We start from the raw sequence: 57,671 nt of genomic DNA, 5'->3' as shown, positions 1-57,671 counted from the left end.
CAAAACCCGGCCTCGATCATCAATAAAAAAAAGATCAGAAAAAACAATATCAAGATACGGAGTTTTTTCAAACTCTTTCATTTGCCGCTCAAGCTTATCAGGCATAAAAACATCGTCGCCGCCTACAAAATTGACAAATTCCCCTTTAGTCAACTGAAGGCCGCGCTCTATCAGTTCATTAAATCTGTTATCTTTCCCTATATTGTCCTGATAAACATATTTAAGGCGCTGATCATAACAAAAACTCTCTACAACCTCTTTTGTATTGTCGGTCGATCCATCATCGAGGATCAAAAACTCAATGTCCTTGAAGGTCTGATTAAGAACAGAAGGGATGAGTTCCTTAAGGTAGTTACCATAGTTATAAACATACGATATAACTGAGATCTTAGGGGTATGATCAATGTTCTTGGCTACTTTACTTATTGAAGCAACATTTTCTTTGTAAACAAGGGGTAATTTGTTTTTGCCGCTTCTGGCTGTCATCTCCTTAAACATAAGTTCATAACGTTTTTCCCATGTGTGATCTTTTACTGCCCTTCCATATGCAGCCTCGGTGATGAAATTCCTTTCGTCTTCATGCGCCAGATAATACCGTATTTTATCCAACAGATCTTTTTTATCATTATAAAAAACTATTTCCTCTTTCTCTGTAAAATAATCGAGTACACGCTTATCATAATTCGTTAATTGAAAAGCCTTGCATGCCGGATATTCAAATGTTCTCCCCTTGATTTGAGGCGTCTTGCCGTCAAAAGAACACCACGCCATACCAAGGACAATTTTAGAAGCGCTAAATACTTCAAGCATCTTCTGATGAGGCAGATATCCGTGTGCGATATCTCTGAGTTGTGAAAAATTTTCCCACCCCTGGCCCCATACTCGAACAGAAACCCCATGCTCTTTGAGAAAGGCTATCAATTCCGTGCGACCCTTGTACGGCTGCCCCACAAAAGTTACATCATATAGCTTTTCGCTTGGGATAGGATGATAAAGGTCCGTATTACAGCCCCATTGCGATAATATGACATTATCATATCCTCTCGCGTGAAACTCACGGAAGGCTTCTTTGCAAGTTGTGAAAGCAAAGCTATAATGATCTGCCCAGCGCATCGAATGTTCAAACCTCCAGTCATCATCGCTAAACCAGATCATTGAAGTTGTTTCAGTATAATCACGAATATAATCGGCAAGATTAACATCAAACTCTTCTTCAACAATACCATGATAAAAAATATGCGGTCTTTCTTTTTCAACAATCTCTTTAACCTTTGCGAGCATCATTTCCTTTCCCAGTTTCTTTTCTTCTTCCCAAAAATCAAAGTCAATTATTTCATGGCCAAGTTTTATTAAGGGAGCACGTAAGTTATAATGTGAATAATCGCCAGCGCCTTTAGGCGAGCCTGCTTCAGGAAAGAAAAACATAATCTTCATGCACTATATCTCCTCATGAGCTTATCATATAGCAAATATTGGAAAGGCTTCTCCGGGCAAATACAGCATTAAGCAGATCGGACAATCTATGGTGATATGTGTGAAAGGAATACATTTTTTCCAAGCTCCGCTCCATAAACGGGTAACGTTCGTCAGGGTTTTGGACAAAATATGCCGCTTTATCAAAATACTCTTTTGGTGAATCAGCCGTTACAAGCTCTTCATCGGTAAAATAATCTTTTAACCTCCGAGGATTGTCACAAATCTGAAATCCTCCGCATGCCACAGAATTGAATACCCTCTCATTACAACTATAACCGCTCTCCTCAAAAGGAAGGTGTATATTGAGGCTTACAGTGTGGGAAGAGTACAATAAAGGAGCATTCACATTGAAATCTTTTATATCAATAATGCTATTGCTTATCCATCTGAAGGGTGACTTAGACCAATCGGGACCAATAACGGTATGAGGATATTTTCTAAGAATAGAAGAGAAATAGCTGTCAATTCTTTGTGCTTTCTCAGAGTAAGTGCCTATAAAAATAACGTCCTTTTTGATTCCGCATTCATAAGGAAAATGATAATTAAGGTTCACTGCCCAAGGAAAACTCATAACTGGTATTCCGAATTTTTTAACATACCCATACATATATCTCATACTTCCTTCGCCGGAAAATTCAGAAATCACCAAGGCAATATCTTTCCGGAAAAGCTGCAGTATTGATTTCTCCTGTACACTCACCTTTGGGGCAAGTCTTTCATCTGGTGTTTCATCATAATATTGTCCAATCAGTACAATACGGTAATTCACATCTTTCATGTAAGATGCAAGAGCAGTCACCAAGGCAAGATTAGTAATAATCAACAGGTTTTTAAACTGCTTGGTTATATTGGAAAATTCGTATTCTTGATCTCTGTAAACAGCATAAAAAGGTATACCAAAATATTGGCTTGCGTCAGCCAACCCTCTAACCTGTACATTCCTCGCATATTGATTCGTACCGTAGAAGCATATTGCACATGGTTCGTCTTTCCACTTTCTGAAAGAAGATTCAGCTTCAAGGCACGCAGGTAATTCAGCCACATTTCCTAAAATATACCGTTTTTGCGCTAATTCAAGCAGTTTCTTGTTGCTCATTTTTACAACTCCTTAATGGTTCGAACAACACGATCAAGTTCTTCATGGGTCATTCCATTGTAGAAAGGAAGCAACACCACGCTGTTCCGAGCTTCTTCACTTTTAGGAAGACTCCATTTTTGCTCTTTATAAGGAATCTCCTGGTGCGCATTCATAATACCGCGCCGACTCGATATTCCATTATCAAGAAGCTTTTGCATGAATGGTACCTGATCAAAAGGAGAATTCGCCGTTATTCTTACCGGATAACTCTGCCAATTTGATTTTATGCCGGATAAAGATTTCGGTATACACAAAAAAGGTACATCGGAGAGTAATTCGGCATATACCTTAGCAAGGTTGCGTCTTTCTTCAACGATGCCATTTAATTTCTTAACCTGTTCTATGCCTATAGCTGCCTGTATATCAGTCATACGATAATTAAACCCTGTCAATACATAATCTTCAAAAACAACATTCTTTGAACTGTGTCTTGCTGTATCCGGAATGCTCATGCCGTGCTGACGCAATAATCTAAACTTATTGTCATATTCCGAACTATTGGTCGTAAGCATCCCACCCTCACCTGATGTAATAATCTTCCTTGGATGAAAACTGAAACAGGCAATATCCCCGTGTGGTTTTCCGATTTTTTCCCAGTCGCCATTTTCAATCTCACTCCCAATGGCACAGGCAGCATCTTCTACAACTGCTATGCCAAATTTCTTTGCTATTTTTGTTATTTCTAAAATATCGCAAGGCGTGCCCATCTGATGCACCGCAAGTATTGCGGCAACCCTTCCTGCCCTTTCTGATGAAGGAAAGGATTTTATGAAACTTAGCGGCGAAACACCAATTGCAAGCGAATCAATATGTTTATAGAAAAGGATGCCCTCATGCATCTCGCAATCTTCACGGAGGCATTCTTCGAGTTTATCAACATCCATATTGTATGTTTTCAATTCAATATCGACAAAAACCGGCTCCGCTCCACAGTAACGTATTGCATTCGCTGTAGCAATAAAAGAATGGCTTACAGTAATAACAACATCGCCGGGCATCACCCCAACGGCAAGCAATGCTACATGGAGTGCGACGGTACAATTGGAAACAGCGCAGGAAAATTTCGCACCCGTGTATTTTGAGAAGGCCTGCTCGAATTCCATCGTCTTTGGTCCCTGGGTAACCCACCCTGAAAGTACGGCATCATGGGCTGCTTTTGCTTCTTTTTCGTCAAGGAAGGGTCTTGTAATCGGTATCATAAAGCTCCTTCAATTCCTTTGTTTTGAGGCATTGTAACGTTCGTAAGCACTCTTTTGAAGCTCGATGAGCCTTTCATCAGCAATCTTTGTCATATTTGCAGGCACTGAATAATACCAATAGAAGGACGTAAAATCATCAGGTCGGCAACGAAAGGCATTTCTTTCATGGGCATGGGTATAACATTCTGTCCCCGGCAAAGGGACAAGGATAGAGAACTGAATTTGATCAAGGTTCAGGCTTAAGGCAAAGCTGATAGTATCTTCTATTGTCTGCTCATCTTCATCCTCAAAACCCAAGATAAAACTCCCATGGACTTCTATACCGGCCTCTTTTGTCATTGCTACTGCCCGCTTTATCATCTCAATGTTGATGCCTTTTTTCATCTTATTCAGAATGACGTCATTGCCCGATTCAAGGCCGAAAGTAATACAGTAACACCCTGCCTTTTTCAGCCAATCAAGTCTGTCTTCGGATACCGTATTAACCCTGGACGAGCAAAACAACCTAATTTTGTATGGCAATTCCGTTATAAGTCGGCATATTTCAATGGCATGGCGTTTATTCAAGGTAAAAGTATCATCACAAAAAGTAAAATTTGTTATGTCGTAATTCTCAATACACTCCTTCAACTCCTGAACAACATTCTGGGGGGACCTAAGGCGTGTCTTTTTATGCCAGGTAATTTGAGAACCACAGAAAGTGCATTCATAAGGACATCCCCTGCTTGTGGTTATAAGGGTGTATAGTGCGTCGCCGAATTTTGTATGGTCAACATACTTGTTCATGGGGAACAAGTGACGGGCCGGAAAGGGAAATAGGTCAAGACTATTTTTAAATGGCCTTTGAGTGCCTATTATAATTTTTCCATCGTCATTTATGTAACCAACACCCTCCATAGGCATCGATAACGGGCCATTCTGCTCAATACACCTTACGAGTTCCAGACAACTATCTTCGCCCTCACCAAAAACAACATAATCGAGGAAACCTCTCCCTGACTGAAGGGTTTCTGCCGGCATGGCGCTCACATGGGGACCGCCGACAAATGTATAAATTCTTTTATCTCTTTCTTTTATTCTTTGAATTATATTGAAGGCATTATTGATTATAGGAGTGGTTGCAGTAACTCCGACCGCATCCGGGGCTGTTCTCATAATTTTATCAACCGTATCGTCAATTTCAAGATCAAGAGTATCGGCATCAATTACAGAAACTTCATGGCCATTAGTCTCAAGATAGGAAGCAACATAGGCAAGTCCAATGGGAAGCCTTTTTATCAATGCCCTTCTGAACTGAGAATAAACGCTCCCGCTTATGGGATTAACCAGGGTAATTTTCAAATTTGCGGCCCCTTCGGAAGATTCTTCACTTCATTCTTCCACCACGCTACAAGATCCTCAAGGCCTTTCTCAATCGAAACCCTAACCTCGAAACCAAGCATCTCCTTTGCCTTTTTCGTGTCGGCAAGTCTTCTCGAAACGGCATTCACATTTCTCTCAGGCCCGTGTTCAGGCTTTAAATCCGAGCCCATGACTTTAAGGAGAGTTTCTGCCAATTCATTTAAGCTCGTTTCGATACCGCTTGCGACATTAAAGACTTCATCATTCACATCTGCCTTGGCAGCCAGAATATTTGAGCGTGCAACATCTTCCACATACACAAAATCCATAGTCTGATCACCGGTTCCCAATATGATGGGTGGTAATCCAGCGTTAATCCTCTCCATCCATCGGATCATAACTTCTGTATATGCCCCGTAGGCATCCATGCGCGGCCCGTATACATTAAAATATCGGAGGGCTACATAAGGCAAACCGTACATTTCGTTAAAACTTCTAAGCAACCCTTCATTGAAAACCTTTAGAGCGCCATAAATGGTTTTGTTGTTGTATGGATGATGGCTTTCCCTAGTGGGAAATAGATCGGCCATTCCATACGCAGAAGCCGAAGATGCGGCTACAACCTTTTTCACTCCATTCTTTACCGCAGCCTCAAGAACATTAAAGGTTCCATCTCCAAGAACTTCCTTCGCAAGGCGGGGTTCTTCAGCGCACTGGGTAATACGAATTGCTGCCTGATGGAAAACAATGTCGACGCCTTTCATGATCTTTATCATAAAATCAATATTCCGTATATCTCCTTCGACTATTGTTACTTTGCCGTTATTAACAGCCCATGCAAGGTTTTCCCGTCGACCTCGTACGAAGTTATCAATGACAATAACTTCGGAAACACTCTCCTCCGTGAGTTGATCAACAATATGTGAGCCTATAAGTCCTGCACCTCCTGTAACCAGAACACGTAAGTTATTCTTCATATATCTTCGTCCTTCATTTTACAATTTTTTTAGTACAAGAAATATTGTTCTGCTGATCTCACTAAATTCCTGATGAAAAAGCGCCAAGGTTGCAGCAATTTTGTTAATCCTTGCATTGTATTTGGGTTCTTTTGGTGAGACAAGCAAAGGATGTATAACCCTTGCGATAAAATCATACATGCCAAAGTGAAACCTCTCCTCCAACGCGAAAAAACGGTCCAAATATTTCATGAGTTTATGCTCATCAAAATCCAGATTGTGCCAGACCGGGGGCATGGACTCTAATCCTACAGACTTTCTGAAATTGTTTAATTCACTTCTCCCCAAACTTGATCCTTCAATAAATAAAAAATATCCACCGGGTTTTAAAACTCCTGCGATATTGCTTATTGCTTTTTTTTGTTCATCCCAATCTTCCAAATTTATAAGACACCGCTCTGAAATTGCCATATCAAAAAAACCGAAATGAGAAGGCTTAAGTTTTGTAATATCGCAAACAGCAAATGAAATCATATTCTTTTTATTTTTCTTATCTTCAGCGACTTCTGAAATTGCACGGGAGATCATTTCTTCGCTATAATCTATACCAATAATTTCTCCTACAAAGTTAGAAATCTTTCTTGTTGTATAGCCATTTCCACAACCTACATCTATTACGCGGTCATTACTTTTTAATAACTGTTTAATCCGCTCTATTTCCAGCCATCGCTGCCATTTGTCTCTGTGCGTTACTTGGTTACTCAATCCTTCATCGTGTGCACGACCCTGCCAGAAAGATTTTACATCATCCTTAGATGCATTTCTCACGCGTGCCCTCCATAAAAAGAAGAACCTTTTCGGCTATCGAATACTGGTATTCAACTGGTAATTCCGGATATATAGGCAGCGAAAGTGTTTCTCGTGCAACTTTTTCGGTCACAGGAAAATTTCCCTCTTTGTTTCCCAGATCAGCATAGGCAGCCTGCATGTGCACTGGTATTGGATAATGTATATTTGTCTGGATATCATTCTTTTGGAGAAAATCTTGGAGATTGTCCCTAAATGGTGTACGCACCGCATAAACATGGTACACATGTCTTGTATGCGGGACGTTTGCAGGCATTTGAATACCAGGATCAGACAGAATTTTATCGTAGAGAGAAGCACGTTTTCTTCTATCTTCAGTCCATTCCTCCAAATAACGTAGCTTTACACGTAAAACCGCTCCTTGAAAACCCTCCATGCGGTAGTTATATCCTTTTAATTTATGATAATATTTTTTCTCTTGCCCCCAATCTCTTAACATACGGATTTTATGAGCATATTCAGCGTTGTTGGTAACAACCATACCACCTTCACCATATGCACCAAGATTTTTACCAGGATAAAAGCTGAAACAACCCAGATCTCCAATACTTCCCACCCTTCTGCTCTTATACTCAGCACCATGCGCCTGTGCAGCATCCTCAATAACAACAAGATTATACTTTTTAGCAATACGCATAATTTCGTCCATATTCGCTGGCTGGCCATGAATATGAACTGGCAGAATTGCTTTCGTTTTGTTGGTGATAGCTTGTTCAATCGCATTAATATCCATAGTGCAAGAGATTGGATCTATGTCGACAAACACCGGTTTTGCACCCGAATAGATAATTGCCGCTGTCGTAGCAACAAAAGTAAATGAAACTGTCACTACTTCGTCTCCCGGTCCTACACCTGCGGCAAGAAGCGCGAGATGTAGTGCGCTTGTGCCAGAATTAACTGCAATACCATAACTTGCGGTGCAATAGGCAGAAAATTCTTTTTCAAATGCTCCGACCTCATCCCCCAAGACAAACTGGCTGCTATCCAATACTTTCTTAATTGCCTGGTCTATTTCATCTTTGATTCCATCGTACTGTTTTTTAAGATCCATAAAAGGTATCATACGGTCACCTCGTTTTTATTAAGCTCCACAGGTTGACCCTTTTTCATCATCGACTGAGTTGCAGCTTCAAGTATCCTGACAATCTTAAGTCCTGCAGCACCATCGGTTATAGGATCCTTGCCTTCTTCAATACATTCGATAAAATGAAGTGCCTCTGTTTTTAACGCTTCTGCCCCATCAAGTTTTGGTGCCCACATATCACCTGTACGGTATCCTGCAATTTCCTTGTAGACCCCTTCACCATTATTCTGAAGGACAATACCTTTATCATATACCTTTATTTTTTCGCTTGGTTCAATATCATCATAGACAATCATCTTCTTATCACCGCCGATAAGGGTACACCGCACTTTAACCGGCGCAAGCCAGTTGATATGAATATGGGCAATGAGGTTGCTATTAAAAAAGAGCGTCAAATATGCCACATCCTCAGGTTTCCCGTTAACATGACTCATGCCTGTGGCCGATACTGCAACAGGTTCGGTTTCAAGCACATAATCCATAATTGAAAGATCGTGGACTGCGAGGTCCCACACCACATTGATATCTGATTGGAATAACCCGAGGTTTACCCTTACTGAATCGTAATATAATATCTGACCTATTCCATCATTCGACATAAGTTCTTTTATTTTCCGGACAGCTCCTGTGTAAATAAATGTGTGATCGACCATCAAAACAAGTTTTCGTCTTATTGCCTCATCAATAAGACGGAGTCCCTGTTCGGAAGTCATGGTTAATGGCTTCTCTACAAGTACATGTTTGCCGTTTTGAAGGGCCTTAAGCGCCAGTTCATAGTGTGTCGAAACAGGGGTAGCTATTGCAATAGCGTCTATGCCAGGATGGTTTATAAGATCATTATAATCACCGGTAGTTTCAATACCGACATAACGTGTCTGTGCATTTTTAAGTCTGGCAGGTTTAGCATCACAAATGGTCAATACTTTCGTCTTTTGCAGTTCAGAAAAATTCCTAACAAGATTTGGGCCCCAATAGCCAAACCCAATTACACCTATTCCAATCATGTATAGTCCTCCTTTTGTCTTATGTCTCCTGTAACCCTTGCTGGGACTCCAACAGCAATAGCAAAGTCAGGTATATCTTCAGTAACTACAGCCCCGGCACCTATTAAAGCTCGTTCTCCAACAGTAACTCCACACATGACAATGGCACCGCTTCCTATTGACGCGCCTTTCTTTATGCGCGTCTCGATCACTTTCCAATCTTCTTCCGTTTGCAACTTTCCATTTGAAGTGGCTCTGGGGTAACGATCATTAATAAACATCACTCCATGACCTACAAAAACTTCATCTTCAATAATGACACCCTCACAAATAAATGTGTGCGAAGATATCTTGCACGCATTCCCGATGACGGCATTTTTCTGGACCTCAACAAAGGCACCAATTTTTGTATAGTCACCAATTTGACATCCATACAGATTAACCAGGCTCGACTGATAGATCGCTACGCCTTCTCCCAGTTTTACATTTTGAGCTACAGGCATTTGAACGTTTCCTCCCTATGATAAACAAGAAATAGGACCACAATCCAATAACAAGTTGTAATAAATGATGAAAACTATGTTGTTTTAATTGACTTTCAGATAAAAAAGGTTGGAACGTTATTTTGCTGAAAAATAACATTGCATGTTTATACATGCAATATAATAATGCAAATATTATACCATTTTACTTTCTTTTATTCCAATGGATTGGTGGTTGCCAGACTTAACAGAAGCAGTCTTCATCTCCTTGGCGTAAGCCTCTGAAAAACCATCATATATCGTTTTTACGATAGCTTTGCATTCATTTAGAATATCATCATCCAATATTAAATGCGCCTGTTTTAACTGCCTGCCCAAATAATCATATATACTTGCAAGATTATTAGATATTTCTCCTTTAGACATATCTAATGAGGAATTTAAAATCTCAATAATTGATTGTATTTTCGATAATTCGATATATTTTTTTTCATAGTCCCTTTTTTCTAATGCCGCTTTTACTATACTTATCTTATCAAGAACACCCTGCAATACAACTAATAGCATCTTAGGCTTATTGTCCTCATCTACGCTATTATTGACCATAGAGTATGTCGTGTAAGAGTTCATATTGGTTTTTCTCTCTTTCTTTAATTAGGCATTATTTTTTGACATATAGTTGACTTGTTGCGTAAGCCAATTTTTAGTCGTGTTTGATTGGGATATGAGCAATTCCAGAGCATTATATTTTTTTTCTAAAGTTGCTCTCTGTCTCTCGTATCTCGCATTCATATCCTCTATATGCTTATCTATGCTGCTTATTTTGTTCTGTATTGAAGTTACTGTATATGTAAAGGTTCCTACAACAGGATCAACATATATCTTAAGATTATCATATAAACTATCATTCAACTCAGTTAAAACTTTAATTGTTTCACCCTTGTTTGCCGCCAAGGCATTAGTAAAAGTAGAACTGTTAAAAGAAATTGTGCCATCCGGCTTAAAATTAATCCCGATAGATGACGCTGTTTTGTATGTAATGTTCCCGCTAACGGAAGCATAGATAGCGGAGGTAATTGTGCTCTTTACAAGCGAAAGATTGACATCGCCCATGAGAGGTTTTGTCGATGAGCTGCTGTATGTATTCTGGTCCTTGATATACGACAAGATAGCATTTAAACTACTGGCAAAAGTATTAACCTTCTGGCCAATCTGTGTGCTATCCTGATTTATTCTCATTTCAATAGGCTTTGTATCATTAGTACCGGTAAGGTTAAGGGTCACACCACTTATTGTGGTTGTAATAGTATTCGAAGAAGATGTTATTGAATAGCCATCTATTTTTAAAGAGGCATCCTGGCCGGACTCGATACTGTTTTTATTTGTGGCCTTTACAATGCCCAATGTTTCAAATATGTTCTTGTCATCCGTAAAATCGTTTATATCTGTGTTGGTAAGCTTTATACGGTACATTGTAGCTCCATTCTCCGTTACTTCTTCAATGGAGGCAGTAACACCTGTAGGAGTCTGCAAATTTATGTTGCTAACGATTGTCTCGAGAGAATCTGTTGTGAAATTTACATTAACATTTTTAATCACATCATCAGTGCCTCTTATGCCTATAGTTCCTGTCTCTTCTGCTGTCAGACTTAAAAGGCTTTTTAAGGCCGTTGTCTTGCTTGTAAATGTATCGCTTAATGAATCGGCTCCTGATGCATGAGCAAGTTGTTGAGTGGCAGTATGGAGATTAAGAGACTCGAGTAGATTTGCAGAAGAACCATTTTTAAGGGACATCCCTGCCGCCCCTGTTGAATTTGACTCCAGAAGAAGCCGGTATTGAGTATCGGAAATAGCAAGTACCGTAGCGGTTAATCCTGCATTTGCATTATTTATCCGACTTGCCACACCAGATAAAGTATCAGTAGCTGATAGAGTTACCACTTTGTTGTTAATAAGCAAGTCACCGGAAAAACCAAGTGCAGTTGAGCTTGATGCAAAAATATCGCTTGATATCTTTTCCGCCTGCGCAAGAGTTGAGATCTCTATTGAATATTTACCCGGACCGCTTACAGTCCCAAGAGAAACGCTAAGCACATCTGTTGGAGTAATAGATGAATCAGTTGAATATAAAGTTGTTGAATATAGACCGTACCCCTCATTTAAATTAAGTTTATTATTATTTATATAGTCAGTAAATGTGGAAATTTTAGTATTTAAAGCTTGCCATGCTGAAAGTTTTGACTGGTATTTTGTTTTACTGTTCTGTAAAGGAGTTACAGATGCCGACTTCTGGGCGTCAATCGTCGAATCGATAATGCTTGTCCAGTCTGTACCGCTCGATAATCCGGAAATTGATGTTGTTCCGGCCATTTTTACACCCTCCTATTGATCATCAATCCCACAAACTGATTGAATTTTTTCATAAATGAAATAAATTCCGAAGAAGGGACCTGCCGTACCACTTCCTGGCTTTCGCCGTTTATGATCGTTACGACTACTCTGTCAAGGTCATTGTCATAATACATATTAAGCTGCTTTGATGCGGTTAATTCCTTTATCATACCCTCTATTTTCCGCTTGGTCTCTTCATTAACCTTTACAGGTTCGCTCTGTACACTCCAGAGTTGTGGCGTTTTCTTGTGTTCCCTTTTTTGAGGCACGCTTACAACTACAGCAGATTCAAAGTCGGAAATGATATTTTTTGCATCAACTTGCATTACCTGCTCCTACTTTCCTGAAAAAATTGCCCCCTTCCTTGCGGAAGGGGGCTTGTTATTCCGATTTCTGCTACTTCAACAACGATAGTACCAATTGTGGAAGTTGATTTGCCTGTGCCAACATGGCTATGCCGGACTGACTCAAAATTTGGAACTTGGTAAAGTCAGCCATCTCTGCAGCAAAATCAGCATCCTTGATGGTGGACACCGCCGACTTTGTGTTTTCGTTCATGGTCTCAAGGTTAGCCACATGGTAACCAACCTGGTTCATAGTGGAACCCAGTTTGCCTCTCTCAGTGGTCAAGGTACCTACTGCCGTATCAACATATCCAAGATATGCCTGGGCATTCGCCTGTGTGTCTATTTTTTTCGTAACACCACCATCGAAGCCAAGAGCCGTTGTCCGGAAGTCTGCTATAGCTGCTGTTATCTTGTTTTCTCCCACGTTTGAATCACCGACCTGGAATGTAAAGCTGCCGCCAGCACCGACAGTAATAGAGAAAGCGTTGTTTGCCGAGATAGAAGTTGCCATTGCGGAGTTAATATTCACCTTAACGCCAAGACTGGTGAAATCCAAAGTTGTTGTGTTAAGTCCCGTAGGTTCGGCACCATAGCTCACACTCTGGGATGTACCGCCAACCGTCAAGGTAGCAATGTTGTTAGTAACGTCGATGGTAAACGTTGCATGTGCACTTGCCGCATTAGTCGAGCCTGATACATCAATTGACGAAATACCGTCGCTAGGACCATCTATGGCAGTCCCTGAGTTTGCAACAGCATGGGTTGCCCCGCCGGTTGCATTAAGAAGCGCAGTCGAGCCGTATTTTGTATTATTAGCAATATTGTCAATTTCCGCCTCGAGCTTAGTCCTCTCACTGTCCAGAGCAGCGATGTCTGTAGTATTGGAAGATGCCGCCTGGGTCGCCAGTTCTTTTAACCTTGTAAGAATGTTTGAAATCTGGTCAATACCACCTTCTGCAGTCTGCAGCATGGCCAAAGCCTGGTTGCCGTTATCGATTGCTTTTGACATTGACTGTGATTTTACATACAATTTTGTCGCTGTAGCAATACCAGCAGCGTCATCTGACGCTTTGTTGATTTTGTAGCCTGATGAGAGCCTTTCCAGTGCTTTTGATTGACCTGCGTTTGAAATTCCTAAATATCTCTGTGTATTGATTGATGCAGTGTTTGTTGCGATTCTAAAAGCCATTGTAAACCTCCATGTTTATTTTTTTATTGGGCATCATGCCCTTTTTTCGTTTGGGATTCGGAAGAATCAACCTCGACACCTCCTTTCTTTTCCATCCCATTCTAAATATATTATCGTCAATTTTTTGACATACTTAAGCATTTATTTTCAAAAGATGTGCAATTGCCGATTCAAACAATTCTAATGCCTGGGACTCGCCGGTTACAATTAGAGTTTCCTTTGTTTTATCAATACCTTCAGGAAAAGATTGAGCAGGAACTGAAAGAGATCCTTGTATGAGATTGTAATAATGGTTTATTCCGGCAATATTAAGCGCCCTGCATTGCAATAAAAACATTGCGCTCAGAACGTCAATATCGGCGCCGTTTCCGTTAAGTCTTTCAAACTCTGAAAAAGCTTTTTTGTCCTTACCTTGTTTCGCATAAAGAAGAAAACGCCTCTTTATTAGACAACCATCATTAGAAACCATTTGAAGCCCTTCGTTGCAAGCTTCTATTGCCTTTCCCAAATCGCCCGATTTTTCTCTGGCTAAAGAACAGTAATGGTAATTGGAAACATCCTGGGGATCATAATCAATAGATGTTCTGAAACATTCTTCAGCAATATCATACCTGCCTGCAAACAAAGCAGAAATACCTAGATAGCTGCGAAGGCATTTTCTCGTTTCCTGAATATTAAGCGGCACGATCTCATTCTCGAATGTTTCATCTTTTAGAGGTAACAGTTCATTGAAAGCAGAACCATAATCTTTACGTCTGTAATACAGTTCTCCGAGAGTAAAAATTAGAGAAGCATATTCAGGGAATAGCTTTTCCCCTTCTTCCAGGACTTTTCGAGCCTCTTCCTCTTGCCCCATGGCATAGAGAAGGATAGCTTTGTCGGTAAAAGCAATTTTAACAATGTCATAGTTATATGGATTAGGTTTCTTTTTATATAACTCTATGGTCCTATTAATATAAGTCAAAACCAATTCGTTCTCTCCAAGTCCCCTTAAGGTCCTTGAAAGAAAAAATATGGCATTCATATTATCAGGCGTCTCTTTCAATTCTTTTTCAAGTATTTCCCGGTTACGTTTAAATTTTTCAACAACACATTCGGCATCCTTATATCCATAATGAAGAATCGCAGCATCGCTTGAATAAGTAGGTATTCCATTTCTCTGGACGGAGCGTAATGCCTGCTCGTGAACCCTGCCTTCAAAGATTATGCCTCTACGATTTGGAAAAATTCTAAGTTGAAGTGATTCATTTATGTTGTCTTCCTGAATATTTTTTAATCTTAGAAAGAAACCGGCGTTTTTATAACGTCTTAGATCATTCATTATCTTTATATGCTCTTCATTGCTTATCTCATCATCAGCATCAAGCCAGAGAATACAATCTTTCGTGGCATATTTTAGCGATTCATTCCTGGCAGCAGAAAAATCATCACACCATTCAAAACAATATGTTTTTGCATCATATCTTTGCGCTATTTCTACTGTATTATCCGTGGAACCGGTATCGACAATTATAACTTCATCGGCAAGCCCCTTAATTGAATCAAGGAGTCTTGGGAGGTTTTTTGCTTCATTTTTTACAATCATGCAGACAGAAAGTGTGGGGTTGTTTTGCATATTAGTTATTCGCCTTTTTTGCATAGAAAGGCACGGAAACACCATACATTTCATTTTGTAGTATGGTCTGTACAAAATAACCGTTTTTTATGTTTATGATAAGTGGAGACCTGAGATTGACATATAAAGTATTTTCATTTGGCCTCACAATACAAGCATTTTCATTTGGCCTCACAATACATAGAATGGCAATATCGTCTATATAGTTTCCTTCAAGCATAAGTTCCCTGACAATACTATCCTCAATCTCAAATGAGTAATCATCCACAATATAGTATGGATTTACCGCTACAAAAGTAACAGCTTTTTCAGGGCACGAGAGGAGCCGGAATGGAGAATTTTCTCCAAAAGAATCTTCCAGCACATAATTATTATAATCCTCAAAACCTAATATTTTACCTTTAAGATATAATTCACTCACTGCTTTCACCTATAAATCTTTTTATATTTTCAAGATCACTTAATGCCGACATCTTGTTTGCTCCCTCAATCTCGGAAACAAGCTCTTCCCGGATAATCGAATACCCTTTGGACGCCTCAATTCCCAGCCGCACCTTCCCTTTATCGATCTCAATAAGAACGATTCTGATATCACCATCTTTTCCCTTGATTAGTACCCCTTGATTTTTTTTCCGCGAAAGAACGAGCATTTGTCCCCTTAATTCAGGTAATTCAATATTGTCAGGCTTTGGACCTTAGCCATGCTGTAAAGCATCGCTTCATAGGCAGTTGATAAAGTGTTAAAATCCGTCACCGCCTGAGTCATATCGATATCAGTCATCTGAGACAAAGATTCTGTTATATCAACATCCCTTGTTTCTTTATATCCTATATAATTTTCAACCCTTGCCATATATGTTCCTGCATGGGCAAGATTTGTCTGAGTCTTTTCCAAAGAATTATCAATATTATCAATAGCTTCTCCGATACCTGTTAAATCGTTTCCATCAAGTGCATCGCTAAAGTTTTTTAATACTGTAAACACGTTGGTATCAGAAATAAACACACTCTGGCCTGAAATCCCGGCATCTTCTTTTGTACCTTTGTCCACATATATGGAATCAACATCACTTGAGCCGTTAAAGGTAACATTGTAATCGGCGTCAATTGTGAAAGGTTTCATATTTGATTTTTTTCCTCCAAAGATGTAATTGTTGCCGACCTTTGTGTTTCCGATAGTAACAAGTTGTTCAATAATCCCCTTTATCTCTTCATTGGCGGATATTCTTGTTGAAGCATCCATTGTATCTGAAGCCTGTGTAATCGATATTTCTTTTGCCCTGGTAAGAAGATCGTTTATACTGTTAATGGATGTATCATAAAAACCTCCAACAGTTTTAAGCTTTTCGAGGTTTTTTTTGTATCGGTCATTCAGATTCTTCTCAGCTTCTAATGCAACCCCGGCGGAAGCTGCAATCGGATCATCAGAAGGAGCTAAAATCTTTTTACCGGATGCTATCCTGGTCTGTGTTTTGTCAAGAGTTTCCTTTAATGACGAAAGATTATTCTTGAAAACATCAAATCTTAGTTTATCGGTAACTCTCATTTAACCGCCTCTAATATGCTTTGGAAAAGCTCATCGGCAACGGAAAATAACCTTGAAGACGCTTGAAAAGCGTACTGATATTTCATAAGATTTGCCATCTCCTCGTCAAGGGAAACACCGGCGACACTTTCTCTCTGTTTTTCCATAGCCTGCATTGTATCTTCGCTGTATTGAGCAAAATCTTTTGCTCCTTTCGTAAGCTGACCAATATCATTTGTAATGGATGAGGTGTAATTCACAATAGTCTCTGTACCAGCATTAAAGAGGTTTTCATCCATTAATGCCGCAATATCAAGGGCAATATTGTTCCCGATCGGTGCACCACTGTCTGTCTCAGAAGAGGCCGCAATGTTTTTCAAATCCGCTTTGACCTCGTCAGAGAAATCAATATTTTTTGCATAGTTTTCTGTAATTTCTTTGAAAAATGAAATTCCATCAGGTGCATCAGGCACGGTTGCGGTATGGTTCAAAGTGTACCCGTTTTCATGAATACTGTTTACTTCTGTAATGATTACCCTTGCAAGTTCATCAATATCCGCTATAAAATCATTCAATTGTCCATCACGCATCTCTATTAATCCACGAAGACTACCGCCGCTAATATAATCAGTTATATCAGCCAGATTTCCTGAAGAGTCTTTCCATGCTATTTTATAAAACCCTGTTGCTCCATCGTTCGTTGTATCAAGTTCCCATGACATCCCTCCATCTACAAGGGTTTTGCCTGCTGATGTCAGAACAGTCATACGTCCATACTGGTCTTCAAAAGATGTGATGTCAATTTTACTTGAAAGTTCCTTTACATACTGGTTTCTTTTGTCCAAATAATCGTTTGCTTCACTCGAACCTGCGCTCCCTTCAAATATTTTGTCATTTAAATCAGCAATTGAAGCAACAATCCTGTTTATTTCGGTTACTTCCATTCTTATATTGTCGTTTTGTTCTATCTGAATACTTTTCAATTCATTATATATATTTTTTATCGAGCGATTCATGTTTCGACCGCTTGACACTATGCCTTCTCTTACAGCAACGTTCTGCGGATCCGTTGAAAGCTCCTGCCATGCATTAAAAAACTCGGTAATGTTATTTGTGAGCTTGGTACTGTCTTCGTTTAATACACTTTCAATTCTTTCGAAATATTTCTGATAAACCTGCTGTTCTCCTAATTCCATATTCTTTTTAGAAATCTGTTGATCCAGATATTTATCGTAATACCTTTTAACTCCGCTTGCTTTTACTCCATTTCCAAGAAGACAGCTACCTATTAACGATGGAGCTTCTTCTTCAAGGATAGCTACCTGTCTGGAATAACCTTCTGTATTTACATTTGATATATTATGAGATGTAACCTGAACGGCAACTTGATTTACAGTAAGAGAATTTTTTGCAATATTAAGTATGGAAGATATGCTCATCTATATTTCTCTCGAAGGAAAAAAAGATAATATTTCCTGCTTTCTCCCGTAAGTGGCTTTATTTATAAAACCTACAACATTTTCGATAGATGACCTGACATGATCCACCGAAAATGACAGCAACTTCATATTCTTTCCTAATGCAACATTTATTTCTTTCATTGTATGTCTTATGTCCCGGGAAAGAGATGCCCATCTTTCATTTTTAAAAACCGAGTCCTGATCGGGAATCTCTTTTAGTATTTTTTCTTTTTCATTTTCGAGATATTCAATTTTTTTAAGTAGTTCCTCTTTTCTATTATTTTCCCTGATAATTCCTTCAAGAGAAAAAGAAATTATTGCATCCCTTTCGCCTTTAAGAACTTTTAAAAAGTCCTTTAGCGTGTTCAATTCTTTCTGGGTTATCTCATATACTATCAGGCTGTCCATAATTAAAAAATCTCATCTAAAAGGTTGTTTTTCAGCATACTTTTTGCCACAAGCTCGCCCTTTATATTATATGTTTCCGTTTTAATTGCCTCTCTGATCCGATCAACCTTTTCCTGCATGATAACAGGCGATGCCATAACCTTTTCCTTAATCGACTCAATCTCCTGCTTTCTGCTCGACAACTCAACTTTGTCATACAGATCGTTTTTGCCCTTTCCGGCAGTTGCCTGTTCTTTTAAGGGCTTGTTGTTAGGAGCTTTGATAAGGTTATCAAGTAAACCGACGTTCTTATCGTTCAATACTTTCATAGAATACCTCCTTCTTTACTTAACAACATTATCGCCCTTTTCCTTTAAAACTTTAATATTTCTATCTTCTGTACATTTAATAATCATATCCTTAATACCTAATCCTTTTTTGGATAGATAATCCCCCATTTTTTCATACATAATTGACATAAAAGTCTGCTCCGTATAGTTCTTTTTGGAGCTTTGCGTTGTTTTTTCCAGTTCTTTCATCATAGTAAAAATCATAAACGATTCAAAATCCTGTGCCACTTTCTCAATATTTAGTTCCTTATTCTGAGATTCACGGCTTATAGTACGAGAACCATAACTATTAAACGAAGGGCTTTGCACAGCAGTTGTGAAATTCACCTTCATCCCGTCACTCATCTTATTCTCCCTGAATTAAATAATTTCAAGCTCTGCATGTAAGGCACCTGCTGCTTTTATGGTTTGAAGTATCACTATCACGTCCCTTGTTGAAACACCGATAGAATTGAGCGCATTAATTAGTTCTTTTATGGTAACGCCCCCCTCCATTACAACGAAATGTCCTTTGTCTTCCTCTACTCTTATTTTTGTGTCAGGTGTTTTAGTGGTCTGAGCACCGACAGGAGCGAAAGGTAGAGGCTGACTTACTTTTTCATCCTCTTTTATCTGAATGCTTATACTGCCTTGAGATATTGCCACAGTTGAAATTTTAACATTTTCACCGATCACTACCGTACCTGTTTTTTCATCTACTACAATTTTTGCCAGGGCATCAGGCTTTATTTCAAGATTCTCTATAATTGAAAGGAATTTTACAGGATTTGTCTTTAAAGTATCGGGAATAGCTACATTGACTGTACCGCCGTCCTTGGCATATGAAGAATCACGGAAAACACTATTGATTCGCTCCTCAATTCTTCTTGCATTTGTAAAATCAGGAATTTTCAGTGAAATTATAATTGACTCTGTTTTAACATATTCATAACCGATCTCTCTTTCTATTGTAACACCATTGGCAATCCTTCCAACTGTGGGGTGATTTTTTTGTACACTTGCACCCTGGCCTGCGGCAGAGAAACCTCCTACAACCATCGCCCCCTGAGCCACAGCATAGACCTCACCATCAGCACCTTTGAGTTGTGTGATAAGAAGGACTCCTCCTTCCAAACTTTTTGAGTCTCCTATAGAGGACACAGTAGCATCCACTTTGTTGCCAATTTTACTGAAAGGTGGCAGATCTGCCGTTACCATTACCGCAGCAACGTTATTAACCTTGGCAACGGTTGGGTCCACTTTAACTCCCATTTTATCAAGCATATTTGCCAGTGATTGGTTTGTAAATATGGTGGCCGATTTATCCCCGGTACCATTCAGCCCTACAACAAGTCCATAGCCTATCAACTGGTTTGCCCTTACACCGCTTATATAACCCATTTCTTTTATGCGGGCAGCCTCAGACGACTGCGTTGTCAACATAAGAATAAGAAGAAGTGGTACTAAACAGCAAGAAGCGGACACCAAACACCTTAAAAACAATGTTGAATACTGGATACTGAACACTGAAAAATTTATCCTGTTTTCTATTTTCTTTCGCCCGTTTCTTTTCATATTCAGCTCTTCGCTATCTCTATACCTTAAAATGGCCATACAATATCAAATATTCTCGCAAGCCATCCAGGAGACTGCTTCTCTCCAATTACACCGACGCCTGTTAAAATAACTTTGGCATCAGCAACCTGAGTTGATAAGACCGAATTATTTGCAGATATATCTTTCGGCCTTACTATTCCCTGAAACAATATTTCTTTTCTTTCATTATTCAATGAAATCTCTCTTTTCCCTTCAATCGCAAGATTACCGTTAGGCATTACTTCAACAACTTTTGCCGATATCGTTGCCTTTAAACTGCCATCGCGACTGGTTGAGCCATCACCCTTAAAATCATTTTTAACCGTGGCCTTCACCATGCTTGACGGGGTAATACTTGAAGGAAAATTGTTTGTTTCCAAACCAAGAAAGTTCGGTATGCCCAGACTCACATCAGCACCGGTTCTCTTTAAATCAGTAATAGCTTGTTCCTTTGATGTAGTTACTTCTATAATTTCCACCGTTACAATATCGCCTACCCCGCGCGCTCTTCCATCAGAAAAAAATGAATTCATACTACGGTCACCGGGCCAAATAGTTCCACTTTTGTTCTCTGTCAGAACCTGCTTTGATGGGGCCTGTCTAAATACATTTTCGATATTAAAAGGTTCGTTTCTGATACGAGATGTATATTCAGTGCTCATGCAGCCGGACAAAGCCAAAAGCATCGACAGGCACATACCTAACATTTTTCCATTAATAAATTTGAAATTTGTATGGTTCAACCCAGCCAAAGTCTGGATAATTTGAAATATGAAATTTCTTAATTTCATATTGCCTCCATTACAAGTCAACATTTACAGTACCACTTCCAACCACCCTGCCAACAATTTCCTTATTGGAAGTTAAATTCTTTACTCTGATAAAATCTCCAATCTTCCCTCTCTCAAGCGTTCTTCCTTTTGTCTGAACCAAAAGTTTTTTATTCTCCGCCACAATATTGACAGTATCTCCTCTCTGCATAACAAAAGAATCCTCTAAAACCTGACTTGTAATAACAGTACCTGCAGACACATCTCTTTTAAGCGCCTTACCCATCACATCACCGATCTTTAACGGATAGTCCATCCCATTTCCATTCAAATATACTTCCTTAACAAAAATATCGTCAGAACGTACAATATCACCCTTCTTTGCAGCCTGCTTTAAAACAAACATTTTCTTTTTGTTTGACACCCTAAATGACACATACACATTTTTTGTCCTGCCATGTTTTTCATCAATCTCTACAAGACATAACCCATCGCCGTTCGAATCCGGTATTTTTGCAAAATTAATATGTTTTACTCTCGATTTGTCCTTAAGCGAATCAGGCAAATGGTTTAACTTTATATAAACATCCTCCCTTTCGTTATAGAACTTTCTTATAAAATCCTTTATTTTCGCTTCTACTGTCGGCACTTCTGCTGCAAAAGCTGCAGAAGCAATGAATAGTGAATATATCAATACATATAGGATAGTATTAATTCTCATGCCTTTCTGTCGTCCACTTTTCACTTTTAACCTTTCACTTTTCATTGATGTTATCTCTTTATATTGTTTGCCATCTGAAGCATTTCGTCGGCAGCTTGTATCGCCTTGGAATTTACTTCATAAGCTCTTTGACCAACAATCAGGTTTACCATTTCCTGCATAATATTCACGTTGGACATCTCAAGATAGCCCTGTAATAGTGTACCCAGTCCGTTTTCTCCCGGTTTTGATGTGGTTGGCGCGCCACTTGCGTCTGTTTCCATAAATAAGCTCTTTCCCATTGACTTCAGGCCTGTAGGATTGGGGAAGTTAGCCAGCTCAATCTTGCCAATCTGCTGGGGATCAGTTTGACTCGATATTTTTGCTAATACCGTTCCATCTGATTTTACAGATATTGTAGTGGTATTATTCGGTACGGTGGTACTCGGCTCCAATGAATAACCATCAGATGTAACTACCTTACCGTCAGAGTCTCTTTTTAATGATCCTGCCCTTGTGTACGCCTTTTCACCCGTGGGCATTACAACCTGCAAAAAACCGCTACCTTCAATTGCTATATCAAGCTCATTCTGAGTCTCCTGAAAATCGCCCTGAAGAAACACCTTCTGCACCGCTGCCAACTTTGCGCCATGCCCGATCTGGATACCTGTGGGAATCTGGTTGCCTCCCTCAGATTTTGTACCCTGCAGCCTTAGCGTTTGGTACATAAGATCCTGAAAATCAGCCCTGCTCCTCTTAAATCCATTCGTGTTAACATTTGCTATGTTGTTTGCAATGACATCGAGGTTCACCTGCTGAACATTCATGCCCGTTCCTGCAGTCCACAGTGCTCTTATCATAATTTTGCCTCCTGCTATCTTCCTACGTTTATTATTTTACTCATCATGTCACTAAAAAACTGATCCACTTTAGTGTAAGACTCATACGCACGTAATGTAGACATCAGTTCTATCATTTCTTTTATAACATCAACATTTGATGTCTCATAAAAACCCTGCTTAATCGTATATGTTTCAGGTGTAGTCTCGATATTATCCTGATTCATGTTTATAAACATACTGTTCCCGTAATTACGCAAATCTTTCTTATCTTTAAAATCAACAATTTTCAGTTTGTCGACAAAGGTCTTGTCGACAAAAATTGAACCATCGCCTTCTATTCTAACATCTGCTCCTTCAACCCTTATCTCTCCCGACTGCCCGAGAACCGACGATCCGTCGAGTGTTACAAGTTTTTTCTCTTTATTGATAGCAAATTGACCGTTTCTTGCATACATGGGCCCGTCTTTTGTGGAAATAACAAAAAAACCGTCTCCCTCAATGCCAATGTCGAGTTTATTTCCGCTTTCAACCAGAGGAGCGTTTGAAAAATGGATATATGAGTCAGCAAAATTAGTATATGTATCTTGTTGTTGGTTGTTTGTAACCGAATTACTGTCACTTTTTTCAACATTAAACACAGGCCGCATCATTTTATAACCAGGCGTCGAGGCATTGGCGATATTATTTGAAATTATGTCCATTCTTCTCTCAGTTAAAAACTTGCCTGAAAGCGTACTGAATATTCCTTTTATCATAATTGCCTCATAATTGTTTTAATGCAAACACTATGCCACCGCATATTCTGTGGTTAAGCTTGCAGCAATATATCCAATAAATAGGGTTTGTAAGAGAGTAGTGCAGTACAATTTTACTGCTGTATAAGGGCAAGATTGAGTCCTGGCAGGAGATCTTCATAGCTTGTACATAGAACAAGAAGGGATCTACGCACCGGCTTGCTTGTTGTGGCCTTACTGGCGTAGGGAGTTACCGGGTACCAACGAGGCGCCCCGGTAATATACTATGATGACATACGTACCTAAAAATTGACGGCCAACAGCTAATTAAAATATCTTAAATAGGAAATTTTTTCCCTGTATAGGCAAATTTTTCATACAGTAATATCTATGCACGCACGATTGTCTTCTTCTACTACTGAGAAGTTATCACTATCATTATAACTATCTGTATTTTTCATAATCTTTTTTTCATTATAATGCCTGCTTCTATGCTTACCTTCATCGGTGATTTTTCTTGTTAAGCGTGGTTGTTCTTTGGAAATAGAAAATTTTTTATCCAATCCATGAATCTGGGAAATCAGATTAGTATCAAATGTCTCGCCCATAAATAACCAACTTTAGCAATAATCGTGCCAAGTTTGCAATTATCTGTTTTAATTGAAACTTGCCATTTCAATCTCCGCTCTCTCAGCACCTACAAAAATCTTTTTAAGTTCAAGCAGAATTAATAGCCTATCGTCAAGTTTGCCTACACCTTCAATGTAGTCTGATTCAATACCTCCGATTATTGACGGTGCCGGCTCTATTGTGTTACTTGGAATTCTCAAAACCTCGGATACGGAATCTACAACAAACCCGAGCACAAGTCCATCCAACTCAACTACTATAATTCTTGTCGCCTTATCGTAGGGCTTGCTTTCAAAACCCAGCTTCTTTCTTAGATCAACAATAGGAATTATTTTCCCGCGCAGATTAATTACACCCTCTATAAAAAAAGGTGCATTCGGTATTTTGGTAATACTCATCATTTTGTTTATTTCCTGCACTTTTAAAATATCAACCCCAAACTCCTCATTTTCCAATTTAAAAGTCACAAGCTGCAATATTCTGTCTTCGTTCATATGATGCCACCTCCTTTTCTTAATATAATCGGAGTATTCTTTCAAAACTTAAGAATTTTTCCATATTTTGTTATTCATATTCTGTTAAAGTTCTTCTATAATCTCCCGATAAAAATTGTATGCAATATCTGCTTATTAATATATTCAACATGGAAAATTTCTGTTATAATTTAAAATATTTTTTTTAAAAGGAACTCAAATATAGTATGGAACAGGTCTTTATAGGCAGGCAAACGATATTAAACAAAAGAGAGTCCACTTTCGGATATGAGCTCCTCTTCAGAAATGCATCAAGCTTGACTGCAAATGTTACGGATAATTCAATGGCAACCGCATCGGTAATGGTGAACGCCTTGAATAATATCGGGTTCAAAAATCTGGTGGGTGAAAAAAAGGGTTTTATAAATGTAAATTATGAAATGCTCTCAGGCGGTTTTACCGAATTGTTACCTAAAGATAATACTGTCTTAGAGATTCTAGAACATGTTGATATAAATACAGATTTAATAGCACTGTGCGGTAATTTAAAAGAAATAGGGTACTGTTTTGCACTGGATGATTTTATTTATAATGATTCTTATTTACCACTCTTAAATATTGCACAATATATAAAGCTTGACATACTGATGTACAACAAAAAAGATTTAGAGGATATTGTCAAACTTTTAAAAAAGCATCCTGTCAAACTATTGGCTGAAAAGGTAGAGACGAAAGAAGACTTCAAGTATTGTTATGATCTTGGTTTTGAATTTTTTCAAGGATACTTTTTTTCAAAACCAACTATCGTGACAGGTAAGACAATATCTTCTTCACAACTTGTTTTATTTGAATTATTCAACAGTTTATCAAAAGAAGAAGAAATTAATATTATTGAACGGCAGTTTAAGAAGAATCCTCAATTAGATATCAAATTGTTAAAGTTCATCAACTCTGCCGGTTTTTACCTCACACAAAAAATAGATTCTATTCGGCAGGCAATTATGATGCTCGGGTACCACAATTTGCAAAAATGGGTTGCTCTTATGTTGTTCGCCAAAGAATCAGAGGATTTAAAATCAAATCCACTTCTTGAAAGGGCTACGATACGCGGGCTTATGATGGAGTCTATGGCAAACAGCCTGACAAAAAGCAGGACCAAAGGAGACAGCGCCTTTATAGCAGGTATACTATCTCTCACTGATGCCCTGCTGGGAATACCATTAAACGATATAATATCTGATCTTAATCTGTCGAAAGAAATCTACAACGCACTGGTAACAAGAGAGGGTTTTTTGGGAGAATTATTGTACATTACAGAAAAATTCGAAAAAGAGGAATTAAACGAAATTCAGGATATCCTCAGTCAACACAAGATCGACATCAAAGATTTACTGGCAGCTGAGACAAAAGCCATCATGGAATTTGAACATATAGATAATAAGGAATAAGTTATAACCTCCGTCAAAACCGGGGGACACGCTAACTATAATAACAAAGAAACTCAGTCATAAATATAAAAAATACTCTTAATCCAAACGTTTTATGTTCACTTTCTAAGCATGCCCTGCAAACCACTGTTGTTTATCATTGCAGGTATGTCCAGAATCAATATAACCTTGCCGTCGCCTCTTATGGTTGCCCCGCCAACACCGTTTATATTTCCCATAAATTCCCCGAGAGGTTTAATGACCACTTCTTCTTGTCCAATAACAGACTGGACTTTAACACCTATGGTTCTATCGCCGATCCTGCAGATTACAAGATAACCGCCATGTCCATTATTATTCTCCGATAAAAATACCTTTGACATATCCAGAATGGGGACAATAATATCCCTGAGCATTAATACCTCATTCTTATCGACCGATTTTGTCAACCCTTCTTTTAACTTGACAAGCTCAATTACGTTGCTTAAGGGGATAGCGTAAAATTCTTCTGCAATTTTTACAATCAAAGCTCTCATTATCGCAAGGGTAAGCGGTAGTTTAATTATCAGTCTTGTCCATTTGCCCTGCTCTGAGTCTATATATACCTGACCATTCATTTTCTCAATATTTGTTTTCACAACATCCATACCAACGCCTCTGCCTGAGACGCTGCTTAATTTTTTTGCAGTACTGAGACCTGGGATAAAGACAAGATTCATAACCTCTTTGTCGGTAAGATTATTTAACTCAGACTCACCCATGAGTCCTTTTTCTTTTACCTTTTCCTTTACGGCCTGTATGTTTATTCCTTTACCATCATCAAAAATCTCAATAATTACATGATTTCCTTCATTATATGCACTTATCGAAAGCTGTCCCTTTTCTTCCTTACCGGCATGTCTGCGTTCTTCAGGCGTTTCAACACCATGATCAACAGAGTTTCTGATTATGTGTATCAAAGGATCGTGCAATGATTCTATTAATGACCTGTCAAGCTCCGTTTCTTCACCACTTATTTTCAACCCAATATCCTTTTTGAATTCACTGCACAGGTCTCTTACCATTCTGGGAACTTTATTGAATACTTTACTCATAGGAACCAGTCTTGCCTTCATAATGGAAAGCTGCAAGTCGTTTGTAATAACTTCTATGTAATTAGACACTTCCTCGAGATTATCCATTACATTATTACTTTCTGAACCTCTCTTTGCGAGACTCTTCACCATTATAAGCCTGTTTTTCCCAAGGACAAGTTCTCCGACCAGATTCATTAATTCATCCAGTTTCTTAACATCTATTCTGACTGTCTGGTCATCTCTATGCTGTGTCTTCTGTTTTGTTAAAATACTGTTCAATTGACCTTCAGTAATAAGCTTTTCCTCAACGACGATTTCACCAAGCTTCTTGCTCTGATCAACCTTTTGTTTTTCAAGAACTACTTCGAGCTCGTTTTTTGTGAGAACATTTTCCTCAACAAGAATTTCACCGAGCATTTTCTTCTCTACCTTACTTAGACGTTCCAATTCTGTTATGATCGATGATACATCTCCTTCATCAACACCCTTATACTTTATGTTTTCTATCATAGACTTCATCAAGTCTAAAGCTTCAAGCAGCACATCCGCTATTTCTTTGTTGATTTTAATTTCTCCCTTTCTTACCATGCCAAGCAGATCTTCACCCTTATGAGCAAGGCCGGCAAGCGCTGCAAAGCCTAAAAAGCTTGAAGTTCCTTTAATAGTATGTACAGCCCTGAAAATGCCATTCACAACTTCATCATCATGGTTTTCTTCAATTGTAACAATATCCTGAATCACGTTTTCTATCAATTCACTTGACTCTACAATAAAATCGTTTATAATTTCACGCATTTCATCATTTTCTAAAGATTGGTCTGCCATTATTCTCCCCCTTCTAAAAGACTTTTTACTTTGTATAGTAAAATATTTGGCTGTATGGGCTTATTAAGAAATAAATTAACCCCTGCCTCAAAAGCACCTTTCCTTAAATTTTCATCTTTGGTAGTGGTAAGCATTATTATGGGCGTATCAAGATGGTAATAGTTATTCCGCAGGCTTTTAGCCAGTTCTATACCATCCATATTGGGCATATTCAGATCTGCTATAACTAAATCCACTTTTGCATCAATCAGCTTTTCCATAGCATCCATACCGTCCTCCGCCTCCGTAATCAAATAATTCTTTTTCCTCAAAATAAAATTAATCAACTTTCTGATGGTTGGCGAATCATCAACAATTAATATTTTTTTCATAATCTATCCTCTCTGATAAGCAATTGAGCCAGGGAACATTAAAGGTTTAAACGCCCTCGACAGGTTGTGGAGTGATTCGGCATGGCCTATGGTTAAAAATCCACCTGGTTTCAACGACTCATACATAGAATCAATAACCTTTTTCTTTACCTTCTCGTCAAAGTAAATAAGGACATTACGACAAAAAATTACATCCATATATCTGTACTTTCTATATGAATCTGCATCAACCAGATTCATATAGTCGAATCTTACATTCTTTTTCACGCTATCCTTCAATATGTGCGAACCTTTTTCTTCAATAAAATACTTTTTCCTTATAGAATCGTTCATATTTCTCACACTGTATGGTCCAAAAACAGCTTTTTTAGCCGCTTCCAGCACCTTAACGCTTATATCCGTTGCGTATATCATAAAGGGAATGTTCTTCTTTGTAGCTTCTATCAGTTCCATTAACATTATTGCAAGTGTATACGGTTCCTCTCCTGTTGAACATGCCGCACTCCATATTTTTAAGGGCGAATTTATCGGGGTTCCGTTTAAATAGTTCTTCTGTATTATGACTTTGAAAGCATCCAATTGAGGAGGATTTCTGAAAAAACTTGTCTCATTTGTAGTAACTACATCATAGAGATTGCTCATCTCATTGCTTGCTTTTTCTCCTCCATACTTTAAAAAATAGTAGTAATCTTCAAACGCGCCAAATCCAAGCTCGCTCAATCTGTTTGTAAGTCTACTTTCCAAGAGATATGTTTTATTTTCCGCAAAAAAGATGCCCGTTTTTTCATATATGTAATCTCTCAGTTGTAAAAACTCTTCTCTCGTCATTATGCACCTTTCCTTTTAAAAGGTTTCAAACCTTTCCACCGCATATTCTGCGGTAGACCTTATATCTTCATCCTGACTTTGCGTAAAAGGTTTTATATAAGGAAGCGCCCTTTCATCGTTAAGATCGGAAAGAGCTTTCAAACTCCCGATCTTTATCAGGTTTTCTTTATCGTTAAGACCCTGCAGAAACACATTGAATAAAGACGGGATTTCAAAAGCACCGAGTGCCAATAAGGCATAATATCTCGTCCATAAGCCATTGTTGTTGTTTATAAAAATGTCTACCAGTCTATCCTGAAAGAGATTCAATTTCCTGTCTTTTATAATCTTCAAAACTTCATGTGGAATATTTTCACCCATTAAAAGTCCCGTAAGAAGAACCATATATCTTTCATCATCCAAAAAATTACCCATTACGCTTACAGTCATCTTTTTTATGTTCTCATCCAGATCATGCAAAAGTTGTTCAAGAAAAGGGAAGTTTTGTTCGCTGTTCAGCATAGATGCAATTGACAGGTATAACTTCTTGTCTTCACTTGAGCCATTGTCTACAAATTGTTTTATAATCTCAATTGCATTATCCAGATCAATTCTTTTCAATGCCCTCAAAGCTTTTACTCTCACGTCAAAAAATCCTTTTTTTACTACATTAATTATTTCATCTTTCATTTCTGTCAACATCATGCCGCTGATAACCGTCATAGCATCGCCTATTATATGGCCGTCAGTATCTTTAGTGGCTTCCTTTATTATCGAAAGCCCCTTACCGCTGATAATTGCAGGAATATTTTTAACAATCTCTCTTTTTACATCTATAGATGATTCAAGATATTTACTAAACATTACATTTTCAGCAATCTTTACATTCTCCATTCCGCTGGCCTTTATTAAGGGCAGTAAATAATCCTCATCCTTATTCATAAACCCTTCAACATTGTCTTCCCATATCTCTTTCAACGATGCAAAAAGCAACAGCCTTTCATAATAGTCCTCTTCATTGGGATCTATGCCTTTAAAAGACTTAAGAATTGTCTCACAAGTAATGGTATTTTTAAAATTTGCTAATAATTTTAAATTATTAAGCGACTTTATATCCTCAGATTCGATAACGCTCAAAAGATGCTCAAATAATTCATCACCTATTTTTTCTTTTAAAGTTTGAAAGATATACTCATTTTCCTTTTCAAGGATAATTTTTATATATTCGCCTCTTTTCTTTTTATTCCATTTCTTCAGAATACCAAGAATTTTATCCAGTATCTCTTCGCCTCCAATATCCACAAGGACCTCACAAGCAACAAGAGACACCTCTTCTTCGTCATTTTCAAACACACCAAGAAGAGGTTTAATGGCTCGTTCACTTCCTATTTTCCCAAGACTGTTTATAGCTGAAAATTTTATCCATTCGCTGTCTTTTAGCGCACCCAGAAGCGCATCAACAGCTTCTTCGTCATTAATCTCTCCCAGGGCAATGCAAGCAGCGTTCCTTACGTTTTCGTTATCACCGGAAAGTTTTTTAATCAAATAAGGGATGGCACGTTTATCATTCATATCGCCCAGTATTTCACATGCATATACCCTTATATCCTCATTTTCATCATCAAGCAGACCGGTGATTGTTCCAAGACTACAATACCCGATTTTTTTCAATATCTCCAAAACAACCATGCGTACGTTGGTTTCACTTCTTTGCAACAAAAGAGCTACTCGCTCAACTACATTTTTGTTTGGAAAAGCAAGCAGGCTCTCCATTGCCTTCTCTCTCTCAAAACTATCGCCATCTTTCAATAAATCGAGCAGTTTTGATAATTTTTTTTCGCTTACCCTTTTAACTTTAGCTTCAACCATTTCCCCCTCACAGAACTTTAATAATTTCTTCCGGTATCTTATTAATCGGCAATACCGCATCAGCCATATTTGCATTTACAACAGCCCTGGGCATTCCATAAACAACACATGTATCTTCATCCTGGACAATAACGTAACCGTTTTTTGACTTTATTTCCTTTATTCCGACCAGCCCGTCATTTCCCATACCTGTTAAAATAATGGCAAGGGAATGAGACCCGTACACATTAGCAGTGGAACTCATAAGAAGGTCAACAGAGGGTCGGAATGTATATTTAATATCGTTTATAAGCTCGACAACCACATCATTCCCTTTTCTTTTAATACCCATATGTGTATCGCCAGGTGCAATCAGTGCAATACCGGGCTTTAACATTTCTCCATTTTCTGCTTCCTTCACCATTATCTGAGAAGCCTTGTCCAGCCTCTGAGCAAAAGACTGAGTAAACAATTTAGGCATGTGCTGAGCAATAATTATCGGTACAGGAAAATCTTTGGGAAAACATGTAAGAATATGCTGAAGTGCAGGCGGTCCACCAGTAGATGCACCTATGGCAAGTATCTTACATTTACCATGATTATTGGCACTGTGGCTGGTATTATGATCGATATTATCAGCATGCATAGCAACAGGCTTTCGCATCTGGTCGAGCTTTTTAATCAAAATCATAACTCTATTTTTAGCAACGCTCTTTACTTTATTAATCAGTTCGTTCTCTCTTGTGGAAATATTGAGCGAAACATTTGAAAAATCCTTTGTAATAAAGTCAGAAGCCCCTATTTGTAAGGCTTCCATTGTGATTTCAGCGCCTTCTTTTGTGAGTGCACTAAACATAATAACAGGCAGCCCATGTTTGGCAATAATATGCTTAAGGGCCTCAATGCCGTTCATTACAGGCATCTCAATGTCAAGCGTTACCACATCTGGCCTTAAAGCATCAACTTTTTCAATGGCTTCCTGACCATTCCTTGCAGTACCTACTACATGAATATCATCATCTTTCTCGAGCATCCTCGATATTGCATTTCTCATGAAAACCGAATCGTCCACTACAAGAACTTTAATCATTGTCTTTCCCAACTACCTCTTCTATGTAATTATTCACATTTTTCAACGCATCATAGATTTTCCTGAAAATTCTAATCTCATAATTTGAAGAAATGTTCTGTCTGAACCTGGTAATTTGTTCGATAAAATCTCTATGGATTGCCATAAAATCAGCAAAACTGATCAGATCATTTTTAAAATCAATTTTTTTCGAAAAAATGTTTCCAAGAAAAGTAACCGCTACATTTTCCATGTTTTCTTCTGACTCTTCGGGATTATGATGAAACATAACACTGTCTGTTATCGGCTTAGGTATATTCCACATTTCCAAAAGCTTTGCACCGACATATCCATGATTAACTGATAACACTTCTTTTTCCGCTTCAAGTCTGGACAGCTTTTTATCGGAGATTAAAGTCAATATGCTATCCCATTGTTCTTTAAAATATCGGTATAATATAATTACTCCTATATCATGCATTACGCCGCTTATATAAGCCTCATTCGGGTTTCCAAGAAAAGTTACCGAGCTTATTCCGTCAGTTATTGCACCGCAGATTATGGAATGTCTGATAAATTTGTTCCTGTCAAATCCCTTATCATCTCCACCTATCATAGAGATAAAGGGCATCTGAAGGATAATATGCGAAAGCTGTTTATAGCCTATTACCGCTATTGCATGTTCTATCGTAGCAATATTTCTGAAATTTCTCGTACCAAAATAAGCGCTGTTTGCTATCCTTAATATCTCTCCCACCATAGATGGGTCCAGATGTCTTGCAAGATCGGAAGCAGAACTCATAGGATCTTCAATGATGCCCAAAACCTCCCTTACAATATTTGGAAAAGTTGGCAACAATTCAATTCTTCTTAACTTATTGAGGATATAATCGTTATCCATATAAAAACCATTTCTCTTTTGTTAGTTATCGAACAACACAGATCAAACTTTAGTTGTGAATCCGTTTTTTCAAGATTGATCTTAATGAAATTATGGCCTGTGAATGAATCTGGCAAACCCTTGCTTCGGTAATTGATAGTGTCCTGGCAATTTCTTTCATATTCATATCTTCATGATAATAAAGGCTGAGAACAATCTTTTGTTTTTCGGGAAGCCTTTCTATCTCTTTTGCAAGCATCTCTTCCAATTCGTGAAACTCTGCATATTTTTCCGGGTCATCGCTTTCATCCGTTACATAACTGATGATTTTTTCTCTGTCTTCTCCGATTGATTCATGCAAATCTTCTATACTTAGAATAGAAAGATTTTTATAGTCTTTCATCAATGACAAATAATCTTCAAAATCTATATGCATTTCCTCAGCTATTTCTTCTTCCTTGGGATATCTACCAAGCCTGTTTTCAAGCTTCCTTATGACTTCTTCTATCTTTTTTGCCTTAGACCTTGCACTTCTCGGGAACCAGTCTCTTGATCGGAGTTCGTCTATCATCGCACCTCTTATCCTGAGATAAGCAAATGTATTTAATTTTGCTCCCCTTTTTGTATCATACTTATCTATTGCTTCAAGCAGCCCTACGATACCGGCAGATATAAGGTCTTCTATCATATTTTTTTCTTCAAAACCTTTGGAAACCTTGTAAGCAAGATGTTTAATAATAGGAATGAATTCTTCAACAATTCTTTCCCTTTCATCTTCTATGTTTTGAGCATATGCCCTTTTCCACATATCAGGATACCAACCTATTGCAGATTTTTAAAAGAGCTTTTGTTGCCTGCGTATCAGGGAAATATTTAACCCATAATTTCTGTTTTCTTGTAGCCATATTGATATTTTTGTCCATTGGGATATAGCCGGTAAAATCAAGGTAAACATCTAAAAATTTATCTGTCACAGAGAGAAGTTTTTTGTATATCTCAAGGCCTTCCTTCTCGTCTTTTGCCATATTTACTATAATGTTAAAATCTTTTCTGCCTGTTTTTTTATATAAAACTTTAATTACAGCATATGAATCGGTAATGCTCGCCGGATCAGGTGTAACCACAATAAAAATATCGTCGCTGATTGAATTAAAATAGATAACATTGGAAGATATACCGGCAGAGGTGTCAACGATCAGGAAATCATATTCGGGTAATTCCCGGAAAGAGGAAAATAATATATTTTTTTCTTCTGCAGTAAGACTGGAAAACTCACTAACACCGGATGTACCGGGGATAAACCTGACACCGCCCGGACCTTCAACTACAATTTCTCCGATAGTTTTTTTCCCTTCGATCAAATCTTTTATATTAAATTTAGGAACTACACCAAACATGATATCTATATTCCCAAGCGAAAGGTCAGCGTCAAGAATGTACGTCGATTCACTGTTTGACCCAAGTATATAAGCCATATTTGAAACTATAGATGATTTGCCGACTCCGCCTTTTCCGCTAGTTACTGCAATAATCTTCTTTCGCCTGTTTTCCATATATTTCCCTCTAGTAGTATTTTATAAAACGTTTCATAATTCGGCACTAAAATATCACCAACATCCATGCCCGTTGTGAAGCAGCAGATCGGCCGTTCCAGAAGAATGAGATTGTGGCAGATATGTCCGAGCGTCTCTTCCTCATCAATTTTTGTAAAAATAAGTCCAGCAATATTCGAATCATTAAATCCATTGCAGTAGTTCCTTATTTTTTCATCCCTCGCACCTGCCGGTAAAAGAATTATCTTTCCTATATCTTTTAATCTTGCTGCAATCCTTTTCTGCAAATCAACATGTCCTGAAATATCAATAATTTTTCTTGTCCTGTCTTTTGTAATTTTTGAAAAAAGATCTTCTTCGCTTGCTGCAAAAGAAAACGGTATACCGTTAGTTTCTGAAAAAAATGCATGTTCATCCAAAAACCCTTTTCTCGCAGGGTCATATGCCAATACAGCGATATCTCTTCCCATGCTTGAAAGCAATTTTGAAAATTTTTTTGCCGTTTGTGTTTTTCCTGCACCCGTGGGTCCCAGCATTAAAATATGTTCATTTGAATTGACAATGTCGTGTATTTTTATTCTTCTTGCAAGCGCACCCCTAAAAAAGTAATTAGCCTTTGCAATATCATTTGCAAGCATACCTATCTCACCGTAAATTTCAGAAATCATTGAAACAGCAAGATGGATATCAAATCCATTTTTCCTCATCTTTTCAAAAAAAACTTTTAGAGGTAAAGGGTATTGTTTTACTCTGTCCCTTACTATTTCCAGTTCTAAATCAATAATCTTCTCACTTATAAATTTTGTGGTATAACTCCATATTTCTTCAGTCTTTTTCCTGACGACTTCTGTCGTATCTGTCTGGATTTCAGAATCATCATTCAATCCAATCGATATTTCACAACTTTTTCTTGCGTTTTGACTGGTATTTTTAATATCCAGAATTATGGTGTCTGCACCATATTCTTCTTTAATCCGCTCTATTCCATCTTTTATATCTTCAAAAACATACGTTTTAACTTTCATTAAGCTTTATAACCCCGCTTGTTTGTATTCTTATCTGCGGTGGAATTTCATTATGTGAAATTACTGCAATACCGTGGATATACCTTTCAAGGAATCTTCTTAATTTCCCCCTTGCAACAGGATGGACAAGCAAAATAGGCTGTATATTCTTGAGCATCGCCTTTTTCGCCTCATCTCCTATTTTTTCAATTAATCTTTGACTGAATGCAAGGTCAAAAGCAAATAGTCCTCCCTGATCAGATGGCTGCACACTATTAATAATTTTTTCTTCAAGTGACTTCTCGAAAATCAGGATATTCAATATTCCTTCTGAAAGATATGGCTTTAAAATGTTCCTGGACATACGTTGTCTGACATATTCTGTTATCAGGTCCGGGTCCCTCACACTGGAAGATGCGTCAGCAATGGCTTCAAGTATCGTTACGAGGTCTCTTATTGACACCTGTTCTCTGAGAAGATTCTGCAAAACTTTTTGAATAATACCTATGTTGATCTGGGTCTGCGATAGTTCCTCTACAACTTTCTGGTGTGTGGATGATATGGTTTCTACAAGCTTTTGCGTCTCTTGTCTTGTCATAAGGTCGTGAGCATTATTTCGTACTATTTCTGTTAAATGTGTTGCAATGACTGTTGGATGGTCTACAACCGTAAAACCCTCGGCAACACATTTTTCTCTGTCTTTTTCCTTAACCCATATTGCATCAAGATTAAATACAGGTTCTTTTGTAGTTATTCCATCAACAATATTATGTTTCTCCTCGGGCCCCATAGCCAGAACATGCCCGAGAAGCAATTCACCCCTGCCTACTTCGATGCCTTTTAAAAGGATAAGGTATTCACTTGCCTTTAACTGAAGATTATCCCTGAGCTTCATCGGCGGAACCATTATACCGAGCTCGAAAGCTATTTGTTTTCTCATTGCTCTTATCTTGCCAAGAAGTTCTCCGCCCTGTTCGGCATCTACTATAGGTATGAGTCCATAACCTATCTCTAATTCAAGAATTTCAAGAGGCTGGATAATCTCCATTTTTTCCTCTTCTGCTGGCTCCTGTTCAGGAATAACTTCTTCATCTTCCTGTTTCTGCTTTTTCATCATGTAGCCCATACCGAAAGTACAAGAAGAAAGAATTAAAAAGGGCATCATGGGAATTCCCGGTACCATGCCAAGAGAAAATATTACAATGGATGCAAGGGTCATTGCCTTCGGCTGGGTTAACATCTGGTCGACAACGTCCCTTCCAAGGTTAGAATCGCTGGCAGCCCTTGTAACAATAATACCGGCAGCAGTTGAAGTCAAAAGCGCCGGTATCTGGCTTACCAGACCATCACCAATAGTCATTATGGTATAAACCGATAGTGCATCGTCAAAAGACATACCTTTTTGAGCAACTCCAATTATCAATCCGCCTATTATGTTTACAAAAATTATAATAATACCGGCAATCGCATCGCCTCTTACAAATTTACTTGCACCATCCATTGCTCCATAAAAATCGGCTTCAAGTTCAACCCTTTCCCTTCTTTGCCTTGCTTCTATGTCATTCATGAGACCGGCATTCAGATCGGCATCTATGCTCATCTGTTTGCCCGGCATCGCATCAAGGGTGAATCTTGCAGCTACTTCGGCAACCCTTCCCGCACCTTTTGTTATAACGACAAAGTTAATAATTACAAGTATAAGGAAGACAACTGCACCGACAATGTAATTTCCGCCGACAATAAACGTACCGAACGCTTGAATAACACGACCTGCCGCATGCGAGCCCTCGTCGCCATGGACAAGGATTAATCTTGTAGATGCTATATTCAAAGAAAGTCTAAAAAGAGTTGTTATTAGTAAAATAGAGGGGAAAACGGAAAAATCGAGTGGTCTATGCAGATACATGCCTATAAAAAGGATAAGCAAAGATAATGATATGCTTAACGTTAAAAATATATCTATGAAAAAGCTGTTCAACGGAATAATCATGATAAGGATAACGAAAACAATGCTTACCGCAATTACTACATCGCTTTTCTCTTGTACCTGTCTGATGAAATTACTCTTCATCATAGTAATATCCTGTTTTTCTTTTTATATACCTGGGCAAGCAACTCAGCTACAATCAAATAAAATTTTTCCGGTATACTGCTGCCAACCTTAACGGAATAGAACAGAGCCTGGGCAAGCGGCTTGTTTTCTCTCAATGGAACACTATGCTGCAAGGCTACTTCTTTAATTCTTTGTGCAATAAATCCTGCACCTTTTGCCACTACTTTCGGTGCAGGCATCTCTTTCGGATTATACTTAAGCGCTACTGCAAAAGTTGTCGGGTTTGTAACAATTACATCGGCGTTTTTTACATCCTCAATCATTCTCCTCCTGGACATTTCCCTTTGGAGGCTCCTGATCCTCGATTTAATAAGAGGATTACCCTCTCTGTCCTTATACTCCTCCTTCACCTCCTGTTGCGTCATCATCAGCTCTTTATTGTGCTGCCACTTTTGAAACAGGAAATCAAGTCCGGCGATAAACGACAGAATTATGCTAACCTTTAAGGCTAAGCGGAAAGACGTTTTCCCAAGGTATTCTATTATCGTTTCTATGTCTTTGAAAGGAAGAGAGATCAAATCCGGTAATTCCTTAGTAATTATTGAGTACGAAATATATACAAGCACAATGATCTTTAAAAGAGATTTCAGAATCTCAACAGCAGATCTTTTCGAAAACAATTTTTTTATTCCGGCAGCAGGGTCGAGTTTTTCAAAATCAAACTTAATCGACTCAGAGTTCCACATAAAACCGGATTGTAAAACACTCCCCAATAAAGCAATTGCACAAAGCAGTGCGAATATCGGCAGGACAAGCCACAGCCATTTAAACATACTGAAAGATAATATCTCGTAAATAGTAGATACATTTACGTCGAGATTGATATTAGTCACATAATTCATATACACTTTGTACATCTCGTTAAAGCCGTGAGACACCGAATAGTACAAAAAGATAGCAGTGAACAGAACAGTAAAACATGAAAACAACTCCTTTGACTGGGCAACCTGTCCCTTCTTTCTCGCATCTTCAAGACGCTTTTCAGTCGGCTGTTCTGTCTTTTCCTGAAAGGAATCGGCCATACATTACACCATCAGTCTCATTATTTTTAAAATATCCATGTCCATAGCCCTGAAAATGTTGGCTATAGAGGTAGTCATAATACCCAATGAAAAAGAAAGTATAGTAAATGTTATCAATATCTTCATGGGCATGGCTTCGACAAATATATTTATCTGAGGAATCATCCTTGAAAGTAAGCCAAGGGCCAGATCAACAATAAAAAGTGTTACAATTAATGGCGCGCCTATCCTTAACCCTATTGAAAATATCTTGCCAATAAGATTGTTGATATGATGCAGCAGAGAATTATTAAGTACAATTGAACCGGGAGGAAGTTCCTTAAAACTGAGGAATATACCTTTAATAACAATGTGGTGAGCATCAATAGCAAAAAAAATAATGACTGTAAGTATATTAAGAAATTGCTCCAATACTGACACCTGCGTCATACTGACAGGATCCATAAAACGGGCAAAACCGAATCCTGTCTGAAGAGCCGAGACCTCTCCAGATGCATACACTATTGAGAAGAGAATTCTAACAAAAAGACTGATTGTCAGCCCGACAAATATTTCTTTAAGAACCAGCAATAACATATAATATGGATCGCTGCCAAAAGTGTTATTTACGCTCACAAGGTCATAGAGTAAAAAGGATATTGATAAAGACAATACTGCTTTAAACGAAATAGATACAGATCTTGTAGAAAACAACGGTATAAGCCACAGAATAGAGGCTACCCTGAAAAATATCAGAATGAACTTTTGACTGCTTATATTAAAATCAACAGGCATCATTTAACGTAAACCGGTATGTTTGAAAAAAGAGTGATGGTATATGTTGTCAGGACATTTATCATCCATGGGAACAGGACCATCAGGCATGCCGCTATAACAAGTATTTTAGGAACAAAAACGAGCGTCATTTCATGTATTTGTGTCGCTGCCTGAAAAATACTGATCAGAAGACCGACAACAATTGAAGCAAGTAATGCCGGCGCCATTACTATAAGCGTTGTTTTAAGAACATCTCTGAAGATTTGAACTATAACATCCTGGCCCATATTTTTTTCCTCCTGTCAAAAACTTTTAATCAATGAACCCACGAGTAAATTCCACCCGTCTACAAGCACAAAAAGCATGAGCTTGAAGGGCAGGGAAATAAATATCGGCGGCAGCATCATCATTCCGGCAGCTAAAAGAACGCTTGCCACCACCATATCAATAACAAGAAATGGAATATACAGAAGGAACCCTATCTGAAAAGCCCTTTTCAGTTCGCTTATCGCAAATGCCGGAACAAGTACCCGTATAGGGATTTCTCCCTGGGTTTTTGGCTTGTTTAATCCTGCAACACCCATAAAGAGCGCTAAATCTTTCTCTTTTGTATATTTAAACATAAAAATACTCATCTCTTTTGATGCACTCGTAAGAAATTCTTCAAAACCTATTTGATTATTCATATATGGAGATAGTGCGTTCGTATGGACTTTTTCGTAAGTCGGCGCCATAATAAAAAAAGTTAAAAACAGTGAAAGTCCTATAATGATCTGATTGGGAGGAAGTTGCGGTATTCCGATTGCCTGCCTTAGAAGAGACAAAACAATAATAATTCTTGTAAAAGAACTCATCAGTAAAAGAATTGCCGGGGCAAAGGCTAATACTGTAAGAACGATTACAATACTGATAAGATTCTTGTTACCCTCACTTGTAACAAACATGCCAAGCAGGTTGCCTTTTTCCTGGGTTTTGTTTTGAGCATTTGTCTTTGCATGAGCAAGAACAGGTACGAGAAACAGGGAAATAATAATAATGCCGATCAATAAAATTTTCATGCGCTTTTATCCGCCTTTTTCCATTTTGCAAGAAGGGTCAGGTCTTTATCTCCAACACCGATAACCAAAACATGCTCATTAACTTCTACTACTGAAACATACTTTTTGTATCCCAGGTAGATTGAATCCTGCTTTTTGAGATTATACTCAGATTTACCAGGCTTCAGATTGAGCTTAAATTTTCCTGCATATCTATACAGCAGCGCCATGCCGGAGATAATCCCCAGAAGAACAAAAACAACTTTGATAACGTTAAGATAGGCATCCATCATGCAAGCTTTTGAACCCTTTCTTTAGGTGTAACAATATCCATAATCCTCACACCTAAACGTTCGTTCACGACAACAATCTCACCCTTGCCGAGAAGCTTCCCGTTAACATAAATATCCACAGATTCACCTGCAACCTTATTTAATTCGATAATGGATCCTTTTGAAAGCGAAAGAAGTTCCCCGATAGCCATCTTCGTTCTTCCTATTTCAACAGAGATTTCAACCGGTACATCCAGAAGGCTATCCATGTTCAACTCAAATTTCTTCGCATTGCCTGTCTGATTTTCTATTAAGATTTCTTCCATCTTGCCTCCCATCTTATTTCAGGTATCAAAAAATATACTGTCTTAAGACTGACAGCATTCGTGCTTAAATCTATTTTCTGTCTATAGTTCTTTTGTTCTTTCAATTTACTGCTCCTTCTACCATAACTGCCTTACTTCCCTTTGAAATACCCAATTTACCTTTAAATTTTACTTTATCGTTTATCAGAACATCGACCGGGTCATCTACACATTTGTCCACCATTATTATGTTGTCTTCAGTAACCTTTAAGAAATCTTCGAGATTCATTTTCTTCTTTCCAAGGATAGCTTTAATCTCAAGTGGCACATCCGAAATCTTTGCCCTTAATTTTTTGAGCCATTTTTCCCTCATATCCATATCTTCACGGGAAGGAGTCGAGATCAGATAGCCTTTAATGGTTTCAAGAATACCGTAAGGAATGCATATCTTGATCCAGCTTGTGATATCTCCGACCTCTACTGAAAATTCACAAAGGCTTACTGTTTCCTCCGGTGACACCATGGTAATATAGTTAGGGTTCATTTCTGATCTGGAATATTTGCATTTTATCTCATAAACAGGAGTCCATGCTTTTTCCATTTCAACAGAAACAATGCCTACTATTTTCTTTATAACGCCAATCTCAATCTTCGTAAATTCCCTTCCTTCTACCCTTGTAGTTGATACGTTAGAATTTCCGAATATAGTTTCAAGCACTGAAAAAATCAGCTTTGCATCAAAAATTACTATAAAAAAACCTTTCAGATTTTCTGTAACAATAATGTTCATGTTTGTAGGGAGCGGTAATGTTTTAATGAACTCTCTGTATTCAATATACTGGATAGGACTCTGCTCAAGTTCGACATCCTTCTCGATGAAAAGGGACAACGCTGACCTTAAAGATTTAGCAAATCTGTCGTATATAAATTGCAATGCAGGCAAATTTTCTTTTTTGCCTTTTGAATACTGATGGAAATCAAATGGTTTGGCTTCAATTTTTTGCTCAGTTTCAACTGCAGCTGCAGCTTCAGTTTCAATCGGAAGTTCTATGTCTCCTTCCGACAATCCACTCATCAAGGCATCTATTTCTTCCTGCGACAGTATCTGTTCCATTTGCTCCCCTCACTGGATGATAATATCAGTGATATATATTGCCGTTAAGTCATCCGGATCTTTAAACATGACTTTCATGGCAGTATATAATTCCTGTTTAATAGTATTTCTATTTTTAACATCCATAAGCATCTCAGGTCCTTTTGTGCTCAAGACTGAAAGCACCTTGTCTCTTGCTATGGGCACCATCTTTTTTGCCTCTTCAAGAACTTTGGCGTCTTTTAGTTCGATTCCTATGGAGACTTTTGCAAATCTTGAACTGCTGCCCGATATATTAAAAAGAAAGGGTTCAAAAGACAAAATGGGACCAACTAATTTTTCCTTTTTTTGTGTTTTATGCTCAGCCATTCCTTCTTGCTTATCAAAATACTTCTGCATTATCTTATCTCCAAAAAAGAAATATGCTCCGGCTGCACAAACACTCAATGCCAGAAAAGCAATCAATAGAATTATCCTGAATTTCCCTTTTTTTTTCTCTTGCGGCTCCTCAACAGGTTCTTCTTCTTTTTGCATTTCTTCTTCTTCCATAGATCCCTCCTTTAACATTCTGCAAAAGCAATATACATGCCAAAGGGAACAGCGGCAAATGACCAGTTATGAGTTATAAACAATAACGGAATGTTACAGCTATATAGCTATTGATTTTAATGTGCGTTGCAGCATGTTTTGACAATTCCTGGATCATTCGAAACAGTTTTAACGTTGGAAAGAAATACATACATGTCATCTATTTGACATATACAAAAAGCTGCCTTTTCTCCATTTTTACGCCAAAATTCCCCTGGTAATAATGCAACGATTGCAGCAAAAAACAATGCGGCCATTGAAGCCTATAACAAGCACACCGTCACTCATACTTTCAAGGATTGTTGCGGTTATGGTATTGTCCATTTTACCTGCTCACAAAATTTTACTTCAGCCCGGCATTCTTTGGATAACCAACAAGCTGGTTGAGCATTATTTCCTGATCGTCTCTTAATTTCAGCTTTTTATGTAAAGCAGGAGCATCCATGCTTGCCCGGACAACTGATCCCAATCCCGCAGAGGCGCAGTATAAATAAACATTCTGGTAAATTGGCCCCGTGTTGCAGGCAGAAAAAAAGATCTGCTTTTGACGATCGGGGAACCCTTTCATCCTGGCATAGTCTGCCACGTAGAGCAAATGGAGCGGTGCCTCTTTAGCATATTGCTGCGGCCCTGGCGATAAGTGTCGCAGATCCTCTGCCAGGACAGGAACCAGACTGTGAGCCTTTGCATTGTAAAGGTACGCGCCTTGTGACATCAAGACATAAACATCAATGTTATGGCTATTGCCTGCCGAAGGCGCTGTGCGCTTTTCTAAATTCGTACGATTGATACCATAGGCTGCCCACAAGAGATCCGAAAGCATCTCCATGGGAATTGGTTGTGTACTATATGCCTTTGTTGAACATCTGTCCTTTAATGCCAGCATTAGTGGCTTGCCCCCCTCTATTCTGGGTTGGGGCAGAAAAATCGGTTTGATGTCCTGCGCCAATACAAGGCTCGAAACACAAAAAAGAACTCCTGCCACACAGCAAATGATTCTCAATGATTGTCTTCCCATTGTAAATCCTCCTTTCTTGTGTCTGTTCGGATATGGCATCTAAATTCCCGGTATTTTTCTGTATAGAGCGCCAGGATTTCTAAACGCAGAGGACATACCATATAGAGAATATAGCAAAATAAAACTTATATTTCAAAAACCTGACCCTAATTTGCTAATTTTTGTTATTTTTATGGGGCGCATATCGTTGCTTCTTTTTAAAATAGTCTCTACACAATTCCCGGCATGTTACACGCTAAAGAGTAGACTTATTTTCGGTCTGCCTGACGGAACATTTTTCCGCTTTGAGAAATTTTTTCCTCATTTCTGCTGCCCATCATACCCGCTCTGAAATACGTTAACTGCTGATATCATTAAAGATATTGACTATGCTGGTCCATGGCATATACATTGCTTTATATAATATAAGTTATTCTATCGCTCATAAGGAGGGAGCGAGGAACAACCTCACATAAACAAGGAGGCTAATTTGATTAACGCCGTAAGCGGAGCATCGAGTTCCGATTATCTATGGCAATTGCTGCAGGCATCAAAGAGCACCGGCACGAGTAGAAGTGCATCCACAAACAACGTTTTCAGTTTGTTTGACACCAATGGGGATGGTTCTATAAGCAAGAGCGAGCTGTCTTCGGCACTAAGTCGTTCATCATCTGCAAACCCTATTATGGGCTCTGACAGTGACAGCACATCGTCTTTTGTCAGCCTTTTGAATGCACTGAATGAGTCGATTGCCGGCGCCGCAGGCGCGAATAGCACCGGCTCTACAGGTCGTCTGTCAGGAGAAGAGATATTCAAAAAAATAGATATTAACGGAGATGGCACTCTGAGCAAGACAGAGTTTGAAATTAGCAGACCTTCCAATATGACAGTGACTCAGGCTGATGAACTTTACTCCAAACTCGATACAAATAAAGATGGTTCAATCAGTCAATCGGAGTTTATTGCGAAAGACCCCGGCGGCCCGAATGGTCTGCCTCCATTGCCTCCCGACGCTACGAATTGTACGAGCGGAAGCACCGACAATTCAAGCTCTATTATTTCATTGGCAGGGTCAGCCTTTATGCAAATCTTGAAATATGCTGCAAAGTCTTCAGCGGCAGGAGCAACTGGCGGTATATTGGGCATAGTGTAGCCATAAAGAAGACATGGGGAGAAAGAAATTCAATGACTGCCCAAAGAAGGGCAGATCTTTCTCCCTATAAAAAAAGAATCCGGCAGTGTATCTGATGAGGTGAATCCGCAGCCCCTGCATAAACTTTGTGATCTTTCATTGTTAATCTGTGAGAAAGATAAGTATGAATTAAATTTGAGGGTCATCGGATAATTTTTATTTATATTTCTGTCCCGCTCACAAACCATTGTCCATATTGGCTTTACGGCTGTTCATGGATTTTCCGAAAATGTTTCGGAAAATTCCCTGAAGGGTTATTTGGAGTGGCGGAAACCGTGCTTGATGAACGTACCGGCGCGATACTCGTCAAAGGCAGTCTGTAATTCCTCCTGGGTGTTCATCACTATCGGTCCGTACCAGGCAACCGGCTCGCCTATCGGTTTCCCTGAGATAAGCAGAAATCGTACCTTTTGCGCCTTAGTGGATATATCTACCTGATCGCCGTCATCGAAGACAACGAGGTTGTTGTTGCCTGTTGCGATTTCTCTTTTCGTGTCGAAATAACCTTCTCCTTCAATGACATAGGCAAGGACTGTGTGGCCCGCCCTGGTTTGCCGCGTAAAAGTTGAATGGCTCGGGATAGTCACATCCAGATATTCAGGATCAGTAACTATATCGGTAACAGGCCCCTTTGTGCCCCCGGCTTCACCGCAAATAATCCGTATTTTAACTTCATTCTCAGTGGAAATTTCAGGTATCTCATCATTTGTCAGCCCGCGGTAACGGGGCTCCATCATTTTGTGGGATGCCGGAAGGTTTGCCCATAGCTGGAAACCGCCCATCCGTCCCGACTTATCTCCTTTAGGCATCTCCTGATGGATAATACCGCTGCCTGCGGTCATCCACTGAACATCACCGCCGGCAATTACACCTGTATTTCCCATGCTGTCACCATGCTCGACACTACCGTAAAGAACATATGTAATTGTTTCGATTCCGCGATGCGGATGCCAGGGGAAACCTTTCAGGTAATGACGCGGGTCATCCGAACGAAAATCGTCAAGCATAAGAAATGGATCAAAATCTGGAACTTCGCTTGAGCCAAAGGCCCGTCTCAGATGAACTCCCGCCCCCTCAACAGCAGGCTTACTCTCCATCACTTTCCGGATTTTTCTGATTTTTTCCATCATTACCCTCCTTATCTTTGAATGTAGGTCTATTCTGCTTATCCCGCTGTTAAAACAACCAGCATTCCTTCATGCTGGAAAACACGGCCTGACATAACTCGTCCCCTTAACCCTTTAAGTTCTGTTATCATAATCCTGTCATACCATTTTCTCTATCAAATATTCAACCATTTCAGAAGGTTGGATATCAATCTGTACTTTATCAGTGGCTACCACTTCCGGTTTATTAAGTATATTGAAGTACTGAAGGATGTCCCGCGTCCTGCTCAAAGAAAATGCCGGCCCTTTCACAGGCTTCATCCATACTTTTACTGTTCTGAATACAGGAACTTAACTGATGCCCGAATTTATAATTTTTAGCAAAATAATAAGTAAATTCCTTAAGCCTGCCCAGCCGTCTTTCCGGTCGGAAAAGCTCATTGACAAGGTCCAGATAGCTGCTGTAAATCACAGGAAGAGATACTGCCGGTTTCGCGATGCTGCACCCGTAAAGGTCACGGGCAATCTCAGCAAAAAGCCACGGCTTGATCACCGCTCCGCGGCCAATCATCAGACCGTCGGCGTTGGAGACTCGCAGGCAATCACGAGCATCCTGGACAGAGAAGATTCCGCCGTTAGCAACAACAGGAATTCTGAGCCATTCCTTTATTCTGGCAATCAACTCCCATCGCGGTCTTCTGGCAAAAGACTCCTTCTTAAACCGGGCATGAACCGAGAGCATATCTATGCCTCCATCTTCGAGAATAGTACAGAATGACTTCAATTTCTTATCATCGAGTTCATCACCGAGTCTGATTTTTGCGGTAAGGGGCAGGAGCGTCCTTTTCCTTGCTTCGGCCAGGATACGACGGGCATTATCCGGATGTTCCATAAGTGCAAAGCCCGCACCATAATTTCCGACAGAGCGGGCCGGACATCCCATGTTCAGATCAATAGCATCCGCCTGAAACCTGTGAAGCGCATCTATAGCCGGTGGAATATCTCTGTCCGTGGAAATCAGGAGTTGATAGGAAAGCGGTTTTTCCAGAGCAGTCCTGATAAGACAGGGAGAAATCCCGGGGTTTTCCGTGGGCAGTCTTTTTGCCGAGAGCATCTCCGTTGATAAGAGTCCGACTCCGCCAAAGCCGGATAAAATCTGCCGGAATGCGCTGTGTGTAAGGCCTGCCATCGGGGCCAGAAACAAGGGCGGATTAATCCGAAGATTCTGAATTTCAATTTGCTGCATAGTCATAGTCAAAAGCCATTTCTCACAATCTCAAGGAGCTGTAATTTTCGTAGTCTTCTGAGGGTTCTGCAATCCTGTCTTCAATAGTTTTTAAATCATAAAGGTCTTCAAGCATGGTCTTAACTCTGTCAAGCTCTTTTATATCCACAATAGCCGCTACCTTCTGTCCTTTTTTGTCCGTCACAAACTGTTTAACGCTTATAACCTCTTTTTGCTTTTGTTTTGTTATCACTGTACCTCCATTGCTCCTGCCTGGCTGCATATTGTTTTATCATAATAAGAAAGTTTAATGCATAATTTTGTTCATTAGCTGCATCAAACCAGTGTATTTTCTGTCATAGCCAGCAAAGCATTGTCTGTATTGGTTCTACAGCGGATTAGCTGATTGGTTGACACAGTGTCAACCAATCTCCCGAAGGGGCTTTTGGAGCGGCGGGATTGTCTGATTTTTCGTCCGCCTTCATCTTTGTTCTGAGTCATTGCCTGACCCCTCACATCCTCACATCGTGAAAAGTTGGTTGCAAACAGGACTGATATATACTATAATTTAAGCACCATATTAAGTACTTCAGGAGGTATCGTCATGAATACTGTTGCAGCACAGGAGATAAAGAGACGGGGCATGAAAGCGGTGGACGAAAAGATCGAAGAAGGCCCGGTATATGTTATTAAGAACAATAAGCCTCAATATGTAATTCTTTCGGAAAAGCTCTATAGCGAACTCGTTGAAGAGCAGAGTTCCGCATATGTCGCACGGGTCCGCGCTTCACTACAGGACGTGAAGGCCAAACGCATACAAACATTCAAAGACGCTGAAGATCTGCTCAAAGCAATTGAAAAGGAAGACTGACCATGTATGTTATTCAGGCAACAGATCAGTTTCTTCGACAGGCAGGGAAGTTCTTTAAAAAGCACCCGGATCTCAAAGGGCGCTTTACAAAACTTGTCACAGACCTGTCAGAAGACCCCTTTCAACCGGCTCTTCAATTGCATCCTCTTACCGGGAAGCTCGAAGGTCTCTGGGCTGCCAGCCTTACATACAAATATCGTATTACCCTGACGCTTATGATAACAGAAAAGGAAATTATATTCCTCGATGTGGGAAGCCACGACGAGTTATACGGAAAAAAATGAAAAAGATAATCTGTCCTATAATTTAGAATGATATGTGCTGAATGGCTTCTGTATTGGTTTTACAGCGGATTAGCTGCTTGGTTGACACAGTGTCAACGAATCTCCCGATGGGGTTTTTGGGATGGCGGGATGTGACAGATTCCGAAAACTTTTACACTCCTTTCTCGTTTTTTTGTTCGGAATATACAATTGACTTATGCTTCGCTTTGGTGCCTCGTTTTTATAATTTCCTTTTTGTTCCTTCTTATTCGCAGAACATTATCTGTCTTGGTTTTACGGCGATTTATGGATTTGCCGACACAGTGTCGGCAAATTGCTTGAATGGGTCTTTGGGAGGCGGGAATTAAAGATCAAAAGCATATCTCCCGCAGAGTCCGCTGAGTGCACAGAGAAAGACAAAAATATTATTTCAACTCTGCGATCTCTGCGTGCTCGAACAACCGCAGGGAGTGGGCGAGAGAAAGAAGAATTGATTGTCTGTATCATTTATCTATTCTTTTTTTATGTTTTCCACCACACTATCTTTCTATACCCAACAATTGTGGTGGAAATTGGATTATATCGCAAGATGATCTTATGGCACTCCAGGTATGTGAACTCAACTTGACGGATTGACAAACATCATTGAGTCTATCTTTATCCAGGACAACCACACGGGTTCTTTGTCTTTTCTGATAATCTTTGTTTTAGCCATTCGTCTTCGATAAATCAATCTCTTCGGGAGGAATCAAAATCGTTTTGCCGTCGCGCCACACGGCAATGGGGTGCCCCTGTTTCTTGTGCTCGGCAATGGCATCAGCCACAGCCTCTTTCAGGGCCATTTCCGCTCTAATATCAAGAGGCATGTCTTTCAACAATTTTTTATTTACTGCTTGTCCCTTCATGGCGTCTCCACCTTTGCCCTTATTTCTTCAAATAGTTTACCATCAATCACTGTCAGTACTCCAGCCGTTTCTTTTGCAACCACACAGGGCAATAATTCTGAATTATCAAAAATAACCCATGAGTCAGCAAAATGACAATATAAATTAAACAGGTTATGGAGGCCTCTGTCAAACCTACGGCGCACAGTCCCAACAGGAACATTGTGTCCTCCCATGGCTACCCGTTCAGCTACTCTTTTTAATGCAAGGTCAATATTGCGCAGCCACAAAAAGAAAATATGAACCTCATATCCGTCCATCTTCATTTCCTTCAGTAATTTCACATATGTTTTGCCCGACAATGTTGTCTCAAAGGCAAAATCTGCCCGGCGCCTTCTGAATATATCTATCTCATCTATCATAAGCTTGCCTGCCTTAATGGCGGCAATTTCAGGTAAAAACGGAGACAGACCTGATGCTATTAAGTCTGCGTTTACAAAATTGGTACAGTCCGCATAATAGGGGAGGAAGCGTTGAACGAAGGTTGTTTTTCCGGAACCGTTCGGTCCGGCAATAATATAGAGTTTTGGCTTGTCCATTGATAATGTCACCTTTCAGTTTCCCTACTTCTTATTTTAGATAACCCGTGCCACATTATTTTTTCTCGTAAGTATTCAGCCATTTTAGCAAGTTGGCTGTTAAAATATTCTTTGTAAAGGGCTAACCCTTCTGTATTACTAAACATATTGAAATGGTGAAGGACATCTCGTGTTAATAAACTGGCCCCTCACATCCATATTATTTTACCATAATGAAAAGCTCAATATATATTTTTGTTCATTAGCTGCATTAAACCAGTGTTTTTTCTGCCATATCCAGTAAAGCACTGTCTGTATTGGTTTTGCGGCGATTTATGGATTTGCCGACACAGTGTCGGCAAATTGCTTGAATGGGTCTTCGGGAGGCGGGATGTAAAGATCAAAAAGATATCTCTCGCAGAGTGCACAGAGAAAGATAAATATATTAATTCACCCGCAGGGTATGCAATTTTGCCGGAATGGATCATTCTCTCAATTCCGGCAAAAGTTATTTCAACTCTGCGATCTCTGCGTGCTCGAACGACCGCAGGGAGTGGGCGAGAGGAAAAAGAACAAAGTCGAGTTTGCGGGACAGCCATGTGCTAAATGGCTTCTATCTAAGCTTTGCGGCGATTTGAGGATTTGCTGTAACTGTTACAGCAAATTGTCTGAGGAGGGTTTTGGTGGACACAGAAAGTATAAGATTTTTACATACTCTTCCCTCTTATTTGTTCGAAATATACAATTGAATTGCGCTTCGCTTTGGGGCCTTGTTTTCATAATTCCCTGTTTGTTCCTTCCTATCCACAAAGCATCGTCTGTATTAGTTTTACGGCGGATTAGCTGATTGGTTGACACAGTGTCAACCAATCTCCCGAAGGGGCTTTTGGGATGTTGGAATTGTCGGATTTTTCGTCCGCCTTCATCCTGAACTACCGAGGATTCTTTGGTAGTTGCCACTTCTCCCAACTCACATCCCTCTTCAGATTGACTTCAAGCGCAGGCGCGCCATCTGCGAATCGATAGAACACAATTCCCCCGCCGGTGTGCGAACTCGATGTACAATACTCTTTGTTCTCCAAAAAAACTTATGCTATATTTTGCCTTCAGGGAAAGCATATGGTTGACAGTCTGACACGTGAAAAAAGAAGTTGGAATATGAGCCGGATAAAATCCGGAGACACCAAGCCGGAGAAAGTTGTCAGATCTTTACTTCATTTAATGGGGTATCGTTACAGATTACATTGCAAGGACCTGCCGGGGAAGCCCGATATCATGCTTCCGAAATATAAGACAGTAATTTTTGTACATGGTTGTTTCTGGCACCGTCACTCCGGCTGTAAAAATGCCACGACACCCAAGACCAATACTGAATTCTGGGAGAAGAAATTTTTCGGAAATATTGTGCGAGATAGACAAAAACAGTCAGACCTTGAGCTTCTTGGATGGAACGTCATCATAGTTTGGGAGTGTGAGACGGAAAAATCACTTGAAAACCTTGCCTTAAAACTTCAGGAAAGTATATTGCATCCTTTGTTACAAACAGCAAATAATGAAGATATGCTCATGGTAGCAGAAACACGATCTAAGTATGGGGATAGAAAACCATAGAAACATTATGTTTAATTACGACGATGCCATAAATCCTTCCATCTCGATTTTTTGCCGTATTTCAAGAAGTCTTTGGCTCTGGTAGTAGTTGGGAATATTTGCTGGTATCCTTGAAGCAAGGGCCACCAGTTTTGTTTCCTCTGGAGTCAACAGTTTGTTGCTTTCGCTCCAGTCCTTTACTTGCAACCAGTACACGGCACCTAATTCCAGAACCTCCATTTGAGCAGAGATCCCTTTGTCGGTCTTCTGCAGGGACTTTCCATCTTTTGCTGCAACCCTCAGTTCATCTTTGTCGACCAATTCCTTATAGAATCCAGGCAACAGCGGTATTTGTAACTTCTCCGCTCTTTCAAAACAAAGCTTGTTCTTGCACCATTCTGTAACATTTTCCACAGGTCTATCAGGATCTACAATCACTTTTGACATGGCCTCGGCGATCAACTGAAGTTGCTTCAGGATTGCATCCGATAGCTGCTGCTTTGTCCAGATGGCTCGCAAATCAAGGGCCTGCCCCTTGCCCTCGACCTCAATACTGTTTGAAAGCTTGGCAATAGTGTAGGCAACAATATTTGCCCGGTATCCGCCCTGATACCATGTCTGCCCGGAGATCATTCGTTCCGTGTACTGCCACAGAATAGCCTTGGCAACAATATTTTTGAAATATTCTTCGCTGAAATCAACATCTGAAGCTTTCCATTTTTCATCAATCCACTCAGCGAAATATTTGAAGTTTTTTTGCGCCCCGAGACTGACAATATGCGGCATGCCTCTCCAAGTATTCTCATACTTGGCAAGATCCGTTTTTGTAAGCAATTGGGAACGTGGATTTTGTTGTAGGAACCGGCGTTTTTCAGATGGCGACAGTTTGGCCTGTTCGTTAAGAAATTGGCCTCTGGCCCGCTCATAAAACCAGTGCGTCTCATGCTGAGCGCCATCCACGGCCGGTGCCCATATACGCCTCGAATGCGTCTCTATTCTTATGTGGAATGGGTGATTAGAGAAGAAATCTGCATCACTCACCTTGTTCTGACTGTTTGCAAAACGGGAGATGAGCGGAATTACCTCCTCTGCTCGATTGGGCTCGATAACAGAGAGCTTCATTTGTATGAATATACCATCAAGTGCAGCTTTGTCTTTGCGCCTTGTATTGGTCAGTGACGCAGTTGTCTGTCCGCCGTTCACGATTTGAAGGTCCTTTGCCTGCGCCAGATACAGACTGTTCCCGGAATAAACAACTTCTGCTTCGCTGGCAGTTGCCGCGATACCATTGTTATATGCAAAAAACATAGTAGGTTGCTTCAGTATAGTGTTACGGATACCGCTGTTCACGCTCTTTGTTCCACGTATCCCCAGAAATGAACGAACGTTATTTTCAAGTAGCCGGCTACCGAATCTGTCGTAGAGGTCGGCAAGAATACTTCCCGGCATAACGCATAGGTAGGCCTTATACTCTCCGTCAGTCTGGCTCGCTTCCAGACAGGGAACACCATCATCCGCGAACTCCCGAAAATCTACGGTAAGCTCATCCCTTCCTGTCATGGATTCGGAAACCCTGTGGAAACGTGCAATGTCCCATATATGGAACTCGATAGGTTTGTCGTTAAGAGATTCCTCGCGCCAATCTTTGACACGAGCACTGAGAACTGCGTCGGTTACGAGGAAGAGGCGAAAACGCGTGATAAGATCAGGATGTCCATAGAGTTTGACGGCAAGAGCATGTGCCGGAGAACTGTTTTCCAGTACCGGATGCAGCATACCGGAAACCGCCTCCAAAAGAAATGATCGAAGTCTTGTAAACTGAGTGGTCGCATCGGTCTGCGTTAGCGTCTCAATATCATCATTACCCCGATAGTCAGCAATAATAAGGTTGTAAGAACCATCGGTATCATCGTAAGAATACCCATCTACGCGAAGCTTCAACCTGCGATCTCGAATCCCGCTTCCTGGATAATAACAGGGTTCAAAATCCTGTAATTCCTCTGCCTCTATGAGTCTCTCAGACACAACCGTCACGAACGCCGCTTGAGTCAGGTCTCCGTCGGCAGCCGCGCGTGACTTGACAGATTCAAGGAAATCTTTGCGGTAATCTTCAAGCTCCATATTATTCCTCCCTAGTGCCCACGATCTCATAAGGCAGACAAGCCTGAATATATAGTTCATATCTCACGCTGCTAACTGCTAACGGTAGCCGCGACCGTACTATCCTTGGAAACCCCTCACGGATCGCAAAGTACCGAAAACGGTCGAATCTGAAAAATAGTGTGCTATACTCGTCTCTATCAAAGTATCCGATTGACAAAAGCCGATCACCAAAGAGAGCTGACGCTGCTGGATCGAACAGCAGTTCCTGCCGTAGTTCAGCAACAATGCTTGAAAGACAAAACGCATCGGCATCAGTCCGATCAGTTTGGTTTAACACTACCAGAACCAGTTGAATCGGTCGGTCGGTATCATCCAATTGTTCAGCGGAAGAGATTCTCACGGTGAGCGCATCCGGTCCGATTGTCTTGATCTCGAAAATCCTGTCTACGTATCGAAAATCCTGTTCAGCATTCAAGGGTCCAACCCAGCCTTCGAGGGCAGAAATAGTACCATAGACCGGCAATGCTAACTGCCGAAGAAACAATAACTCTCCAAGAAGTCCCTTCTGCACTGATTCGTCAAGTAAACCCGTGCTACCGCTTCTAAGGAGTCGTTGCCACCGGACAAAACGGCTCAAGATAAGCTCACCAGCTTTCGATTTATCTGATATTTTTCGACTTGATTCCACAATATCCTCGCATAGATGCGAAAAGATCACTCCCAGATCGGGCCGCAAGAGAGAAAACATGAGAGCCCATCTGCCGTCCTGTCTCCGGCTACAAATAACTTGAATTGCTTGGCTTTGCATGGGAACATGTAGCTCACTTTCCATAACAAGAAGCAGAACACGGTGGTCCGAAATATCAACACCGATATAGAAGTCCAGAGGATGGTCCTCATCGACTCGCTGAAAACCTCTTCCCGGTCCGAAACTTCCCCAGCGTGACTCAAATGTTGTCATCAGCCATCTCCACGTCGTCATCAAGTTCTGTCTGAAACATGTTTCTCCATTCCACTAAGTTGATTCGGTATCGCACTTTGCGGGCATCAGTGCTGTCATTGAACTCCGGAAAACTCAAGCCTAACGCAATGAGAGGGTTACCCCCTGTATTGTAATCTCTGTCATATTGAACCGGCTTTACAATGTGGACGAGCAGGAGAGGTCTTGATCTCACTGGCGTGAAGGCCTTGTCAGGGACACTCTGATTCTTCTGCCGGTATTCCTCCTCTATACGAACCACTACATCCTGAGGAATACCCTCTCTGTCGATTCCTCGGGAACCAACCCGTGCCTTTGTGCCTGACACAAGAATCATCTTGGAGTCGTTTCTGGTTTCAATCCTACGTTTCTGAGGATGATAAACAATTCCAGCGAATATCTCTTCCGTTTCGCCACCGTTAGGCAGTACGATGTCCCACATCTGAAGCTTCGCTTCATCAGTGTTTTCCAAAAACTGCGCAAGGTCATCCTTCTGAAAGGTAAGATTTAGGGGGTGGCTCTCAAACCGCCTAAGAAACCGACAGATCAGTTCCTTGTTCACAGCCCTCCAAATGTTGTTTCCATAAGGCGACTTATCGAGGAGAATCCCATCCATTCTCAGTTTAGTAAACAGGCTTTCCGCAGCAGTAGCATTCGCCCGGATCATGTCAATGGACTGATACAGCCTTGGTGTCTCGATTCTTTGCCCACTTATAGAAATCACACGTTCAATTGTTCTGGCAGAGCGCATTTTGTTTCGAGCCGTAACAATGAGTGAATCTGGGTGGGCTCGCACTTTAAGCCCAAAGTCCTTGGGCGTAAGACTTAATGACTGCATCCTATAAATTTCGCTGCGCAGTTCCTCAGTTGCAAGTGCTATATATCGGTACCAGTGAATGGCTTCCACCGGTAGCCATATTCTACAAAGATCAGCGTATCCATCCCGATAACCGAACCAACGACCCATTTGCAGCAGAGTATCGTACATCTGAGAGTTCCGCAAAAAATAGCTGATGGAAAGACCTTCAAGCGTCAACCCCCTTGAAAGACTGTTTCCTCCGACGGCTACAACTCGTAAGCCTTTCTCACGGTATGTAGAATAATCAAGGCTCTTCGCTCCTGAACGCTGGTTTACTGACCTTACCTCGATCGGGAGCGCAGCTTGGAGCAGGGAATGTTGAACATCGAGCCATGCAAATCCGGCATCCGAAAATTCTTTCTCCCAAGTGTTCCTGATTGCTGCAATTACTTCTGATCTACACGCTTCTTTGATATCAAGTTGGCTGTAATTCCTTATTTCTCGGTTAATCTCCCGCAATTCATAGTCCAACAAACGTGCCACCTGCTCCTGTATTCCGGTGAATCGGCTTACATTCACCAGCATTGACCGATGAGTTCCATCCTCACCTCTAAGGTCGCGTATTGCGTTAGAAACGATGAAGCTGCGTACGGCTTCCATCAGGCTCCCAGGAAGTGATTCAACTATCAAAGTGATTCTGTGCCTTAATGGAAATATTATGTCCGAATCATCTATTTCTCTGAGGCAGTCGAGATGTGTTTCTTCTCCAAAAATTGACTGAGTACCAATGTAGTTCGTCGGTGCCTCTAACGCATAGATGAAATGCTTCGGGAACAGATCATCGCCTACCATATCGTTCTCGGAATCAGGGTCGATGAAAATATTCGCAAAAGGAGTTGCCGTAAAGCCGATATAAGTTGACCTCGTAAAAAGGTGCAAGAGTGCTCGGATTCTTTCGTTGATAGCTGTCGGATCATCTGAGTTTGGGCTGGTATTTATCGAAGCATTATCGGCTTCATCGTCAATAAGCAACATAGGTGTATCAATTCTTCCTGAACTACCAACATTATATGAACGAAGCCAATTTTCTAGATTCTCCAGAATTCTTTTGTTTTTCTTGACCACTACCAGAACGGGCTCTGCAAAAGCACTCAGTTTAAACCCCAGTTGATTCATCAGTTCGCTTTTGAAGTCATATTTTGTAGATGTAAAAACCCCTGCCATCCTGATCCGGTTGAGTATGCCAACCCCAACTTCTCTTGTTGTTCGCTGCTGCGAAAGGAGACCGGAACTGTCAAGTCCTACGAAACCTGCATCCAAACGTTCCTGTGTCTGACGGCGAAGATTTTCCAGTGTACCCGTCAGAAGTATAATAAGCCGGTAGCCAGCGTCTGCTGCTTTGCAGCATAGAGCGGTATAGTTTGCAGTTTTTCCCGACTGTACATCTCCCACTACCAACCCTCTACGCAACCACGATTCTGTTTTGATAGGATTGCCCATTAGGTCGAGTATTTCGTCGGTGACTCTATCTAGAGCGTTGACAACTCTTGGCGACCACACACTCTGAATGAGATATTTTTCGTAGCGATTCCAGTAATAAGGATCAATTTCTGGTTTTCGTGCAAATAGCCACGGCTGGTGATCTTCAACAATAGCAGTACCAGTATCCATGTTGATGCTTAGTCGTGTATGAAGTTTTCGAAGAACTGTACTGGCTTCCTCTTCTGAGATAGGAAACATAAGCCGAAATCCCTGGACAAGTTTCAGAATATCTTCTTCTGTAGGCAATTGATTCGGCCGAATAGTGGTTACCACCAGATTTTCAATCATCTGTTCATTCTCGGTAGGCATTTGACAGCTCCTTTAAAATGGATTCTGTGATTATAGGATATTGACAAAAAGGGTCTATGAAAGCAAGGCCTTCCAAGAGACTTGTTTTACCTCCCTCAACGGCTTCTGCAGTTTCAAGAAGAAAAAGTGCTAATTCTGTTAGTCTTTCTTTTAAACCTATTTCCGTAAATTTCCTCGGGCGATCAGACGCCATATCTGCATATAAGGCATCTGCCGGAAAAGTACTTTCGATTGTATCCAAAAAGAGATCAAGCATTTTTCTGTTGTCTACATCCAGTCCGGCTCTGAACGCTTTCATAATGGGATGTTCCCTGTTTATAACGTAACTGATACCATCTCTGCCTTCGAAGCGGTTCCAGGAATGGATTAGGTTGTCAGTCTTGGTTATGCGGCCTCGATAGGTGTATACTCTATGACTTGTTCCAACAATTTTATTAATTATCCGGCTGAGATTTCGTCTTACTTCCTCCGGCGGATAAGCTGTTGATTTTTTTATGTCGAGGGTCCACAAATGATCGAGGGCATTCGGGATGTTTACGCTTACACGGGCCAGCTTTGAAAGCTCCGCCCGTTTCGTTAATCGAAACCATGTTCCCCATGTAATCAAGCGATGATTGCGATATACGTAGAACCCTTGATTGTGTCGAAGACCTTCCTCTCCGCCAGCAGTGCG

63 protein-coding genes (2 of these 63 cut by a window edge) are annotated in these 57,671 nt (G+C 39.9%); 5 read left to right on the top strand and 58 right to left on the bottom strand.

What is annotated here, in order from left to right:
- The 28 genes from NT010_14675 to NT010_14540 form a co-directional block, all read right to left on the bottom strand.
- On the bottom strand, positions 1–1,434 hold the 5' portion of the coding sequence (locus tag NT010_14675) for a glycosyltransferase (protein ID MCX5807283.1). Its footprint begins 1,245 nt before the window's first position; the window shows 1,434 of its 2,679 coding nt (coding positions 1–1,434); the start codon lies at positions 1,432–1,434; its stop codon lies beyond the left edge, outside the window.
- A gap of 13 nt (positions 1,435–1,447) precedes the next feature.
- Complete coding sequence (locus tag NT010_14670; GenBank protein ID MCX5807282.1) at positions 1,448–2,572, bottom strand: glycosyltransferase; 1,125 nt, start codon at positions 2,570–2,572, stop codon at positions 1,448–1,450.
- Between the two features lie 2 nt (positions 2,573–2,574).
- Positions 2,575–3,813 (bottom strand): DegT/DnrJ/EryC1/StrS family aminotransferase, encoded by a 1,239-nt coding sequence (locus NT010_14665; GenBank protein ID MCX5807281.1) that lies wholly within the window; start codon positions 3,811–3,813, stop codon positions 2,575–2,577.
- Between the two features lie 9 nt (positions 3,814–3,822).
- Positions 3,823–5,154 (bottom strand): radical SAM protein, encoded by a 1,332-nt coding sequence (locus NT010_14660; GenBank protein ID MCX5807280.1) that lies wholly within the window; start codon positions 5,152–5,154, stop codon positions 3,823–3,825.
- Positions 5,151–6,131, bottom strand: coding sequence for an NAD-dependent epimerase/dehydratase family protein (locus tag NT010_14655; GenBank protein MCX5807279.1), 981 nt, complete (start codon positions 6,129–6,131; stop codon positions 5,151–5,153). Before NT010_14655 ends, NT010_14660 begins: the two co-directional genes overlap by 4 nt.
- Before the next feature lie 18 nt (positions 6,132–6,149).
- On the bottom strand, positions 6,150–6,938 hold the full coding sequence (locus tag NT010_14650) for a class I SAM-dependent methyltransferase (GenBank protein ID MCX5807278.1): 789 nt from the start codon (positions 6,936–6,938) through the stop codon (positions 6,150–6,152).
- On the bottom strand, positions 6,922–8,040 hold the full coding sequence (locus NT010_14645) for a DegT/DnrJ/EryC1/StrS family aminotransferase (GenBank protein MCX5807277.1): 1,119 nt from the start codon (positions 8,038–8,040) through the stop codon (positions 6,922–6,924). The genes NT010_14650 and NT010_14645 overlap by 17 nt, the downstream gene beginning before the upstream one ends.
- Entirely contained in the window at positions 8,037–9,065 is a 1,029-nt protein-coding gene (locus NT010_14640; GenBank protein MCX5807276.1) for a Gfo/Idh/MocA family oxidoreductase, read from the bottom strand. The genes NT010_14645 and NT010_14640 overlap by 4 nt, the downstream gene beginning before the upstream one ends.
- Entirely contained in the window at positions 9,062–9,547 is a 486-nt protein-coding gene (locus NT010_14635; protein ID MCX5807275.1) for an acyltransferase, read from the bottom strand. Before NT010_14635 ends, NT010_14640 begins: the two co-directional genes overlap by 4 nt.
- Before the next feature lie 174 nt (positions 9,548–9,721).
- Positions 9,722–10,156: a flagellar export chaperone FliS gene (gene fliS, locus NT010_14630; GenBank protein MCX5807274.1), complete on the bottom strand. Its 435-nt coding sequence runs from the start codon at positions 10,154–10,156 to the stop codon at positions 9,722–9,724.
- A gap of 24 nt (positions 10,157–10,180) precedes the next feature.
- On the bottom strand, positions 10,181–11,896 hold the full coding sequence (fliD, locus tag NT010_14625; GenBank protein MCX5807273.1) for a flagellar filament capping protein FliD: 1,716 nt from the start codon (positions 11,894–11,896) through the stop codon (positions 10,181–10,183).
- Between the two features lie 2 nt (positions 11,897–11,898).
- Positions 11,899–12,243, bottom strand: a complete 345-nt coding sequence (locus NT010_14620) for a flagellar protein FlaG (GenBank protein ID MCX5807272.1) — start codon at positions 12,241–12,243, stop codon at positions 11,899–11,901.
- A 70-nt stretch (positions 12,244–12,313) separates the two neighbouring features.
- The gene (locus NT010_14615; protein MCX5807271.1) at positions 12,314–13,453 is read right to left on the bottom strand and encodes a flagellin; all 1,140 of its coding nucleotides are present in this window, start codon (positions 13,451–13,453) and stop codon (positions 12,314–12,316) included.
- Positions 13,454–13,586: 133 nt separating this feature from the next.
- Positions 13,587–15,068: a glycosyltransferase gene (locus NT010_14610; protein ID MCX5807270.1), complete on the bottom strand. Its 1,482-nt coding sequence runs from the start codon at positions 15,066–15,068 to the stop codon at positions 13,587–13,589.
- A gap of 1 nt (position 15,069) precedes the next feature.
- The gene (locus tag NT010_14605) at positions 15,070–15,489 is read right to left on the bottom strand and encodes a flagellar assembly protein FliW (protein MCX5807269.1); all 420 of its coding nucleotides are present in this window, start codon (positions 15,487–15,489) and stop codon (positions 15,070–15,072) included.
- Positions 15,482–15,718, bottom strand: coding sequence for a carbon storage regulator (locus NT010_14600; GenBank protein MCX5807268.1), 237 nt, complete (start codon positions 15,716–15,718; stop codon positions 15,482–15,484). Before NT010_14600 ends, NT010_14605 begins: the two co-directional genes overlap by 8 nt.
- Positions 15,719–15,726: 8 nt before the next feature.
- The gene (gene flgL / locus NT010_14595) at positions 15,727–16,614 is read right to left on the bottom strand and encodes a flagellar hook-associated protein FlgL (protein ID MCX5807267.1); all 888 of its coding nucleotides are present in this window, start codon (positions 16,612–16,614) and stop codon (positions 15,727–15,729) included.
- A complete protein-coding gene (flgK, locus tag NT010_14590; protein ID MCX5807266.1) occupies positions 16,611–18,032 on the bottom strand; it encodes a flagellar hook-associated protein FlgK in 1,422 nt (473 codons plus the stop codon). The genes flgL and flgK overlap by 4 nt, the downstream gene beginning before the upstream one ends.
- Positions 18,033–18,461, bottom strand: coding sequence for a flagellar export chaperone FlgN (gene flgN / locus NT010_14585; protein MCX5807265.1), 429 nt, complete (start codon positions 18,459–18,461; stop codon positions 18,033–18,035).
- Between the two features lie 2 nt (positions 18,462–18,463).
- Positions 18,464–18,769: a flagellar biosynthesis anti-sigma factor FlgM gene (flgM, locus tag NT010_14580; protein ID MCX5807264.1), complete on the bottom strand. Its 306-nt coding sequence runs from the start codon at positions 18,767–18,769 to the stop codon at positions 18,464–18,466.
- Between the two features lie 15 nt (positions 18,770–18,784).
- Positions 18,785–19,135, bottom strand: a complete 351-nt coding sequence (locus NT010_14575) for a hypothetical protein (GenBank protein MCX5807263.1) — start codon at positions 19,133–19,135, stop codon at positions 18,785–18,787.
- Positions 19,136–19,150: 15 nt separating this feature from the next.
- A complete protein-coding gene (locus NT010_14570) occupies positions 19,151–20,212 on the bottom strand; it encodes a flagellar basal body P-ring protein FlgI (GenBank protein MCX5807262.1) in 1,062 nt (353 codons plus the stop codon).
- A 158-nt stretch (positions 20,213–20,370) separates the two neighbouring features.
- Entirely contained in the window at positions 20,371–21,027 is a 657-nt protein-coding gene (locus NT010_14565; protein ID MCX5807261.1) for a flagellar basal body L-ring protein FlgH, read from the bottom strand.
- 139 nt (positions 21,028–21,166) lie between these two features.
- On the bottom strand, positions 21,167–21,901 hold the full coding sequence (gene flgA / locus NT010_14560; protein ID MCX5807260.1) for a flagellar basal body P-ring formation chaperone FlgA: 735 nt from the start codon (positions 21,899–21,901) through the stop codon (positions 21,167–21,169).
- A 5-nt stretch (positions 21,902–21,906) separates the two neighbouring features.
- Positions 21,907–22,695: a flagellar basal-body rod protein FlgG gene (gene flgG / locus NT010_14555; GenBank protein MCX5807259.1), complete on the bottom strand. Its 789-nt coding sequence runs from the start codon at positions 22,693–22,695 to the stop codon at positions 21,907–21,909.
- A 14-nt stretch (positions 22,696–22,709) separates the two neighbouring features.
- Entirely contained in the window at positions 22,710–23,432 is a 723-nt protein-coding gene (locus NT010_14550; GenBank protein MCX5807258.1) for a flagellar hook-basal body protein, read from the bottom strand.
- A 353-nt stretch (positions 23,433–23,785) separates the two neighbouring features.
- The gene (locus tag NT010_14545; protein MCX5807257.1) at positions 23,786–24,019 is read right to left on the bottom strand and encodes a hypothetical protein; all 234 of its coding nucleotides are present in this window, start codon (positions 24,017–24,019) and stop codon (positions 23,786–23,788) included.
- Positions 24,020–24,067: 48 nt separating this feature from the next.
- Positions 24,068–24,535, bottom strand: coding sequence for a chemotaxis protein CheW (locus NT010_14540; GenBank protein MCX5807256.1), 468 nt, complete (start codon positions 24,533–24,535; stop codon positions 24,068–24,070).
- Positions 24,536–24,741: 206 nt separating this feature from the next.
- Between NT010_14540 and NT010_14535 the strand changes: the two genes are divergently transcribed.
- Positions 24,742–25,962 (top strand): HDOD domain-containing protein, encoded by a 1,221-nt coding sequence (locus tag NT010_14535; GenBank protein MCX5807255.1) that lies wholly within the window; start codon positions 24,742–24,744, stop codon positions 25,960–25,962.
- A 98-nt stretch (positions 25,963–26,060) separates the two neighbouring features.
- On the opposite strand, the gene NT010_14530 is transcribed toward NT010_14535, so the two are convergent.
- The 20 genes from NT010_14530 to NT010_14435 all read right to left on the bottom strand — a co-directional run bounded on the left by NT010_14530 (position 26,061) and on the right by NT010_14435 (position 43,578).
- The gene (locus tag NT010_14530) at positions 26,061–27,842 is read right to left on the bottom strand and encodes a chemotaxis protein CheA (GenBank protein ID MCX5807254.1); all 1,782 of its coding nucleotides are present in this window, start codon (positions 27,840–27,842) and stop codon (positions 26,061–26,063) included.
- Complete coding sequence (locus NT010_14525) at positions 27,842–28,213, bottom strand: response regulator (protein ID MCX5807253.1); 372 nt, start codon at positions 28,211–28,213, stop codon at positions 27,842–27,844. Before NT010_14525 ends, NT010_14530 begins: the two co-directional genes overlap by 1 nt.
- Positions 28,214–28,216: 3 nt before the next feature.
- A complete protein-coding gene (locus tag NT010_14520) occupies positions 28,217–29,041 on the bottom strand; it encodes a protein-glutamate O-methyltransferase CheR (GenBank protein ID MCX5807252.1) in 825 nt (274 codons plus the stop codon).
- 15 nt (positions 29,042–29,056) lie between these two features.
- Positions 29,057–30,889, bottom strand: a complete 1,833-nt coding sequence (locus NT010_14515) for a HEAT repeat domain-containing protein (GenBank protein ID MCX5807251.1) — start codon at positions 30,887–30,889, stop codon at positions 29,057–29,059.
- Between the two features lie 7 nt (positions 30,890–30,896).
- Positions 30,897–31,958 carry a chemotaxis response regulator protein-glutamate methylesterase gene (locus tag NT010_14510; GenBank protein ID MCX5807250.1) on the bottom strand — a complete coding sequence of 354 codons (1,062 nt, stop codon included), beginning with the start codon at positions 31,956–31,958 and terminating at the stop codon, positions 30,897–30,899.
- Positions 31,951–32,838 carry an HDOD domain-containing protein gene (locus NT010_14505; GenBank protein ID MCX5807249.1) on the bottom strand — a complete coding sequence of 296 codons (888 nt, stop codon included), beginning with the start codon at positions 32,836–32,838 and terminating at the stop codon, positions 31,951–31,953. Before NT010_14505 ends, NT010_14510 begins: the two co-directional genes overlap by 8 nt.
- A 49-nt stretch (positions 32,839–32,887) precedes the next feature.
- The gene (locus NT010_14500; protein MCX5807248.1) at positions 32,888–33,625 is read right to left on the bottom strand and encodes a FliA/WhiG family RNA polymerase sigma factor; all 738 of its coding nucleotides are present in this window, start codon (positions 33,623–33,625) and stop codon (positions 32,888–32,890) included.
- Between the two features lies 1 nt (position 33,626).
- On the bottom strand, positions 33,627–34,370 hold the full coding sequence (locus tag NT010_14495; GenBank protein MCX5807247.1) for a MinD/ParA family protein: 744 nt from the start codon (positions 34,368–34,370) through the stop codon (positions 33,627–33,629).
- The gene (locus NT010_14490) at positions 34,337–35,395 is read right to left on the bottom strand and encodes a hypothetical protein (GenBank protein ID MCX5807246.1); all 1,059 of its coding nucleotides are present in this window, start codon (positions 35,393–35,395) and stop codon (positions 34,337–34,339) included. The genes NT010_14495 and NT010_14490 overlap by 34 nt, the downstream gene beginning before the upstream one ends.
- Positions 35,385–37,445, bottom strand: coding sequence for a flagellar biosynthesis protein FlhA (flhA, locus tag NT010_14485; protein MCX5807245.1), 2,061 nt, complete (start codon positions 37,443–37,445; stop codon positions 35,385–35,387). Before flhA ends, NT010_14490 begins: the two co-directional genes overlap by 11 nt.
- A complete protein-coding gene (gene flhB, locus NT010_14480; GenBank protein ID MCX5807244.1) occupies positions 37,445–38,509 on the bottom strand; it encodes a flagellar biosynthesis protein FlhB in 1,065 nt (354 codons plus the stop codon). The genes flhA and flhB overlap by 1 nt, the downstream gene beginning before the upstream one ends.
- Before the next feature lie 3 nt (positions 38,510–38,512).
- On the bottom strand, positions 38,513–39,286 hold the full coding sequence (fliR, locus tag NT010_14475) for a flagellar biosynthetic protein FliR (GenBank protein MCX5807243.1): 774 nt from the start codon (positions 39,284–39,286) through the stop codon (positions 38,513–38,515).
- Positions 39,283–39,552, bottom strand: coding sequence for a flagellar biosynthesis protein FliQ (fliQ, locus tag NT010_14470; protein ID MCX5807242.1), 270 nt, complete (start codon positions 39,550–39,552; stop codon positions 39,283–39,285). The genes fliR and fliQ overlap by 4 nt, the downstream gene beginning before the upstream one ends.
- 15 nt (positions 39,553–39,567) lie before the next feature.
- A complete protein-coding gene (gene fliP / locus NT010_14465; GenBank protein MCX5807241.1) occupies positions 39,568–40,209 on the bottom strand; it encodes a flagellar type III secretion system pore protein FliP in 642 nt (213 codons plus the stop codon).
- Positions 40,210–40,319: 110 nt separating this feature from the next.
- Complete coding sequence (locus NT010_14460; GenBank protein MCX5807240.1) at positions 40,320–40,595, bottom strand: flagellar biosynthetic protein FliO; 276 nt, start codon at positions 40,593–40,595, stop codon at positions 40,320–40,322.
- Positions 40,592–40,900: a flagellar motor switch protein FliN gene (gene fliN / locus NT010_14455; protein MCX5807239.1), complete on the bottom strand. Its 309-nt coding sequence runs from the start codon at positions 40,898–40,900 to the stop codon at positions 40,592–40,594. Before fliN ends, NT010_14460 begins: the two co-directional genes overlap by 4 nt.
- A 100-nt stretch (positions 40,901–41,000) precedes the next feature.
- Entirely contained in the window at positions 41,001–41,993 is a 993-nt protein-coding gene (gene fliM / locus NT010_14450) for a flagellar motor switch protein FliM (protein MCX5807238.1), read from the bottom strand.
- Positions 41,994–42,002: 9 nt separating this feature from the next.
- The gene (locus NT010_14445; GenBank protein MCX5807237.1) at positions 42,003–42,521 is read right to left on the bottom strand and encodes a flagellar basal body-associated FliL family protein; all 519 of its coding nucleotides are present in this window, start codon (positions 42,519–42,521) and stop codon (positions 42,003–42,005) included.
- A gap of 237 nt (positions 42,522–42,758) precedes the next feature.
- On the bottom strand, positions 42,759–42,884 hold the full coding sequence (locus NT010_14440) for a hypothetical protein (GenBank protein MCX5807236.1): 126 nt from the start codon (positions 42,882–42,884) through the stop codon (positions 42,759–42,761).
- A 19-nt stretch (positions 42,885–42,903) separates the two neighbouring features.
- Positions 42,904–43,578, bottom strand: a complete 675-nt coding sequence (locus tag NT010_14435; protein MCX5807235.1) for a SagB/ThcOx family dehydrogenase — start codon at positions 43,576–43,578, stop codon at positions 42,904–42,906.
- Positions 43,579–44,047: 469 nt separating this feature from the next.
- On the opposite strand from NT010_14435, the gene NT010_14430 reads away from it, so the two are divergent.
- Positions 44,048–44,710: an EF-hand domain-containing protein gene (locus NT010_14430; protein MCX5807234.1), complete on the top strand. Its 663-nt coding sequence runs from the start codon at positions 44,048–44,050 to the stop codon at positions 44,708–44,710.
- A 293-nt stretch (positions 44,711–45,003) separates the two neighbouring features.
- Here the strand turns inward: NT010_14430 and NT010_14425 are convergent, their stop codons facing one another.
- From NT010_14425 to NT010_14410, 4 genes are all read right to left on the bottom strand, one after another.
- Positions 45,004–45,876, bottom strand: coding sequence for a pirin family protein (locus tag NT010_14425; protein MCX5807233.1), 873 nt, complete (start codon positions 45,874–45,876; stop codon positions 45,004–45,006).
- Positions 45,877–46,102: 226 nt separating this feature from the next.
- Positions 46,103–47,107, bottom strand: a complete 1,005-nt coding sequence (locus NT010_14420) for a tRNA-dihydrouridine synthase family protein (GenBank protein ID MCX5807232.1) — start codon at positions 47,105–47,107, stop codon at positions 46,103–46,105.
- A gap of 16 nt (positions 47,108–47,123) precedes the next feature.
- A complete protein-coding gene (locus NT010_14415) occupies positions 47,124–47,333 on the bottom strand; it encodes a hypothetical protein (protein ID MCX5807231.1) in 210 nt (69 codons plus the stop codon).
- 83 nt (positions 47,334–47,416) lie between these two features.
- On the bottom strand, positions 47,417–47,581 hold the full coding sequence (locus NT010_14410) for a hypothetical protein (protein MCX5807230.1): 165 nt from the start codon (positions 47,579–47,581) through the stop codon (positions 47,417–47,419).
- Between the two features lie 103 nt (positions 47,582–47,684).
- Between NT010_14410 and NT010_14405 the strand changes: the two genes are divergently transcribed.
- Complete coding sequence (locus NT010_14405) at positions 47,685–47,951, top strand: prevent-host-death protein (protein MCX5807229.1); 267 nt, start codon at positions 47,685–47,687, stop codon at positions 47,949–47,951.
- Between the two features lie 2 nt (positions 47,952–47,953).
- Complete coding sequence (locus NT010_14400) at positions 47,954–48,235, top strand: type II toxin-antitoxin system mRNA interferase toxin, RelE/StbE family (protein MCX5807228.1); 282 nt, start codon at positions 47,954–47,956, stop codon at positions 48,233–48,235.
- Between the two features lie 686 nt (positions 48,236–48,921).
- Here the strand turns inward: NT010_14400 and NT010_14395 are convergent.
- Together NT010_14395 and NT010_14390 are read right to left on the bottom strand one after the other, a co-directional pair.
- Positions 48,922–49,119 carry a hypothetical protein gene (locus tag NT010_14395; protein MCX5807227.1) on the bottom strand — a complete coding sequence of 66 codons (198 nt, stop codon included), beginning with the start codon at positions 49,117–49,119 and terminating at the stop codon, positions 48,922–48,924.
- Positions 49,116–49,697 (bottom strand): zeta toxin family protein, encoded by a 582-nt coding sequence (locus tag NT010_14390; protein MCX5807226.1) that lies wholly within the window; start codon positions 49,695–49,697, stop codon positions 49,116–49,118. The genes NT010_14395 and NT010_14390 overlap by 4 nt, the downstream gene beginning before the upstream one ends.
- Before the next feature lie 1,098 nt (positions 49,698–50,795).
- Between NT010_14390 and NT010_14385 the strand changes: the two genes are divergently transcribed.
- Positions 50,796–51,287, top strand: coding sequence for a very short patch repair endonuclease (locus NT010_14385; protein ID MCX5807225.1), 492 nt, complete (start codon positions 50,796–50,798; stop codon positions 51,285–51,287).
- A gap of 15 nt (positions 51,288–51,302) precedes the next feature.
- Here NT010_14385 and NT010_14380 read toward each other — a convergent pair whose 3' ends face one another.
- The 4 genes in view from NT010_14380 to NT010_14365 are tightly spaced (at most 1 nt apart) and all read right to left on the bottom strand, a layout consistent with a single transcriptional unit that may run on beyond the window.
- Positions 51,303–53,387: an AIPR family protein gene (locus tag NT010_14380; protein MCX5807224.1), complete on the bottom strand. Its 2,085-nt coding sequence runs from the start codon at positions 53,385–53,387 to the stop codon at positions 51,303–51,305.
- Between the two features lies 1 nt (position 53,388).
- Positions 53,389–54,330 (bottom strand): PD-(D/E)XK motif protein, encoded by a 942-nt coding sequence (locus NT010_14375; protein ID MCX5807223.1) that lies wholly within the window; start codon positions 54,328–54,330, stop codon positions 53,389–53,391.
- Positions 54,317–56,998 carry a Z1 domain-containing protein gene (locus NT010_14370; GenBank protein MCX5807222.1) on the bottom strand — a complete coding sequence of 894 codons (2,682 nt, stop codon included), beginning with the start codon at positions 56,996–56,998 and terminating at the stop codon, positions 54,317–54,319. Before NT010_14370 ends, NT010_14375 begins: the two co-directional genes overlap by 14 nt.
- On the bottom strand, positions 56,982–57,671 hold the 3' end of the coding sequence (locus tag NT010_14365) for an ATP-binding protein (GenBank protein ID MCX5807221.1). Its footprint extends 789 nt past the window's final position; only the last 690 of its 1,479 coding nucleotides appear in the window; its start codon lies off the right edge, out of view; its stop codon occupies positions 56,982–56,984. The genes NT010_14370 and NT010_14365 overlap by 17 nt, the downstream gene beginning before the upstream one ends.

It is taken from the genome of Pseudomonadota bacterium, assembly GCA_026388275.1.
Taxonomy (GTDB): domain Bacteria; phylum Desulfobacterota; class Syntrophorhabdia; order Syntrophorhabdales; family Syntrophorhabdaceae; genus JAPLKB01.
This window is presented reverse-complemented; position numbering and strand designations above follow the sequence as displayed.

Bases quoted from the DNA above. Each gene is read 5' to 3' on its own strand.
- flgK (MCX5807266.1), bottom strand. From the start codon at position 18,032: ATGAGCATATCTTCCATACTTAATATTGCAAAAAATTCTCTTACTGTA.
- NT010_14380 (MCX5807224.1), bottom strand. From the start codon at position 53,387: ATGGAGCTTGAAGATTACCGCAAAGATTTCCTTGAATCTGTCAAGTCA.
- NT010_14505 (MCX5807249.1), bottom strand. From the start codon at position 32,838: ATGGATAACGATTATATCCTCAATAAGTTAAGAAGAATTGAATTGTTG.
- NT010_14575 (MCX5807263.1), bottom strand. From the start codon at position 19,135: ATGAGTGACGGGATGAAGGTGAATTTCACAACTGCTGTGCAAAGCCCT.
- NT010_14495 (MCX5807247.1), bottom strand. From the start codon at position 34,370: ATGGAAAACAGGCGAAAGAAGATTATTGCAGTAACTAGCGGAAAAGGC.
- NT010_14535 (MCX5807255.1), top strand. From the start codon at position 24,742: ATGGAACAGGTCTTTATAGGCAGGCAAACGATATTAAACAAAAGAGAG.
- NT010_14645 (MCX5807277.1), bottom strand. From the start codon at position 8,040: ATGATACCTTTTATGGATCTTAAAAAACAGTACGATGGAATCAAAGAT.
- NT010_14370 (MCX5807222.1), bottom strand. From the start codon at position 56,998: ATGCCTACCGAGAATGAACAGATGATTGAAAATCTGGTGGTAACCACT.
- NT010_14390 (MCX5807226.1), bottom strand. From the start codon at position 49,697: ATGGACAAGCCAAAACTCTATATTATTGCCGGACCGAACGGTTCCGGA.
- NT010_14655 (MCX5807279.1), bottom strand. From the start codon at position 6,131: ATGAAGAATAACTTACGTGTTCTGGTTACAGGAGGTGCAGGACTTATA.
- NT010_14525 (MCX5807253.1), bottom strand. From the start codon at position 28,213: ATGAAAAAAATATTAATTGTTGATGATTCGCCAACCATCAGAAAGTTG.
- NT010_14665 (MCX5807281.1), bottom strand. From the start codon at position 3,813: ATGATACCGATTACAAGACCCTTCCTTGACGAAAAAGAAGCAAAAGCA.
- NT010_14640 (MCX5807276.1), bottom strand. From the start codon at position 9,065: ATGATTGGAATAGGTGTAATTGGGTTTGGCTATTGGGGCCCAAATCTT.
- NT010_14400 (MCX5807228.1), top strand. From the start codon at position 47,954: ATGTATGTTATTCAGGCAACAGATCAGTTTCTTCGACAGGCAGGGAAG.
- flhA (MCX5807245.1), bottom strand. From the start codon at position 37,445: ATGAAGAGTAATTTCATCAGACAGGTACAAGAGAAAAGCGATGTAGTA.
- NT010_14670 (MCX5807282.1), bottom strand. From the start codon at position 2,572: ATGAGCAACAAGAAACTGCTTGAATTAGCGCAAAAACGGTATATTTTA.
- NT010_14530 (MCX5807254.1), bottom strand. From the start codon at position 27,842: ATGGCAGACCAATCTTTAGAAAATGATGAAATGCGTGAAATTATAAAC.
- fliQ (MCX5807242.1), bottom strand. From the start codon at position 39,552: ATGGGCCAGGATGTTATAGTTCAAATCTTCAGAGATGTTCTTAAAACA.
- NT010_14420 (MCX5807232.1), bottom strand. From the start codon at position 47,107: ATGACTATGCAGCAAATTGAAATTCAGAATCTTCGGATTAATCCGCCC.
- NT010_14545 (MCX5807257.1), bottom strand. From the start codon at position 24,019: ATGGGCGAGACATTTGATACTAATCTGATTTCCCAGATTCATGGATTG.
- fliD (MCX5807273.1), bottom strand. From the start codon at position 11,896: ATGGCCGGAACAACATCAATTTCCGGATTATCGAGCGGTACAGACTGG.
- NT010_14410 (MCX5807230.1), bottom strand. From the start codon at position 47,581: ATGACTCAGAACAAAGATGAAGGCGGACGAAAAATCAGACAATCCCGC.
- NT010_14550 (MCX5807258.1), bottom strand. From the start codon at position 23,432: ATGATAAAAGGAATATTCAGTACGCTTTCAGGCAAGTTTTTAACTGAG.
- NT010_14445 (MCX5807237.1), bottom strand. From the start codon at position 42,521: ATGGAAGAAGAAGAAATGCAAAAAGAAGAAGAACCTGTTGAGGAGCCG.
- NT010_14510 (MCX5807250.1), bottom strand. From the start codon at position 31,958: ATGATTAAAGTTCTTGTAGTGGACGATTCGGTTTTCATGAGAAATGCA.
- fliP (MCX5807241.1), bottom strand. From the start codon at position 40,209: ATGTTTGTTACAAGTGAGGGTAACAAGAATCTTATCAGTATTGTAATC.
- flgG (MCX5807259.1), bottom strand. From the start codon at position 22,695: ATGATAAGAGCACTGTGGACTGCAGGAACGGGCATGAATGTTCAGCAG.
- flgN (MCX5807265.1), bottom strand. From the start codon at position 18,461: ATGGACAGCCTGATAGTATATGAGATAACCCAGAAAGAATTGAACACG.
- NT010_14620 (MCX5807272.1), bottom strand. From the start codon at position 12,243: ATGCAAGTTGATGCAAAAAATATCATTTCCGACTTTGAATCTGCTGTA.
- NT010_14635 (MCX5807275.1), bottom strand. From the start codon at position 9,547: ATGCCTGTAGCTCAAAATGTAAAACTGGGAGAAGGCGTAGCGATCTAT.
- NT010_14570 (MCX5807262.1), bottom strand. From the start codon at position 20,212: ATGTTGACAACGCAGTCGTCTGAGGCTGCCCGCATAAAAGAAATGGGT.
- NT010_14425 (MCX5807233.1), bottom strand. From the start codon at position 45,876: ATGGAAAAAATCAGAAAAATCCGGAAAGTGATGGAGAGTAAGCCTGCT.
- flhB (MCX5807244.1), bottom strand. From the start codon at position 38,509: ATGGCCGATTCCTTTCAGGAAAAGACAGAACAGCCGACTGAAAAGCGT.
- NT010_14440 (MCX5807236.1), bottom strand. From the start codon at position 42,884: ATGGACAATACCATAACCGCAACAATCCTTGAAAGTATGAGTGACGGT.
- NT010_14615 (MCX5807271.1), bottom strand. From the start codon at position 13,453: ATGGCTTTTAGAATCGCAACAAACACTGCATCAATCAATACACAGAGA.
- fliS (MCX5807274.1), bottom strand. From the start codon at position 10,156: ATGAACTCTTACACGACATACTCTATGGTCAATAATAGCGTAGATGAG.
- NT010_14435 (MCX5807235.1), bottom strand. From the start codon at position 43,578: ATGGGAAGACAATCATTGAGAATCATTTGCTGTGTGGCAGGAGTTCTT.
- flgM (MCX5807264.1), bottom strand. From the start codon at position 18,769: ATGAAAGTATTGAACGATAAGAACGTCGGTTTACTTGATAACCTTATC.
- NT010_14460 (MCX5807240.1), bottom strand. From the start codon at position 40,595: ATGATGGATGCCTATCTTAACGTTATCAAAGTTGTTTTTGTTCTTCTG.
- NT010_14385 (MCX5807225.1), top strand. From the start codon at position 50,796: ATGGTTGACAGTCTGACACGTGAAAAAAGAAGTTGGAATATGAGCCGG.
- flgL (MCX5807267.1), bottom strand. From the start codon at position 16,614: ATGAGAGTTACCGATAAACTAAGATTTGATGTTTTCAAGAATAATCTT.
- NT010_14565 (MCX5807261.1), bottom strand. From the start codon at position 21,027: ATGAGCACTGAATATACATCTCGTATCAGAAACGAACCTTTTAATATC.
- fliR (MCX5807243.1), bottom strand. From the start codon at position 39,286: ATGATGCCTGTTGATTTTAATATAAGCAGTCAAAAGTTCATTCTGATA.
- fliM (MCX5807238.1), bottom strand. From the start codon at position 41,993: ATGGAACAGATACTGTCGCAGGAAGAAATAGATGCCTTGATGAGTGGA.
- fliN (MCX5807239.1), bottom strand. From the start codon at position 40,900: ATGGAAGAAATCTTAATAGAAAATCAGACAGGCAATGCGAAGAAATTT.
- NT010_14520 (MCX5807252.1), bottom strand. From the start codon at position 29,041: ATGACGAGAGAAGAGTTTTTACAACTGAGAGATTACATATATGAAAAA.
- NT010_14515 (MCX5807251.1), bottom strand. From the start codon at position 30,889: ATGGTTGAAGCTAAAGTTAAAAGGGTAAGCGAAAAAAAATTATCAAAA.
- NT010_14540 (MCX5807256.1), bottom strand. From the start codon at position 24,535: ATGAACGAAGACAGAATATTGCAGCTTGTGACTTTTAAATTGGAAAAT.
- NT010_14500 (MCX5807248.1), bottom strand. From the start codon at position 33,625: ATGTGGAAAAGGGCATATGCTCAAAACATAGAAGATGAAAGGGAAAGA.
- NT010_14375 (MCX5807223.1), bottom strand. From the start codon at position 54,330: ATGACAACATTTGAGTCACGCTGGGGAAGTTTCGGACCGGGAAGAGGT.
- NT010_14395 (MCX5807227.1), bottom strand. From the start codon at position 49,119: ATGAAGGGACAAGCAGTAAATAAAAAATTGTTGAAAGACATGCCTCTT.
- NT010_14405 (MCX5807229.1), top strand. From the start codon at position 47,685: ATGAATACTGTTGCAGCACAGGAGATAAAGAGACGGGGCATGAAAGCG.
- NT010_14600 (MCX5807268.1), bottom strand. From the start codon at position 15,718: ATGCTCGTTCTTTCGCGGAAAAAAAATCAAGGGGTACTAATCAAGGGA.
- flgA (MCX5807260.1), bottom strand. From the start codon at position 21,901: ATGAAAAGTGAAAGGTTAAAAGTGAAAAGTGGACGACAGAAAGGCATG.
- NT010_14490 (MCX5807246.1), bottom strand. From the start codon at position 35,395: ATGAAAGTTAAAACGTATGTTTTTGAAGATATAAAAGATGGAATAGAG.
- NT010_14610 (MCX5807270.1), bottom strand. From the start codon at position 15,068: ATGCAAAACAACCCCACACTTTCTGTCTGCATGATTGTAAAAAATGAA.